This window comes from Gordonibacter sp. An230, from assembly GCF_002159915.1.
Classification (GTDB): domain Bacteria; phylum Actinomycetota; class Coriobacteriia; order Coriobacteriales; family Eggerthellaceae; genus Rubneribacter.
The window spans coordinates 57,672-115,342 of the sequence record NZ_NFJP01000003.1; the positions used below are offsets into that span (position 1 = coordinate 57,672).

The following is a 57,671-nucleotide window of genomic DNA, read 5'->3' on the forward strand; positions in this document are numbered from 1 at the left end:
GGATGCCTGCTATCGTTCGGCATGCCGCCGACAAGCTCGTCATTCACCGAGGGGATGATCGAAGTGGCAGCCGGAGAGGTCGCTGAAGGCACGCTCTCCTTCGACGACCAGTACGGATCCGAGCGACTGTTCTGGAACGATGGCGCCACAGAGGCGGCGTGGGACCTCACGCTGCCGAGCGTACAGGACGCACCTGAGCAGCAAGGCGGCGACACGCAGGAGGAAACCGTCTCCGAACAACCCGAACAGAACGAGGCCAGCGAGGCAGACGAGGCCCAAAAGAGCGCCATCGCCACGCTCGAAGCCGAGCTCCCCTCCCTGTTCGCGAACAACACGTTCTACGTCTACCAAGGCGTCGACTCGTCAACGGCCACCGTGACGCCCCTAGATAGCGGCGGCTACGAGTACGTCAACAACGTCAGCATCCTCGATGGTGCCGGCTACCCGGCCACGGCGAACGTCCGGCTCGTCTGCGAGCCCAACGGCAACTGCATCTCGATGACGATCGACGGGATGCTTTTGTTCTGAAGCTCAAAGAAGGCGAGCCGCAAAGAATCGGACGCCTCAGAAACGTTTTTGCGGACGGAAGCGCGCACCCCCATGCGATTCCGTCCGCAGCCTCATTTTTCGCGACGCCCTTGTTTCCGGCCTCCGAAGAGGTCGGCCAGCCACCTCCAATGGACGACCACATGCACGAGCAGCAACGCCAACAGCGCCTTCGCCGCGATCGCGTGCAGCGGATCCCAGAAGTAGTAGCCGTTCGCATACAAGCCCAGCGAGGGCAGCACCGCGCCCGACACCATGACGCCCGACACCGTCACCGTCATGAACGCGACGATGACGAGCGCATCGAGCACCAGATTCCCCGTTCTTTCCCACGAAGGCCTCGAGAAGGCCGATTTGACGACCTTGATGGCCCAGTCGGCATGCATCGCGGCATGGGCGAGAAACGCAACTAGCGCGCCAAGTCCCAGCCATTCATGGACGCCGATGCCCGTAACGGCAGGGTTTGCGGCCGCCAGGTAGATCAGCAGGCACGCCGCATCGACAGCGAGGGTCTTCCCATCCATAGCGCGTCATCCCACCTTCCGCACGATCAGCACGAGCCCCACGACCAAAGCCACAGGCGCAAGGATCCACACGTTCAGGCTCGCGTCGGACGCCTGATGATAGCGGCCCGAAAGCGCATCCCACGCATGGCACTCGGTCGAAGAGCACGACGCCTCCGGGCACGCCATCTCATGCACGCCGTCTGGTACGGGAACGTCGTCGAAGCCATGGCACTCGCCCGAAGCGCATCCCGCGACCGGACACGGGGAGTCGGCCTCGATGCGCGAGACGCCCGACGACGGCTCGACGAGCGAGCCCGCCGCGAACACGCACGCGCCAACCAGCAGAAACGCAACAAGGGCCACAAGCAATCTCTTGGTCATGATTCCACCTCGTCAATCAAGAAAGGGGCGCGGAAAACGCGCGCGCCTTTCGCAAGCGCCCTTATCGGCGAACCTGATCGACCGGCCTGAGCGGCAGGAACTTAAGACCCAGCAGCAGAAGCAGCGCCCCGAGGCCGATCACGCCCAGCGCGACGCCAAACTCAAGAGGCGTCGGCCAATACACCATGCCCTGATAAGCTCCTGCCATCCCCGATGCCCAGTCGGTGACGGTGTAGCGATTCACCAGCCCGGGATAATCCAGGTTCGGCAGTTGGAAACCGCCCACGAGCAGCTGGACGCGCTTGCAGAAAATGCCGATGATCGCCAGCAGCGAAGCCACTACAACCAGCGGATTCGTGCGAAGCTTCGGAACGAAGCACACCACGGCGCACAGAACGCACCCCACAACCTCAACCCAGAAAAACGGGGCGAGCGGACCGGAAACGAGCATGGACACGACCTCGGCGCCCGAACCGCCAGGAAAGCCGGAGGTCAAAAGATCGCAGCCGAAAAAGTACAGATCAACCGTTACGAACGCGCCCAGCATTTTCGCAAGCTTGACGACATGCGCTTGATCGAGCCTCAGATAGCCAACCTTGCGCAGCGCGATGACCACGACGAGCACGAGCGCGGTTCCGCACACAAGCGCGCTCGACACGAACCATGGGGCCAGAAGGGCGGTGTGCCAAAACTCGTGGGCCTGCTGCAGTCCGAAGATCCACGCCGTCACCGAATGCACGAGCACAGCCGTGATCAGCGCGATAACCGAGATCACGCGCAGCGCTTTCCCAGACACTTTGCCCGTTTCGGCACGCAGCGTCGCCCACAGGTACACGATGGACAAGATGAGGTAGATCGAGATGACCGCGATATCCCACATGAGCGGGCTGCCCAGGTTCGAGTATGCGAACAGCTCCCACAGGCGCAAGGGCTGGCCGAGATCGACCACCACGAAGCCCACGGCAAGCACCGTACAGCACACCGACGTCCACACGGCGATCTTAGAAATGCCCCCGAAACCCTTCATGCCGAAGGCGCGCGGCACCGAGCTAATAATCAAGCCGCCAGCCGACAGGCCCACCAAGAACATGAACATGGTGATGTAGAGGCCCCACGAATCCAGGTTGCGCATGCCGGTCTGCACAAGGCCGCCGGATAGCTGCACGCCCCAGAGCGCCAGGCCCGCAACGGTCACGGCAGCCGCCACGACAATGGCGATGTTGAGGCCCCGGCCCCCGAACTTGGCGACAGAGGCTTTGTTCGTATCAGACATGACGTTCTCCTATCGCTTACACGAGGTAGTACACGGAAGGATTCGTTCCCTCCGACGGCAGCAGCTGTTTGCACTCCCGCTCCCTGATCAGCTGCGAGACCTCGGAATCAGGATCGTTCAAATCGCCGAAGTAGCGCACGCGTGCAGGGCACACCTCCACGCACGCAGGCTGCAGTCCCTTCGCCAGCCTGTGCCAGCACATCGTGCACTTCTCCACCACGTGCTTCTGGTGCGCGGGGACGTCCGCGTCTCCGAGAGCGTGGCCCACCACGTGCCTTGGCTCCTCCCAGTTGAAGCTGCGCACGCCCGTGTAGGGGCACGCCGACATGCACATGCGGCAGCCGATGCACTTGTCGTAGTCCTGGCGCACGACCCCCGTCTCCGAGTCCTTGTAGGTCGCCCCCACCGGGCACACCTTCACACAGGCGGGGTTCTCGCAATGCTGGCAGGCCACAACGAGATTAGACATCGTCAGATCGGGATAAACGCCCGCTGGAGTGTCGGGATTCTCCCCTCCGTCCGTAAGCACGCGATTCCACCACACTTCGTCAGGAAGATTGTTCTCCACCTTGCACGCCACCGCGCACGAAGCGCAAGCTATGCACGCCTTCATATCGATGACCATGCCGAGCCTCTCAGCCATTACCGGCCACCCCCTTCATTCCACACGCGAACCTCGCACAGCACGTCCATGAAATTGTTGTTCACGGCAAACGCGTCGAATTCTGTCGAACTGAGCTCCGACCAGCCTCCGGCTTTGTGCTGAGTCATCTGCCAGCCTTTCGGGTACACGAGCACGCCCGGACGGATAGCGTTCGAGAAGACCGCCTTCGCCACGGCGGATCCGCGATCGTTGTAGCACTCGACGTAATCGCCGTCCGAAATGCCGCGCGCTTCGGCATCGACCGGGTTGATCTTCACGTAAGGCTCGGGATCGAGCTCGCGCAAAACCGGAACGCTAAACCACTGGGAGTGCACGCGAAAACGCGGCCGCTCGCTCATGAGCACGAGGGGGTACTTCTTGTACAGTTCGTTTTCCGGCCATGCCTCAAGCGGGGGGAACCAGTGCGGCATGCGCTCGCGCTCGATCTCCTCGGGCGTGGGCGCCTTCGTAGTGAGCGCCCGCACCGTCGGCGCCTCCCGATAGAATTCGAAGCGCCCTGACGCCGTGCCGAACGCGCCGTCTTTGTACGCGATGTGCGGGTCGGTTTCGGCATCTCCGGGAATGAAGCGGATCTGCTTTTTCTCGCGCAGGTCGTCCATGGTTATGCCGAGCGCTTTCCCCATGTCGGTGTTGTACATCTCCTCGAGGATCTCCTCGTTGTTGAGCGTGAAGTACTCGCCCAGGCCAAGTTTCTGGGCCAATTCGGAGACAATCTGAGTGTCGGGTTTGCTCTCGTACAACGGTTCGATGGCCTTCTCGTTGTGATGCAGGGAAGAGCATTGCCCCGCATTCGCAACCTCTTCCAATTCGAACCACTGCGCTATCGGCAAAACCATGTCGGCGTAACGCGCGGAGTCGGTCATAACGGAGTCGGCCACGACGACGTAGTCCATCGCGGGAATGATGACATCGGTCCAGGCATGCGTGTCGGTGTGCGTGTTGAGAGGATTGGCCGAGTACATCCACAACATTTTGATGTCGGCTTTTTGACCCGCGAACTGGCCTGTCTCCACCACGTTCTTCAAATCGACGCTGGGAATGGAAAATCCCTTGCTCGGTCCGTTGGGCGCAGTGTATACCGAATTGACCCCCATGTGGACGCCCCAGAACGCTCCGTACGAAGCACCCGGCTTGCCCAGGTTCCCAAGCAGTGCGCAAAGCGTCAACCCGGCCATGGTGGCATGCGCCCCATTGTTGTACGCCTGCGGGCCATAGCCTTCGTAATGGTACACCGGAGTATCCATGCACATATCCGCCAACTCGTAGATGTCCTCGACCGAGACCTCGGTGATCTTCGACACTTCCTCGGGCGTATGCTTGAGGATCTCCTCTTTCAAAAGCTCGTAGGCCGTACGACACGGAACGCCCCCGAGATCGTACGAACCCTCGATCTCAGGCTCGGAGGCCTCTGAGACCGGAACGAGCGCACCGCCCGAAAGCACCATGTACGGGTCGTCTACGATCTCCCTGCCCGTCGCAGCGTCGACGTCCCCAGTCGGCACCGGCTCGATCCCCATGTCGCTGCGGCGGACGAACATGCCTGTGTCTTCGCGAACGAGAAAGGGCGCCACGGTATGCTGCCGCAGATAGTCGACATCTTGAGCGCCTTTCTCCAAGACGACGTTCATGATCGCGTACTTCAATAGAGTGTCGCTGCCAGGGCGAATCGACACCCATTTATCAGCCTTGGAAGCAACCTGCGTGAATACAGGATCGACGACGACAAGCTTTGTCCCGCCCTGCATCGCCTCCTTGATGAGATGCCAGTTCTGCACCTGGGCATCGGTGATGTTCGCTCCCCACACCACGATGCTTTTCGCGTTCTTCGCGTCCGTTGGCTCGTTGCCCTCCCACATCTGCAAGCCCATGAGAGGGCTGATGTAAAGACCTGCAACCGCCTGCATGCCGTAATAGCTGCCCATATCGAGGCAAGCGCTGACGCTGCTGGCGTTCAGCAATGCGATGAGCCGACTGTACGCGCTCGTGATCCCCGCAGACTGGTTGCCCGATGCGGTGAGAAACGCCACAGCGCCCTCGCCATAGTGCGCCTGAATCGACTGTATCTTCTCGGCGATTTCCGAGAGCGCCTCATCCCAGCTTACACGCTCCCACTCTCCCGCCCCCCGTTCGGTCCCCTCCGCGCGGCGCAAGGGATGCTGCAACCGTTCGGGATCGTAGATGCGGTAAACATGAGAAAGCCCTCGTTGGCAAATGCGGGTGTAGCAGTCCTCGTTGTACGGAGCACGCGAGGTCTTCACTACTTTGCCATCACGCACATGAACGTTCAGATGGCAAAAACCGAAGCAGTTGGGACGGCACACGCCCCTGAATACCTGCTCACCGTCGCCTTCTTTCTGACCCGGCTCGTATGCGGCTGCGAGAGCTTGCAGTGCAGGGCCGCCGGCCCCCGCCACTGCACCGACCCCCGCCACGGCGCCGGTGGTTTTCAGAAAGCCCCTACGCGTCAACCCAACGCATGAGCCCTTGGTTTCCGACATGTCTCCTCCTCCATTCTTGAGCCAAGAATGCCTTGGGGCTTTCCGGACGAAGGTGAACGTTTCACGAGCGACGTTCCCCTTCTTGCGCAGCGCATGGCGCACAGCTCCGTCTGTCCCCCTGTCAGAAATCGGCCGATTCCCTCTGCCTTGCAGTCTGCCATACGTCACTATGATTATCAAGATTAATGTATGACAGAATATGACAAGATATTATGCTATTTTAAGAATAATGCTTTTGAACTGGTCTTTTACAAGATGACCGCGCGAGTGATGGAATGCTGCACCATTCCGGACAGCATCACTGAAACCGAGATGCCAACCTCGCACTCGCGCCCGCACCCGGCGCACTGCATCCTTGCCGCTTTCATCCGCGCGAAACCCGCCGACATCGCTTCGCCCGGCGACGCCCGGCGTCTCGCACGCATCGCGCCCAGCGTCGAACGAGAGCGCTTTCGGGCCGAAGATGCCCTCGCTCAAAGGCGATGATCGAGAACTCGCCAACCACTCGACTCTTGTTGTATTTTCATTGTTGTACAATTATACTAGAGGAAAGAACGGAGGTGCTTGCCATGAGCGAAGCGATGGTCACCGGACGCATGACAGCAGAAAAAAAGTCGCAGGGAGGGCGCATCCTGCAGAAAGATGGGCTGAACGCTTCGCAGGCCATCAATTTGCTGTACGACCGCGTCATTTCAGACGGGAGCGCAGAGTTCCTCACAGGGAAATCGGTTTCCCCCCTCGCGACCGCCTGGCATAATGCGGCCCAGTTTGTCGATTCCCTTTCGGAAAAGCGCACATCGCGCTTCGATGCCATGAGCGATCAGGAGATTCGCGTCGAGCGACTGCGGAAACGAGGATTGATGTAGCCATGGCCCAAGCGAAGCTGCTCCTCGATACGAACATCGTCATCGACTACCTCAACGAGCGCGAGCCTTACTACGAAAGGGCACGGCTCCTCATGATCGCGGGTCGCGTAGGGGAATTCGATCTCTGGATATCATCTTCGCAGTTCACTGACTTGATTTACATACTATCCGATGGAGGCTCGCGCTCCCTCGTCCCTCTCGTTTTGGAGCGCTTGCGCGGCCTGAGGACGTTCATCAACGTCCACCCCGTAAGCGGAAGCGAAATAGACCGGATGCTGGCGTCGTCGTGGAAAGACCCCGAAGACGCCTTACTGTTCGAAGCGGCGCTGAGCATAAAGGCAGATGCGCTTATCTCGCGCAACAAATCGGATTTCGAAAGCGCGCTCGTTAGGACGATGGACTGCGAAGAATTCTTCGATTGGATGCTTCGCGAGCGCGGCCTCTGCTACGACGAAGTCGCGCTCTAAGGCCGCGCGCCCTTCTCGCACGTCTGCTCCATGGAACCCTGAAGGGATTTCGCACGCAACGCGCGTGGTCAGCGCAGCCTGCAGCGCGCATCGGCAGATCTTTCGAAATCCACAGGAGCGCAACCCGCGCCCCCACCAATCTCGAAGCAAACGGAGGCCCTCAATACCGACCGTCCGGCATTTTCGAGGATGTGGCCCGAACAGCCCCCTCCCTGCAAACCGATCGAAAACCAAAGCGGGCGAGCGAGATCCTACCGGAAGCCCCCAGATAGCGAGAGCGTCATGACCGTGCTTTTGCCCATGCGCGAAAGCACCCCGTCCCGCACTCAACCCCGCTCGCAGGACAAGAAGACGCACCGTAGGAAGAAGGGCGCCAGCGCGCACGACCTGGAACAAGACCGCCTCTCGCGATCAGAACGGCACGAAGTCTACAGCGGAGCGCCGCAGCCCTTCGCTAGAGTTTCGGAGTGACAAGGGTTCGCACGACGCCGTCCACATGCATCGCATCCCTGTCGTTTCCGCTCGCGTAAAGGTGGATAATGTTGCCCCGTTCCACGATGCCCGCCGACTCGTAGGCGTCGCGCTTGCACTTGCGATCCTCGATATAGGCGGGATCGTCCATCGTGCTGCAGAATTCCAAGCAGAGCTCCTTGCCTCCCGCGCCTTCGAACGTGAAGTCCGGATGGAGGGTCGCACCGTCCACCTCAAGTTCCTGCTCGCAGCGAAAAGGGATCCCGTAGACGTAGGGCGTCTCGGCAATAAGAACCTCGGCCCTCAAGCGCATGCGCTCGCCCCGCGACGTGCGCAGGGCGCGGCCCTCCGGCTGGCACTCACTCGGCTCCGGAGCCTCGGCGCCTCATTTCGCATGGAAGGCGATGCGCCGCTCGTCGGTCGCGTCGAGGGAGAGGGCGGCTAGCCCTCCCCCTCCGTCGAAACGCCCGCCTTCGAGCCGCCCTTCTCTTGGCGCGCAGAGGATTGCTCCACGAAGCCTTCGGAAAACGCGCTGGGAACGACAAGCGTTCCGCCCGACTGCTCCACGCTTTCGTAGGCCAGATGCATCGTGCGAAGCCGCATGGCGTCGTTTTCGCCACCGTAGACCCTGGCGGCATCGGAAAGCATCTCTGAGATATCTCTCTCGGCTTCGGCCAGCACCATACGGGCGCTCTTCTTGCGCTCGGCAACGGCTTCCTGCGCCATGGCGCACTGCAACTCCTTCGGAATGACGATGTCGCGAACCTCAACGTCGATGATGCTGATGCCCCAGGGATTGAGCTTCTCTTCGATGACCCCCTTCAACTCCTCGTCCAACTGGTCACGACGCGTTGCCAGCTCGGCCACGGTCGCTCGCCCAATGGCCTTGCGCATGGCGGTCTGCGCGATCCACGACACGGCCGACGCATAGTCCTCCACTTCCACAGCGGCGTTCTTCGCACTCCACACCATCCAGAAGAGCACCGCGTCCACATTGACGGGCACAAGATCGGAAGTAAGCGTCTCCTCGGCACCGAAGTACGTGGCCGACACGCGCTGGTCGACGCGCAGCGTGTAGAATTCAACAATAGGCCAGGTGAACACGATGCCAGGCCCTGCAACGCGATTGAACTTGCCGAAGCGCAGCACAACCGCCTTCTCCCACTCAAGCACGATGTGCACAGACGAAGAGGCAAGCCACCCCGCTAAAGCCGCGAAGACAAGAGCTGCCAGGCCGACGCCTCCCGTCGCCAACTGAGCCACGACCAGCACGGCGACGAACGCCGCCGCGAACACCACCACAGCAAACGCGACGGCTCCGTTACGCGACGTTCTCGGACGCCCCGTATCGAGACGGGTCTCGCCATCCGACCAAAACGCCCCTGCGCCCGCACGCGGCGGTGCGGACATATCGACCCCTCCCACGTTCGTCGGAGCGGATGCTCTTTCATGCCTGGTGCGCTTCATGCCCTGCTCCCTTCCCCTGGTGCGCCAATCAACCGTCGACGCGCCGCCTCTCCTTCGCCTCGCAGACGCTGCGCGAGAACTGCTCCTCGATGTCCTCAAGCGACATACCCAGCTCAAAACAACGTTTCAGATACTCTTGCGTCACGATCTCCGCCGTAGACGAAATGTTCACGCCGGGCTTGTCGCTCACGTCCAAAACGAACGCCCCCTGCCGACGTTTGGACTGGATATAGCCGTCCTGCTCGAGGCTCATGTACACCTTGCTCACAGTGTTGTAGTTCACCTCGACATCAGCGGCCAGGCCGCGAACCGTAGGCAGCTGGTCCCCGGGCTTGTAGTACCCCGACGTGATAAGGTAGATGAACCGGTTTTTCAGCTGCAACCAGATGGGGATGCTGCTTTTCTCGTCTATCTCAAAAAGAGCCACGGATCGCTTCCTATTCCAGCCGAAGCGCGAAAGCGCCCGACATCTCCTCCAGTTCCAAAGTGCGATGCCCTCCAGCGCCCACGATGGACGCGCGCAAGCAGAAGCCGCCAACCAGCACGAACACCACGGCGATCGAAAGCGCCGCGCGTGCGAGGTCGGCCCTCATCCGAACGGACGCCGCCTCGAGCATGAAAGGTGCGACGAGGCCACATCCGGCGAAACCGACCCACCACAACGCCGCATGCGCGCCCACCATGAGGCTTTCGGCGGAAGCGGCACGAGCAGGGTGACCGCTCGCAAGCGCACATCCCACGAACAGCGCAGCGCACATCGCCTCGAGCGCAACAACCACGAGATCGACCCGCACGAAACGACGCGCAAGACCCGAAGAGCCCGCATCGAGGGGTCCCGCGAAACGAACGCATGCAAGCAGGACGGCGAACCCGCACGACACCGATGACAGCGTGAACAGCATAGGCACGAGCGGCGAGCGCCACAAAGCGACTCCGACGGCACTTTGCAGTAGCAGACCCGTGTACAGCATGACGACAACCCCTAGCACCACAGCCGTCGCCTCGACAGCGACAACCGCCGCACGCGGAACAGCCGGCAGATACGAGAAACGCGCGATTACCAGAAACATCGCGCACGCAACGAGCAGCGCTACCGCATAGGCGCCTACCGCAATGAGCGAGGGAGAAGCGTCCGTCAGCAGCGTGTCGAGTCGATCAGGACGGCCGAGGTCGAACACAAGGCACAGCGCGCCGAACGCGACCGCCGCGAAACCGGCGAGCAGCCCGAACGCCACGACGCGCTCGGACGAACGCGCCTCATCAAGCGTTGCGTGCGCACGCACGCCGAACGGCTCGCGCACCCATACGAGATCGACGAAGGAAGCTATCGCGACCGATCCGGCTCCCGTGCCCCCGAGGAACAAGTAGGCCACAACCAGAATGCCGAACACCGCCCCTCCTCGCTCCCGCCGCCCTCGCTTCCCAATGCACGCCCTGCGCTCGCCATCGCCCACGGAGCATCTCGCAGCAGACGACACGAGGCTCGCGCCGAAACGCCTTCGCGAAGCACGTCCGCACCCGAACCGCACGCAACGCACCGCACGGAAAACGGCTTTCCAACCAGTATGGCACAAAACCGCCTCGATGCATATGACACCGTGTCATATATCTGAAGAAAAGGGACGAACGCCCTGCGCAGAGTCGAGCCCGAAGGAACCGTGCATGAAAAAGCACGGGGAATGGCCACGGATTCCCGTTCTGGCATGATCGGAAAGCATATGCGAGCATTGGAAGGCGCGACACTTCTCACGACCAGGCATAATGCCCTTTCGTCGATACCCGCGCGTACCGCTTGCCCCCTTGGATCGTGCCAAAACGGGATTCTGTGGCCATTTTTCGACCAGAAGCACGCATGAGAGAGAGAAAAAAAAAGGGGGGGGGGGCGAGCGGCAGGCGCGCGAGCGAGCCTCGCCGTCACCCCAACGCGCGGGCCTAAGGGAGGTTGCCACGACGACGAACTCGAAGCCCGCGCGCAGCCGTCATAACGACGCGGGCATTGAGCGCCAGATGCATGAGGATCAGCGCCATCAGGATTTTTGCAGACGCAGCGTGCACGGGATCCCAAAGGAAGTAGCCCTGTGCGTACAATCCGAGCGAGGGCAGCACCGCACCCGACACCATGACCCCCGACACCGCGCACACAGCGAGCGCGAGCACGATGAGTCCGTTGAGGACAGCTCGGCCCGCAGCGGCACGAGGGAAAGCCGAGGCGTAGTCCTGTCCGCGGGACGGCGGCGTGCCCCGTCGTCCGCAGTGGACCAGCAACGTCGCGACCACGACGAGGCCCAACCACTCGTGGGCTCCTGCGCCGGTGAGCGCCGGAACGGCCGCCAGCGCGTAGGCCGCAAGCAGCGCGACATCGAAAGCGATCCTGACCATCCTCTTCACCTCGCCTTCCGAACGAGCGCGACGAGCCCCACGACCAGGGCGACCGGCGCAAGGATCCACACGTTCAAACTCGCATCGGACGCCTGATGATAGCGGCCCGAAAGCGCATCCCACGCATGGCACTCGGTCGAAGAGCACGACGCCTCCGGGCACGCCATCTCATGCACGCCGTCTGGTACGGGAACGTCGTCGAAGCCATGGCACTCGCCCGAAGCGCATCCCGCGACCGGACACGGGGAGTCGGCCTCGATGCGCGAGACGCCCGACGACGGCTCGACGAGCGAGCCCGCCGCGAACACAACCGCACACGCCAAGGCGAACGCAGCCAACGTCATGAGGACCTTGCGAACCATGAAGCCTCCTCGGACGGGCCGGGCGACGAGCCCGGCCCGCTATCGCCCAACTTAGCGCGGACGCCCCGCAGAACCGAGCGGCAAAAACCTCAACCCGAGGCACAACATGAGCGCCCCGAGGCCGAGCACCCCCAGCGCAACGCCGAACTCAAGCGGCGTCGGCCAATACACCATGCCCTGGTAAGCCGCCGCGAAGCCAGACTGCCAATCGGTCACGGTCATCGCATTGGCCTGGAATGCGTAGTCGAGATTCGGAATCTGAAAGCCTCCCACCAGAAGCTGCACGCGCTTGCAGAAGATGCCCGCGATGGCCAGAAGCGACGCCACCACGATGAGCGGATTCGTGCGCAGTCGGGGCACGAAGCACACGACGGCCGCCAACGCGCAACCGACGATCTCCGTCCAGAAGAACGGCGCGAGGGGGCCGACGGCAAGCATCTCAACCACCTCCACGCCTTCCCCACCCGGAAACGCCTCGGTGAGCAGATCGCAACCGAAGAAGTATAGATCGACGCACACGAACGCGCCCAGCATCTTCACAAGGCGCGTCAGATGACGCTGTTCGAGATCCAGATAGCCGACGCGGCGCAACGCGACCACGACCACCAGCACGAGCGCAGTGCCGCACACGAGCGCCGACGAGACGAACCACGGAGCCAAAAGCGCCGTGTGCCACAGATCGTGCGCCTGCTGCAAGCTGAATATCCACGCCGTCACCGAGTGCACGAGCACGGCGCATACGAGCGCGACCACGCTCACCGCCCGCAGGGCAACCGGTGAAACCTTGCCCGCCTCGGCGCGCAAGGTGGCCCACAGGTAGACGACGGACAGGATGAGGTACGTTCCCAGCACGAGGATGTCCCACATGAGCGGACTCCCCAGATTGGAGTAGGCGAACAGCTCCCACACCCGGAAGGGCTGGCCCAGATCGACCACCACAAACCCGATGGCCAGAACCGTGCAGCAGATGCTTGTCCACACAGCCACTTTCGAGATGCCCCCGAAGCCTTCCATCCCGAAGGCCTTGGGCACACTCGAGATGATGAGGCCCCCTGCGGAAAGCCCTACGAAGAACATGAACATGGTGATGTAGAGCCCCCAGGAGTCGAGGTTGCGCATGCCGGTCTGCGCCATGCCACCGGAAAGCTGCACGCCCCACAGCGCCAACCCCGCGATGGTCACGACGGCCGCCACCACAATAGCGACGCTGAGGCCCCGGCCCCCGAAGCGCGTGCGCACGGCGGGAGCGGTCGCGGTCGAAGCCGCGGCTACGTTCTCAGTCATGATGCCCCCTTACACGAGGTAGTAGACGGACGGATTGGTGTCGCGCTCGGGCAAAAGCTGCTTGTGCTCGCGATCCCGGATGAGCTGCGACACTTCGGAGTTCGGATCGTCGAGATCGCCCCAGTGGCGGGCGCGACCGACGCAGAGGTGCATGCACGCCGGCTCCTCCCCCCTTGAGATGCGGTGGTAGCAGAATGTGCACTTCTCCACCACATGCTTCTGGTGCACGGGGACATCCTTGCCACCCACGGCGTAATCCATATGGTACTGGGGCTCCTCCCAGTTGAAGCTGCGCACGCCCGTGTAAGGGCACGCCGACATGCACATGCGGCAGCCGATGCACTTGTCGTAGTCCTGGCGCACGACCCCCGTCTCCGAGTCCTTGTAGGTCGCCCCCACCGGGCACACCTTCACGCAGGCGGGGTTCTCGCAATGCTGGCAACCCATGGCGATGAATCCGAGTTTGAGGTTGTCGGGATAGCTCCCGCCCACCATATCGAAGCCCACGTCACCTCCGTTGTCGGTGAGAATACGGTTCCACCACACGTCATTGGGCAGATTGTTCTCCAGCTTGCACGCCATGGCGCACACATGGCAGCCGATGCATTTCTTAGTGTCGATCACCATTCCATAGCGAGTCATCACTTCACCTCTCCCTCGTACTTGCGCACCTCGACAAGCGTGTCGTCGAACGAGGTGTTCTGGTGCATGGTGTTCAGATGGTCGTTCGTCAGCTCTTGGTAGCTGCCGGCGACGTAGAGGTCGCGCGGCCACCCCTTCGGCGAAGACACCATGCCAGGTCGCACACCCATGTCGAACTTCGCCTTGCACACGCAATGCCCGCGATCGTTGTACGCTTCAACGTAATCGCCGTCCGCGATGCCGCGGCTCTCGGCATCGACAGGGTTCATGCGCAAAAACGGCTCGGGGTCGAGTTCGCGCAGAATGGGCGCGTAGTTGAACTGCGTGTGCATGTGCCATCGCGTGCGCTCGCAGTAATGGTACAAGGGGTACTTCGCATGCTGCTCGCTGCCGTCGTAGGCCTCGTTCGGCTCATGGTACGTAGGCAGATGGTAGAACTCCTTGTCGATGGGCTTGCCGATGTTGATGCGGGCGCCGGGATTCTCGACGTAGAACTCCAAGCGGCCGGAAAGCGTGGGGAACCGCTGGTCCTCCCAGTGAACCCAATTCTCTTCGCGATCAGCGATGACGCCCTCTTTGCGCAGGTTATCCAGGCTGATGCCCAGCTTCGCACCGGCTTCCGTGTCGACGATGACGCGCATCATCTCCTCGTTCGTCTTGGAATAGAATTTCGTGCATGCGTCGTTGCCAAGATGCTTCGATATCTCGCGGAAGATGTCGACGTCCTCTTTGGCCTCGCCGATTGGCTCCACCACCTTGTTCGCGTGGTTGATGAAGGGAACGTGGGACGCGCCCTGTATCCATTCGTATTCGAAATAGTGGGTGCATGGCAGCACGATGTCGCTGTAATGCACGGTGTCGGAGAACTCCAGATCGTTCGTCACGATGCAGTTGATCTTCGGAAGCATCTCGTCGATGATGCGCTTTTGGGCGGCATAGCTGCCCACCGGGTTCGCCCCCACGTTGTACAGCAGACGAACGGGGAACTCCTTGCCCAGGTACTGCCCCGTCTCCAAAATCTCGCTCAGGGCAAGCCACGGGATGTCGTTCGCAAGCCCCGTCAGGCCGTTCGGGAACAGGTCGGGCGTGCGGTTCAGGTAGGGCTTGTCTTTGCCAAGGTGCCCGATGGAGGCGCCCTTCTTTCCGATGTTCCCCGTAATCGCCGCCATGGTGGCCCATGTCATGCCCATGACCTCGCAGTTGTCGTACAAGTGGTAGCCGGCGTAGATGGTCGAAGGCGCATCTTGGGCGTACATGCGCGCGAGTTCCACAATGGTGTCGGCGGGAACCTCGGTGATCTTCTCCGCCCACTCGGGCGTGCATTCCGCCATGTGCTCTTTGAGGAGCGTCCAAGCGGTGGTCACTTTCACGCCGTCCACTTCGTAGCGCCCTTCGAGCGCAGGGTTCGCCGTCTCGTTGATGGCACCACGAGCGTCCGTATCGGCATCCCATACCACGTAGTGAGCGGTCTGCTCGAGGGTGGGAACCTTGTTCGCTTTAGAAGCCTGGAGAAGCAGCATGCCGTAGAACGGGTACTCGGGCAACTGCGCAGGGCCATCCTCGCCGAAGTCGGTGGAGCGAAGAAAATGTCCGTTGTCCTCTCTCACCAACAGAGGGGCACATGTCTTGTCGCGCAGAAAATCCGTGTCGTACCATTCGTTTTCGATGATGACGTTCAAGATGGCCATGCCGAGCGCAGGATCCGTCCCCGGCTTGATAGGCACCCACTTCGTCGCTTGAGAGGCGGCGACGGTGTACGTGGGGTCGATGACCACCAGGTTCGCTCCAGCCTCTTTGGCTTCGATGCAGAAATGCCAGTTGTGAGGCTGGGAGTTCGGCGGGTTGGTGTCCCAGATGAAGAGCGTTTTCGCAAATCGATAGTCACCGGACATGTTGCGCTGGTTGAAGTCCCACCCGCCTCCTGTGACCTGGCCAATGCCGTGGAGGTCGCCGTAGTCAAGGCACACGTCGAGCGTCGTGTAGCCGTTCACGTTGGCGAAGCTGTTTCCTGTGAACGATCCTCCGTACACGCCGAAGGAGTTTCCCGCCGAACATAAGAACAGGTTGGATCGCGCTCCGTAGTGCTCGGTGTTGTACCTCAACGTATCGGCGACAAGCTTGGCAGCCTCGTCCCATGACAGACGCTCCCATTCGTCATTGCCACGGTTTTCCACGTGAGGTTCTTCGATGCTCCACGTCGCACGCTTCAACGGATACTTCACACGATTAAAGTCGTACAGACGGTTCGCATGGCTGAAACCTCGGTTGCAGATTCGCTCGTACGCCGGATACGGGATGTTCTCGTTCGAGCGTATGTTGACCATCCTGCCCTCTCGAACGGTTGCGACAAGCGAGCACGTTCCCTGGCAGTTGCAGCCGCACACGCACACCACGTCGCGCTCCTCAGGCGCATCCCCGCCGGATCCGTCTGCCGCGAGCGCGGTCATCGTCGTCGTGCCGCCCACCGCGGCGACGCCCGCAGCAGCCGCCGAGGTTTTGAGAAAGCTTCTGCGAGAGATCCCCTTTCGAGGAACTTGAAACTCCGCCATTCCTCCTCCTAAGAACCGATGCAACACGAAGAACGCCTTGGGCGTTCTCCCTCTTCAAGACGCAGACGCCATGCATGAACGCCCGTGTCCGCACGCGAGGTCGGCCACCTCCCCGCAGTCCCCAGTGTACGCTCATTATCGCTTTGTCGCAAGTTATTGCGACAATTATTACTATTCTATTTTGAGGATATTATCGTATCGCCCGCGGCCTCGTCGAACGCGCGAGTGACGTCCTCAAGCTGAACAGGGGCGGCGTCCTCCGCCAATTCGACCTTGAGCTCGCGAAGCGCATAACCTTCTTCCACCTCGACGACGACGTTCGTGGACACGCATGTCCGGACCGGCCGCCCGTCCCGCACGCGCACGCGCGATGCGGCGGACAGCCATCTCGGATGAAACGACGTCGCATCCGCCTCGTCGTCCTCTATGAAGTCTGCGCACCCCAACGCGCCCAAAGCCTCGCGCACCGGCGCGCGATCGGCGCCGAACACCACCCCAGCCTTCAAAAAGAAGTCGCCGTAATCGAAGGCGTGGCACGCGCTGATGCCCGCATGCGGCTCGTTGATAGTGCGGATCTGCGCCCGGTGCTTGTTTTCAAGGGAGCAGTAATGCATGCTCAACCCCAGCCCTTGCTCGCGCGCCCACAGCATGAGCCCAAGGCACAGCTCCTCGCTGCCGTCCACGGCAAGCGAGCCGGCGTACTCGTAATCGTAGGCCACACGGTAAGGAGGGTTGCGCAGAACGAGGCCCAGCGCCTCGAACACCTCCCAGTTCCACATGGGGTAGGCGAACTCCAGCAGATTGATCCCCTGGGCGCCTGCGGCGTCGATGCGCCGCAGCACCTCACGCATCTGCTCCTCGGTTCCCGGGATGGGAGGCATCTCCACCATCACCGCAAGCCCTGCCCGTTTCGCCGAGCCCATATTGGCCAGAACGGTGTCGAGCATGTGCGGGGGATCGTCCTGCTTGACAGAGAAACGGACCTCGTCCAATCCGCACGAGCGCAGCCGTGCGGCCAAATCAGCATCGAGCAGATCGCCCGACGTGTACATGCGCAGGTGGGTGGCCGGGAAAAGCGCTCGGGCACGGGAGAAGAACGCGCAAGCTTCGTCCGGGTAGAGCAGAGGCTCGCCGCCGGACAAGGCGAGGCACGCTGGGCTCTCGCCGCCAGCCGCCAGATCGTCAAGCTGATCGCGCCATGGAAACGGATGCTCGCAGTAGTACGCGAACCCCTCTTGGTTGGGGTTGAAGCAGAAGAAGCAGTCGCGATGGCAGTTGTTCGACAGGGCGAACGTGCGGCTTGCGCAGGAGCCCGTACATGCAAGGCATCCGGGGCTCAGACGGCCGATCGCCACGCTCGCTCCCCCGTTGCGAACGCGCGCCCCCATCGCCCGCAACCGCTCCACCAAGACGCGCGCGCCCTCGCGAACGTCGTCGCGTGCAGCGAACGTCACGCCCGTGCCCTCGAGGGCGCGCAGATGGTCGGCTTCGATCCCCTCGTACAGCTCGAGCGCGGAGCGCGCAGCAGGATTGTCATCGAACGATGCCATGGACCCCTCTTTTCACAAACCGTCGGCACGGCCAAGCCGTCTATCGCAGGAAAACCTCGTCCGTTTCCCACCGCGGCGTCCTTACCGCATCGCCCCCATTCTCGCGCGAGCGCGAAACGTCAGGGCGCGGCGGGAGCTCACTGCAGGTACGCCGACAGAAGCTGTGCGACGGCCCGATAGTACGGCACGCGGGCCTCCGCCTCCAAGCGGTCCGCGAAACGCGGAGCGAACGTACGCAGATGATCGGCCTCGAACCGCCCGTAGGCCGCACCGGCGCCGCCTCCGGGAAAATCGCTTGCGGAAGGCCCGCCAGGACGGAGCTCGACGATGCCCGCTTCGACCGACGCCAAATATTGAAGGAGCTCGAACTCGGTCGCAATATGGTCGAGCGGTTCGTTTGGAGATCCTTTCGCCTGGCCGAGACCGCATTCCTTGCAAAAACGCTCCACGGCCATGCTGTGCGGGTTCACGAACATCAGGGGCTGCACGCCATCGTCGTTCGCCCGCCAAAAGCCCTCGTAGGGGCTGCACACCGCCTGAGGAGCGCCCACGAAGAGCCGGGTGGCTTCGGCGCGAAGCGCATGCAGCTCCGCCTCTTCCGCGCCAACCGCCCAATCGGCGGGCAGAGCGATGCCCAACGCGCCCCATATCTCGCGCGCCGCATCGGCCCATTCCCCCGAAACCACGATTCGAACCAGCGCGTCGTCGGGATAGCGCAGGCTCAAAGAAAGCAGCTCGCACGCCGATGCCCGCACCTGCCACGTCGCAGCGCCCATCGTCTCCCCCTCGATCACGGCCATCCCGCCTCCTCACCGCGCCCCATGTCGCGCGCCCCGTCCGGAAGCGTCCCGACGCGGGATCCTTCCATCTCTCGTCGTTCAGATTATCACAATGTTTTGCGACATTCAACCTATCGAGCGCGAGAGCCGACAGGACAAGCGCGAGGCCGATCCGGGAAAAGCGGCAGCGAGGCCCCCGCCGAAGAAAGCCCGGAGCGCGTCCACCTCGGAAAGGGCCACCCGATCTCGACGCAGCAAGCGGACCCGCGCACGACAGGCAGCAGAGCGCAGCGGGCCAGCGGGGCCTACCCCAGCGCGCGATGGGCGAGACGGGCCTCCACGAGCGCGACGATGTCGTCGTCCGCCATTCCGGCATGCGCGCAGGTGCGGATGAGGTCGTCGGCCAAAAGCTCGATGGCGTTGTCGGTGGCGCGCGCGGCGCCAACCTCCCGTCGTTCGGTCACAAACGTGCCGCGGCCCTTACGCGTGACGATGTAGCCTTCGCGTTCGAGATCCATGTAAGCGCGGTTCACCGTGTTGTAGCTGATGTCCAGCTTCACGGCCAACGCGCGCACAGTGGGCAGCTGGTCGCCCGGCGCGTACTCGCCCGCTCCGATGAGGTAAGCGATGCGGTTCTTCACCTGTATCCAGACGGGCAGACCGCTGGCGTAGTCTATTTCGAAGGAGGCAAGCTGGTTCATGGCGTCTTTCTCTCAGCAATGCGGTTTTCGCTCATCATACCACTATCCGTGAAGCCATCGGACAGCGCGCTGGGAACGGTGACAACAGCGCCCCTCGATTCCTTCACCGTGTCGTACTGCATGAGCATCGTGCGCAGCTTGAGCGCCGCGTCGGGGTCGCCATAGACGCGAGCGGCCTCAGCCAGCATCTCGGCCAGATCCGCCTCCACCCCCGCCACGGTCATGCGGGCGTTCTTCTCGCGGTCCGCCTGGGCTTCGAGCGACATCGCCTCCTGCAGCTCGTCGGGGATGCGTATGTCGCGAACCTTCACGGATATGACGTCGACGCCCCAACCGGCGGCTTCCTTCTCTATATCCTCTTTGATCTCGGCATCCAGCTGATCGCGTCGCAAGGCGACCTCGGCCACGGTCGAACGGCCCACGGCCTCGCGCAAGGCGGTCTGGGCGAGGAACGACACGGCCGCGTAGTAGTCCTCCACCTCGGTGCACGCCTTCTCGGCGTCCCACACCACCCAGAACAGCACTGCGTCCACCATCACGGGCACGAGGTCTGCCGTGAGGGTCTTCTCCGCGTAGAAGGGCGTGGCAATGGTGCGCTGGTCCACGCGGATGGTGCCATGCTCGACGACGGGAATGGTGAGGTACAGCCCCGGCCCCACAACGCGGTTCAGGTTGCCGAAGCGCAGCACCACCACCTTTTCCCACGACAGCGCGATGTGCACCGACGACACCGAGAGCAACGCGACGAGCAGCATGAGCGCCACTGTCTCCACGCCGATGCGGCCGGTGAGCGCCACCCCCGCCGCCAGCACGACGGCGCACGACAGCGCGAACACGGCCAAGTTGAAGATGAGCGCCCCGTTGCGAGACGACTTGCGCGGCACGTAGGAAGTGGCGGCGAGGATCTCAGCGTCCTTGTCGCGCATATCGTACGGCGCGTCCCTCATGATGCGGTCTTTCGGTCGTCGTGCCATGCGTCCCCGTCCTTCCCCTATCCTGCCGAGAACCCGAACAGGGCGCTCGGAACCTGAGTCACGTCGTACAGCCCGGCTTGCACAAAGCAGAACCGCAGCGCACAGCCGCCCGCCAGCACGAACCCGGCGATCCAAAGCAGCTGCGAATGGTGGTTGTTATGCGTGAGCAAGCGCTCCATGACGAAGGGGACCGCCTGCCCCGCCGCCACGACGCCGCCCCAGAAGGCGGGCGCGAGACCACCCGAGACGAGAGCCGCGGCCGCAGGACGCGTCCCCTCCCCCGCCAGACCCCACGCCACGTAGGCCGCCAGGCACGCGGCCTCGAGCACGATGAGCGCCCCGTCGACCCGTGCGAGCAACGCGAGGGTCCGTCCGTTCGGTCGGCGTGTCTCGACGAACGCCGCCGACATGAGAACGAGCGCCACTCCGCACGACAAAGACGAGAGCGCGAACGTCGCAGGCAGAAGCGGCGTGCGCCAGAAGAGCACAGACGCGAGCCCTTGGAGGAGCACGCCGGTGTAGGTGATGGCGACAAGGCCGGCCGCAAGCGTCACGACCGAGAGGGCGAAGCGGACCGCGCGAGACGCCCGCACGGTATCGACCAAGGCGAACACGGAAAACGCCGCCGCGCATCCAACCGCCACGGCAAGCGCGTACGCCCCGGCCGCAAGCGGCGTGGGGCGCGGCGAGGAGAGCAGCATGAGCAGCCGATCGGGCCGACCGAGGTCGGCCACGATGCACACGATGCCCGTGACCAGCGTCACCGCGCAGACGGGCCACGCACGGGCGAGCAGATCGTCAGGAAGCCCCATACGCCCGGGCGCGATCACGCGCACAGCCTCGAGCACGGAGAGGACCACGCATGCGCCACCCCCCGCGCCGCCCAGAAACAGATACCCTATGACGAGCAGATCGAACATGCGCCCCCGCTTCGCCAACGCCCCGCGCGCGGACGCGCGGACGCGATGCCGTCCCCATTGTCGCAATGTAGCAAATCAATGGTCATTATAGCACCGCACGCGCATTCGCATGGCGACGTTTCGCGAACCGCGCACCGGCCCGGTCCGCTCCCCTCGCCGACGCGCTCTTAGAGACCGTCGCGCAGCGCCTTGAGCTTCGCGAGCGTATCGGGATCGATGCGGCTGGCCACGGTGCGCTTCTCGGAAACCTTCGGCGCCTCGTCGAGGCGCGCCTCCTCCTCGTAGCTGGCCATCTCGCGGCTGAACCCGTCTGCGCTCATGCGGTCCACCCCGCCGCCGAACACCGTATCCTGTATGGTGGCGTCGCTCGTGACCACGAGCGTTTCCACCTGGCGCTCGCGCGCGTCATGGGCGAGCTTCTCGATCACCTTGTCGGCCGACTGCCCCGCCGGGGAGAACACGATGCGCACGCCGCCCACGCACGTGGCCTCTCCGGTGGAAAACTCGTTCCGCGCGCCGTCGAACACGATGACGGCGCGCCAATCGCGGCCCGCGTAGCTCGCCACGTCGTTCACGAGCATCTCGCGCGCGGCGTTGAAGGTGTCATCGGTGCAGTCCTCACCGGGCGCAACGCGGTAGCGGCTGCCCGAGCGCAGCACGTTGTAGCCGTCGACAAGGAGGAGCTTTTTGCGTTGCCTTGCCATCCTCGCGCCTCACCGGGCCCTCTCGGCGAGGGAGGATGGCCGAAAGGCCCCGAGCCATCTGGGCGGATTCGTCGCGGATCGCTCGGCCTCCCACCTCGCGCCCGACCGGACGCGGCTCGCCAGCCTCCCGAGAAGAACGCAGCCTGCATCGGCGCGCAGCGAGAGGCCGGAACGGATGCGCGCGCGCCGGCAACGCGCGCATCCGGAGCACGCCCCAATCCGGCCGGACGGTCCGGCTACCTGTTCTGGCGCAGCCATTCGTACATGCAGGCGGTGGCAGCCTGGGCGACGTTGAGCGAGGCGACCTCGCCCTCGACGGGCAGCTTCGCAAGCAGATCGCAGTGTTCCATTACCAGGCGCGACAGCCCCTCTTGCTCGTTGCCCATGACGAGCGCGATCTTGCCCTTGAGGTTCACATCCCAGATGACGTCGCTCGCATGCTCGGTGGCCCCGGCGATCCAGAAGCCCTCTTCTTTGAGGCGCATCATCGCCTGCACGAGGTTCGACACCTGCGCCACGGGAAGATGGGCGATGGCGCCCGCCGAGCTCTTGTACGTGGACGCCTCCACGCGGGCGCTGCGCTTGTTGGGGATGACGAGGCCGCATGCGCCCACCGTCTCGGCGCTGCGGGCGATGGCCCCGAAGTTGCCGGCATCGGTGATGTGGTCGAGGAGGATGACGAGCGCACGCCCGTCCCGCTCGGCGGTACGGCGCGCGGCGGCGTCCGCGATCTCGCCGATGCCCACGTAGCCAAACGGCTTGGCCTGAGCGAGCACGCCCTGATGGCTTCCCCGCTCGGACCGCTCGTCAAGCGTGCGGCGCGGCACCAGCTTCACGGGCACGTCGGCCCGCTTCGCCTTGCGCAGGATGTCCTCCACAAGGCCGTCCTTCCTCACATAGTCGCCCAGAAGCACGCACTTCATAGGCACGCCGGTGCGCAGCGCCTCGACGACGGGGCGCTTGCCCTCGATGAAATCAGCCATATCCGGTCCTTTTTCCCTCGCCTGCGTGAACCCAGGCGGGGCATCGCACGGCAAAATCGTTACCGCAGCCATTATGGCAGACACCGTGACAGGATGTGCGCGCCGCAGCGAGTTTTCCAACGTTTCGCCACGCCCCAGAAAAGGGCGCCGAACGCCTTCCGACATGATCGTCGTCAGTCGCAGGAACGATCCTCGCGGGAGGAGGCGCCCTCGTCCGCGCCAACGCCGTCGCCGACGACCCTCTCGCGAGCGCGCAGGGCGTCGGAGGAGACGGCGACGTCAGAGCGCAAAGGCTCATCGAAGCCCTTGCGGCCGACGCGCCCTTCGTCGCCCCCTCCGCGCCGACGACCCCCTTCCCGCGCTCGGCCGCCCGCCGCATGCCGCCTGAGCAGCCGCGGCAAGCGCCTCTGGCGGGCCGTCGCATCGCCGCCGTGCAGGAACACCCCCGCCGCAACGCGGCGAACCTTGCCCACGCCGCGCGCCACATGCGGGGTGAGGTCGGCCTCGCTCGCCGTCCTCCAATCGAAATACACGCTCCAATAGCGCAGGAACGTGACCGCGAACACGCACGCCACGCCAGCGATGGGCAGCGGGCAGCCCGCGTAAGCGAGCGTCACGAACACGAACGAGCCGCCAAGGCCCGCCACCGCGTAGAAGTTCGACTGCTGGAAGATTCCGGGCGTCTCGCCCACGCAGATGTCGCGCATCGCGCCGCCGCCCACCGCCGTGATTCCGCCGAGAATCACCGACAGCACGAAGCCTTCGCCGTTCGCGAACGCCTTGCTGGCGCCCGCGAGCGCGAACAAGCCCACCGACAGCGCGTCGGCGAAGAACACCGTGGCGTCCAAATGACGGAACAGCCCACGGAAGTAGAAGACGAACACGCAGATGACGATGCAGATGACGATGAGGTCGGGGTGCGAGGTGAAGTACACGCCGCGATCCTGCATCAGCATGTCGCGCATGATGCCACCGCCATAGCCTGTGAGCAGGCCGAGCACCACCGTGCCGATGATGTCGAGCTTGCGGTCGCACGCGAACAACGCGCCGGTGAGCGCGCCCACGACCACCGAGAAGTAATCGATGCTCCACGGCACGGAGAGCGCCTGGCCCTGCACGTCATGCGCGAACAGCGCGTCGAAGAGCTCCATAACGCCCGTGCGCCCCTTTCAGCCTCTCTGTTCGACCTTCCCACACGCCCGCCGTCCGGCCGAAATGCCAACCGGGCGCTAGGCGACCCCGATGTCCGGCCGTTCCGACGCCCGACCACGTCGCCGTCTCGCCCGACGCCCGCACGTCGCCAACTTGTCGCACGGCCATCGCCCCGACCGCTTGGCCGGCACGATGCTCCAATGCCGGACGGTTTGACCGCCGCGAAACTCCGCCGCTCGACCGCGGCTCGGCCTTGCCGCACCGCGCGAGACGACACGCGATGCGCGAACGACACGCAGATTATAGCAGGAGCGAAACCTTCCCGACCTGATATGATACGAAGCGTCGAGAACACCTCCCCATCGAAAGGGACTCCCGTGAAAGCACTCGTCCACAATGGCAGCGGCGCCATCGCGCTCACCGAGCGGCCGCGCCCGCGCATCGTCGAGCCCACGGACGCCATCGTGCGCGTGACGCTGTCGTCCATCTGCACGAGCGACCTGCACATCATCCACGGGACCGTGCCGCGCGCGCTGCCCGACACGGTGCTGGGCCACGAGTTCGTGGGCGTGGTGGAGGAGGTGGGCGGCGCCGTACGCGGATTCGCCCCGGGGATGCGCGTGGCCGTGAACGTGGAGACGTTTTGCGGGGAGTGCTTCTTCTGCAAACGCGGCTACGTGAACAACTGCGAACGGGGCGGCTGGGAGCTGGGCTGCCGCATCGACGGCTGCCAAGCGGAATACGCGCGCGTGCCGTTGGCCGAACAGGGCCTCACGCGCATCCCCGACCACGTGACCGACGAGCAGGCGCTGCTTCTGGGCGACATCTTGGCGACGGGCTACTTCGGCGCGGAGATCGCCGAGATCAAACCGGGAGACGCGGTGGCCGTCATCGGCGCGGGGCCGGTGGGGCTGTGCGCGATGGCGTGCGCGCGGCTCTACGGCGCGGCGCAGGTGATCGCGCTCGACATCGATGCCGAGCGGCTTGCCGTGGCGAAGCGCGAGGGGCTGGCCGACGTCACCATCAACCCCGCAGGCCAAAGCCCGAAGGCGGCGGCCCAGGGCGCCGAGCTGGCCGTGCGCGACCTCACGGAGGGCCGCGGCGCGGACGCGGTGATCGAGTGCGCGGGCGGCGCGGGCACGTTCGAGATGGCATGGCGCGTGGCGCGCCCGAACGCCGTCGTGTCGGTGATGGCGCTCTACGAGGAGAGCCAGATGCTGCCGCTGCCGCTCATGTACGGCAAGAACCTCGTGTTCAAGACCGGCGGCGTGGACGCGCACTGCCTCGACCGCGTGATGAACCTCATCGCGGCGGGCCGGCTGGACACGAGCTTCCTCATCACCCACCGCTTCCCCTTGAACCGCATCGAGGAAGCCTACCGCCTCTTCGCCGCCCACGAGGACGGCTGCCTGAAAGTGGCCGTCACCCCCTGGGAGGATTAGGGCGCGCCACAACTCCGCGCCGAGGCGCTCCGTCGCGCACCGCCGAGGCGCCCGCCCCCTGCCACGATGGCGCTGCGGGGATCGTCAGGGCCATGCGCCCCGCTCCCCGCAAGTCCGCCTCCCGTCTACCGGCGGCGCTGCGTAAGCTGGTAGGCCACCAGCAAAACGGCCAGCCAGACAGGCCCCACGACCACGGCCACGCGGTAACTGGGCGAGAAGCACATCGCCACCACCACGCACGCCAGAAACGCCAGCACGAGGTAGGGCATCACGCGCGCGAAGGGCAGCTTGAACTGGATGCGGTCCACGGCCTTCTTGCCCGTAAGCCCCGCCAGATCGCCCGGGCCGCGCCCAGCGGCCACCGCACGGCGGAAGCGCAACTGGGTCACCATGATGATGGTCCAGTTGATGATGGCCGAGATGGTGGCGATGCTCATCAGGTAGTTGAACGCGAATTCCGGCCACAAAAACACCACCACGACGGCCACCACGGTGACCCCGGCCGAGGTGAGCACGCCCGCCGCCGGCACGCCCCGGCGGCTCAACCGCCCCAGATACGCCGGCGCGTTGCCCTGATGCGCCAGCGAGTACAACATGCGCGAGTTCGCGTACAAACCCGAGTTGTACACGCTCATCACCGCCGTCAGGCACACGAAGTTCAAAATGCCCGCGGCAGCATGCACGCCCACCGAGTCGAAGATGCGCACGAACGGGCTCACCTGCCCGTCGAGGGTGTCCCACGGCACCACGGCCATGATGACGCCCAGCGCGCAGAGGTAGAACACGAGGATGCGCCAGACAACGCCGTTGGTGGCCTTCGGAATGGTGCGGCGAGGGTTTTCCGTCTCGCCGGCCGTGACACCGATGAGCTCGGTGCCGCCGAAGCTGAACATCACCACGGTAAGCGCCATCAGAAGGCCGGTCCACTGCCCGTCGGGCCGCTGCTCCATGAGCCCGTTCGGCAGAAAGCCGCCGTCCAAGGCGAACAGGTTCGCGAACGACGCGGGAATGCCCGAGTCGGTGGGCAGCGCAAGCGCGACCACCGCCAAACCGCCCACGATCATCGCGACCACCGCCGTGATCTTGATGATGGCGAACCAGAACTCGAATTCGCCGAACTTCTTCACGCCCAGAAGGTTCGCCGACGTGATGACCACGAGGAAAAACGCCGCCGACACCCATTCGGGGATGCCGGGGAACCAATAGTTCACGAACGACCCCACCACCGACAGCTCCACCATCGACACGAGGATGTAGTTGAACCAGTAGTTCCACCCCGAGACGAAGCCCGCTCGCTTCGACCAATAGCGCGTGGCGTAGTAGCTGAACGCTCCGGCACGCGGATCCTCCACCGACATCTCGGACAAGGCGCGCACGATCATGAACGTCACGAGGCCGCCGACGAGGTAGGCCAAGAGGATGGAGGGGCCCGCCAGCGAAATGGAGTCGCTCGAACCGTAGAACAGCCCCGTGCCGATGGCGCCGCCGAGCGCGATCAGCTGGATATGGCGGTTTTTGAGCGAGCGGCGCAGCGCGCCCTCGCCTTCGGGCGCGGCGGCTGCGGCGCGCGCGTCCTCGGACACACCGACGTCCGCGGCCCCGTCCGCGCATTCGCCCGCACTCCGACCGCCACCCGGATCGCCGCCGCGCAGCACCCGGCTGCACACCGCTTTCGGATCGTTCTCCTCCACGCCCCTCGCCTCTCGTCCTTGCCCGCATCGCGCGGGCGGCCTGTGCTTAAAGCGCTCATTATACGGCAAACCCAATCCGCAGAATGCGAGAGACGACGAGCGATTCTACGGAAGCTCGAAGAATCGAAAAAGGGGCATCCGCGACATCTGCCCGCAGCAGCACTGAAAACGAGGGTCCCTCTCCAGAAAGCGCGTCGAGAGGCGGTCCCAGCTCGACGCAGTCGAAGCGCGGTCGCCCTCGGGAAGCTTTAACGGCCGTGCGCGCTTTAGGCCATTTTCATATCTCGCCGAAAAACGCGAGGACGCCGCCCGACCTGAACGAGACGCCGCCGAGCACGGAGAGGCCCATGATCGACGCTTCAGCATCGAAACCTCCTTCGAAGATGGCATTTGCGCCGGACGTCTCGACGAGGCCAAACTCGAGAAGCGTTCCGCAGCCCTCCCGCGCGAACCAACGAACAAGGAGTGCCTTGCCCACTTGACACGCGCCGACAACCAGCAAAGCGCCGTTGCGAAGGAGCCCCTTTCAAGCACCAAGCTGCAGGGGCGCTTCGCGCAAACGTCGCACCCCCCCGCTTTTTTTGCGATGCGTCTCACCAAAAGGCAACCGGCGAATGCGATGCGCTTTGGCAGAGCAGCCTCTACCTACTTGCCGCTCTCGGCGTCTTCGGCAAACAGCTTGCGACGCGCTTGGCCTTCTTTCAACGGAACGTGCAGAAGGGCGTCGGCGAGGGCCAGCAAACGGGAGAAGTAGCCGGACGGGGCAGCATCCTCCACGGCAATGCACAAGGAGGAGAGCCAGGCGAGGAGATGGGTCTCGATAAAGGAGACGACCTCGTCCGACGCAGAGGATCCGCCTTTCGCAGCGAGCGCGCCCCTCTCCTCTGCGGCACGAGCGCAGAGCACGGAGAGATAGAGGAGCTCGATTCCCATATGGTCCTCGTACTGGTTGTTCTCGTTCCTCACCTCAAGGCCCGCCTCGCGCAGACGGCGGCGCATGTCGAACGTCGCCTCGCCGAACCCGACAGCCGCGCCCCCTGCCGCAGCGCCGCCTCGATGCATGGTCTCCCAAGGCGGCGCGGCGGGAGACGGCGGACCAACGAACAGACGCGTGTACTCCACCGCGCAGCGCTCCACCGGATCGCAGCCGTCGGAGGCGGCGGCTTCGCGGGCAGCGTGGGCGTAAGCGGCCAGATCAGTGCAAGCCCCCGCGACATCCGGGCTGCCAAACGTCGGGAACGCCTTCCAAAACGCCGGGTCGAGGCCGACGTCCGAGGTCTGCGTCATGGGTTTGAGCAGCGAGTTCCCCACAAAGGCGTAGGCTTCGGAGAGCTCTTTCCAAGAAACATGGGCGGACATGAGCGTCCTCCTTTCTCGAGAGCGCTCTGCCGGACTCCCCGTCCGGCAGAGCGAAATAAGGGGTGGCGAAACTTCAACTGAGCCCGCCGCCCGCAGAAGGCGAGGCCAAGCGCCTTCGAAAGCAACCGCGAACCTGCGCGCCGCCAGGAGCACGAAGCCGAGCCTCGCGCAGTCCGACTACGCAGCGTCGGCAGCCTTGCCGGAAGCCGCGACGTCAGCCCCGTTGGGAGCCACCACGGCCTCAAGCTCGGGAGCCTCTGCGACCGCCCCCTTCCCCAAAAGCTTTCGGCACAGCACCATGAACGCGAGCGCACCCAGCGACACCACGCCGATGACCACCACGAACTCGACCCACGTGGGCACATACGAGCTTGCCACGGCCCACACGTCGGCCCCCGAGGCGGACCGCGCCGCCGTGGAACCCGCCATCACGCCCGGAGCGCCGACCACGTTGAACTCCGAAAACGACGTGAGCAGGAGCCACACGCGCTTGCACAGCACTCCGGCCACCACGAGCGCGCTCGCCAGCGCCACCAGCCCCATGCGCGCGCGGTTGCGCGCGAACACGAGGATGCAGAACGGCACCAGAACGCCCGCGACGATCTCGAACCAGAAGAACGGAGCTGTCGCGCCCGTCGCCATGATCGACAGCGTCTCGGCGCCCGCCGCGCCGGGATACGCCATCGTCAGCACCTCGCAGCCCACCATGAAGCCGTCGATGGCCACGCAGGTGGCCAGTAGCCCGGCCAGGTTCGACAGCAGCCTCTTCTCCACCTTGAACGCGTTCGCCTTATCCAACCCCAAAAGCGACAGGATGAGCAGCGCAAGGCCCGAATCCATGGCGCTCACCACGAACAGCGGCGCCATGATGGCCGAGTACCAACCCTCTTTCGCCATCTCCAGGCCGAATATCCATGCGGTCACGCTATGCACGAGGATCGCCACCGGCAGCGCGAAGCGGCTCACGATGGACACCTTGCCCGCCGCGCCCGGCTTCTTCGAGGTCATGAATCGCAAATAGACGAGGTTGATGACCAGATACAGCGTGATGACGCAGATATCCCAGAACAGGGGGGACGTTGGGTTCGGGCCCGTGACAATACGCCACACTCGCTGGATGCCGCCGAGGTCGATGAGCACGAACATGCCCGCGCAGCAGATGCACACCGTGGACAGGATGACGGCGGGCAGCGCCACCTTCTTGTACTGCGCCACGTGGAACACGCTCGCCGACGAGGCCACGATAAGCCCGCCCGCGGAAAGCCCCACGAAGAACATGAACATCGTGATGTAGAGGCCCCACGAGGTGCCGTTGCTCATGCCGGTCACGCCGAGGCCGCTTGCCAGCTGGTAGATCCACGCCGCCACGCCGGCCGCCGTCAGCGCGCCCAGCACGCCGGCGGCCGCTTTGAATTTCATTGAAGCTCCCATAGCTCGCACCTCCTCCTAGTTGAAGTAATGAACCTGCGGACGCGTGCCCTGCTCCTCCAGCAGCACGTAAGCGTTGCGCTCGCGAATGGCGCGCGACACCTCGCTGTCCGGATCGTCAAGGTCGCCGAAGATTCGAGCGCGCGTGGGACAGCAGGCAACACACTGCGGATCCTCGCCGCGGTCGGTGCGCTCCTTGCACAGCGTGCATTTCTCAACCACGCCCTTCGAACGCACGGGCACGTCTTTGTCACCATAGTTGAAATCCGGTTCGCGCACCGAATCATCCCAGTTGAACACACGTGCGTTGTAAGGGCACGCCGCCATGCACATACGGCATCCGATGCATTTGTCGTAGTCCACTTGCACGCGCCCTTTATCGTCTTTGTACGTTGCACCCGTAGGGCATACTCGCTGGCACGCCGCGTTCTCGCAATGTTGACAGGCGATGGGAAGGTACGTACGCGAAAGGTTGGGGAATTCGCCTAAAGCACCGTCCTCGACGTCGCAACCTTCGGTCAAAACTCGGTTCCAACGCATGCCCTGCGGCACGTTGTTCTGCATCTTGCATGCGAAGGCGCATGTCTGACAACCGATGCAGCGCGTTTTGTTAATCGCCATTCCAAGTTTCGTCATGGCGCATCACCTACGCTTTCTCGATCTGGACGAGGGTATCGTTGTAAGGAATTTGCGGCCCGAAGTACAGCGAGTACGCTCGCTCGATGCGCGCCGAATTCGTCACGTTCTGAAGAAAGCCCTCATCGTAGTAGCGGGTATAGGTCGTCTCGGCCATGAACAGCACGCCCGGCTGCAAGCTGGGGTTCACATGTACACCGCATTTGAACTCACCCCGGCCGTTGAACACACGCACCTTGTCTCCCGTCGAAATGCCGCGGGCCTCGGCGTCTTCGGGACTGATGTTCACATACGGCCCGAAATTCTCTTGGAACCACTGATTCGACGTGTAATACGCGTGGATGCGGTAGCGAGTTTTGCCCTGCATGAAGTACAGCGGATACTGCTCTTTCAGGGGGTTGGCCTCGAATGCTTCATTGGCATCCTCGTACACGGGGAACTGATGCCCGAAATCGCTCAAATACTCGAAATAGCATTCTATTTTGCCGGACGGCGTTGGGATCTCGTCGACTCCCCCATCGGGGCGATAATCCGGACCCGCGCCCGCCACCGGCAGGCATCCACCGCTTTCGAGCAGCTTCTCGTAGGTAATGCCCTTCATGTTCGGATCGAGCTTCTCCACCCCGTCCAACATGAAGCGCGCCAATTCCTCATAGGTTTCCGGCAGCAGATGCTCAAGACCCCATTCGGCGGCCAGCAGGCGCTCGATTTGCAAGTCGGACTTCGACTCGAACAGGGGCTTGACCATGCCGTTCGCCAGCATCACGTGGCCGTAGCTGGCGCGGAGAGCCTTCACATCCTCCTCGCATTCGAACTTCGAGCAAGCCGGCAAGACGATGTCGGCGTAGTCCACCGCAGACGAATGGTAGATGTCAACGATGGCGAAAAAGTCCAGGCTCTTGACCCAGGCCAAGGTGTCGTTGGCCGCAGCCGCCTGCAACGTGAACGCGTCGCCAAACGTGAGCGCCACGCGAATGGGATTCTCCTTGTATGGCATATCGTACATGGAGATGCCGCACGTGGTGTACGCGTATTCTTCGGGAAGCGACCAGGCGTTCAACGTGGCGGCAGGATCGTCGGCGCCCAAGCCACCGTGGTAGAACCCGAAGCCAGCACCGGGCTTGCCGTAGTTGCCCGTGATGGCGACCAAGATGGAGGTCGAATGTCCCAACACATCGGCATTGGTGTACTTGTCGGGACCACCCAACCCGAAGTCGATGATGGCGGGACCATTGTTGGCGTAGCGGTCGGCCAGCGCGGCTATCCCCTCCTGAGAAATGCCGCATGTCTCGGCCGCCCACTCCAGGGAATAGTCGGCCAGCCATTCCTTCATCAGGGTGAACTCGGTTGAATACTCCTTACCGTCAATCATCCATGTGCCTTCGAGCGCCGGCTGCACGTCAGACTCATTGTACAGGCGCGGCCCACCGGAGACTTCGTCCCATACGTACGGCGCACCCACTTCCTCCAAAGAGACAACGGCGGGGTTGGGGCACATCGATTCGGCGCTGCGATACGTCTTGCCCGCCGCACGATCAACCAGATGCACCAGCGAGGTGTTCGCCTTTACGAACTCTTCGTCGTACCATCCCTCATCAAGAATGACGCGTATCATACCCTGAATGAGCGCCGCATCCGTTCCAGGCCGCACAGGAAGCCACTCATCGGACTTCGACGCCGTGCCAGTGAAACGCGGGTCGACAGTGACGATATGCACGCCTGCTTCTTTGGCGTCCATCAAAGCACGGGACCACACGATGCCGCTTTCAAGCGGATTGTGCCCCAACTCGATAATGGTGGAAGCATCTGAGAATTCCCAGATAGAGCGGTTCGGACAATAACTGAAGGGGCCGAAAGCGCAGGCGGTCCCGTTGGGTTGGCCACGATCAAGCCCCCAGTTGCCGCCCGAGTCCGCTTTGATAAGCGCCCCAAAGAAGTCGAAATCGATACCGGCCTCAGTTGACTTGCGGACGAACACCGATTCCTCGCCGTACTTCTCTTGAGCCGCTTTGATAGCTTCAGCGATGGTTTTTATGGCCTCCTCCCAGCTTATCTGCTCGAACTTGCCCTCACCGCGCTCGCCCACACGCCTGAGTGGCGTTTGGATGCGGTCCTGTGCGTAAATGTGCTGAACTTCGGATATGCCACGCAGGCAGACAGTACGATGATGCTCGTCCACCAAATCGCTTGGCTCCACCATGACCACGCGGTCATCACGGATGGTGCATTTTAGATTGCAGCCGGTCAGACAATGGAACTGATGACACAAATGTGCCGTCCGCTCCTCCGTCTCAGCGTGGGCCTCGGCGGGTGCGAGCCAACCATCGGACGTCGTCATGCCCGCAGCCGCCGCAAGGCCAAGAGCGCCAGCGGCGCCCGAGGCTTTGAGAAAGCTCCTGCGCGAAAGCCCGCCATGCGGGCCGCTCGTTCCTGACATGTCTCCTCCTCAAAGATGTCGTCAGGATATCCCCGGTGTGCTGGATGCGTGGCCTTTGCCGGTCCGGCCAGCAAGCCCCATGCGAGGACACCCCCGTTTCTCCTCGTGAGAATTGGCCAAATTCCACTGTGCCCAGTGTACAAAATAATCATATGACAATCAAGAATTGTCCTATGATTATTTGTCAGCAGACTATTCTATTTTGAGGATATATTTCTATAATCCCGCAGGTCATGCTGCGAATATCCTTTCGATTGGAACACCTGCGCGCAGAGTACCACAATCGAGAGCGCGCGACCGGAGAAGTTTTCGGAAGTCAACCGCCGCCCCCCTACCTCATCCGAAGCGAAACGTCTTCCCACGCCGTTCCCATCGCTCACCCACGTCTCAATCCGCGAGAGGCCATATCGCAGCAGCAACTCTCCAAACGACGCACAACCATTGCTTTCGAAAATCGACATGTCCGGCGACTTGTCGCGAAAACCAATCCAAAGTGGCGCTGATCGCGTCTTGTGCATAGGTTTTGCTTAGGCACCCGACCCCATCGGCAGCACAATTCGTCGACCCATGCGCATTTCCCCAGTTCGCACCTGCCGATCCGTCGAAAGGCAAGCCGAAACCCCTTTCAGATCTATGCACAAGATGAGATTTGCGCCACTTCGAGCGAGCTTGTTCGTCGAAACGCCTCAAACGAACCAGCGCCCCATCGATCGCCAGCTTGCAACGAAGCCCATCGGGCCGTTTCCACCGACCACCGATTCCCGCCGTCGCCAGCGCGCAACAAACGCGCATGCCAACCGAAGCTACAGCTTCCCGCCTTTGATCGCTTCCTTCGCAGCATCGCCCAGAACGTCGCCGAAACCCTCGCTGAAGCTGCTCGGCACCACCACGGTGCCGCCCGTCTCGCGCACGCTCTCGTACAAAAGGTGCATCGCGCGCAGACGCAGCGCGGCATCGTTTTCGGCGTAGGCGTCGCCCATCTCCCCCATCATCTCGCAGATGTCCTGCTCGGCCTCCATGAGGATGATGCGCGCCTTCTTGCGCTGTTCGGCCTGGGCCTCCAGCGACATAACGTCCTGCAGCTCCCGTGGCAGCAGAATGTCGCGCACCTCCACCGACAGCACGGCGATGCCCCAGGGGGCCACCTTCTCCTCGAGCACGCGCTTGAGCTCGCGATCAAGCTGCTCGCGGCGAATCGCCACCTCGGCCACGCCCGCACGCCCGATGGCGTCGCGCAGCGCGGTTTGGGCGGCCAGCTCCACAGCGCGCGTGAAGTCGCCCACTTCGGTGCAGGCGGCCTTCGCATCCCATACATGCCAGAACAGCACGGCGTTCACGTCGAGCGGCACGAGATCGGCGGTGAGCGTCTCCTCGGCGCCGAACGTCGTCGCGCGCACACGGGTGTCCACCCGCATGGTGTTCTGCTCCACGATGGGGAACGTCCAGAACAGCCCCGGCCCGCTCACGCGGTTGAACCGGCCGAACCTCAGCACCACCACCTTCTCCCACTGCTGCGCGATATGGACGGCCATCGCGGCGAACCCCGCTGCGGCAAGCGCGGACGCCACCGCCACAGCACCCACCGGACCCGCGAGCGCCGCCCATACGCCGAGCACCGCGCAGAACGCGACGAAGAACACCGCCAACGAGAACAGCACCACGCCGGCACTCGACGCGCGCTCGCCCACCACCTCGGTGCTCGCTTCGGGCGCAATGGAGAACCGCCTCCCTTTCTTGGCGGGCTCGACCGCATCCGCTCGAGATTCCTTCATCCGATCACGCTCCCGTCCGCGCATCGCGCGCCTCGCGCCCCATGTCCACTCGCACGATCCGACCCCGCCCATCATCGGGCGCCTTGTCGGAGGAGAGGCCTTCGTCCTTTTTGATGCGCTTGATCTTGCGCGCCATGCACCGCTCGATGTCATCGAGCGAAAGCCCCAGATCGCGGCAGGCCGACACGCAGTCAGACAGCACGCCGTCCACTTCGCTTGTGTACTCCTCGTCCATCTCGGCCTCCAAGTCGCGCACGAACACGCCGCGCCCGCGCGTCGATTCGAGGTAGCCGTCGGACACGAGACTGAGGTACGCCTTGTTCACCGTGTTGTAGTTGATGGATATCTCGGAAGCCAGACCGCGCACCGTGGGCAGCTGGTCCCCCGGTTTGAAATAGCCCGAATTGATGAGGTAGACGAGCCGCTGGCGCAGCTGCACCCACAAAGGCACGTCGGTGGTGGCGTCAACTTCGAACGGAAACATCTCACATCACTCCCATCGTCTGAAGCGCAGGGTGCGCCCCTGCTACCACAACGCACCACCTCATAACGAAGCCGCCCACCAGCACGCTCGCAGCAGCGGCGAGCGCCGCATAAGGCCGCGGACGGTGGGCCCTCGCGAGGACGAGGTCGAGCGCGAACGGCACAACGAGCCCCGCCAGCGCGAAGCCGCCCCAGAAAAGCCACGCGTTCGGCCCGGCCACGAGCATCTCGGCCGACGCGACGGCCGCCTCCCGCGAGGCACCGCCCATCGAGCCCCCCGCCAGCGCGAACGTCACAAGCCCCGTGGCCGCAACGACTTCCGCGACCACCGCGACCGCATCGACGGCGGCAAGCCGGCGAAGCACGCCGGGGAACAGCCGCGCCGCACCAGCAAGGTGCGCGGCGCCGATGACGCATGCAGCACCGCACGACAACGCCGAGATTGCGAACAGCGCCGGAAGCCACGGCGAGGCCCACAACGGCACCGCGCCCACGCCCCCGAGCAGAAGCCCCGTGTACGCCATCGTCGCGAGGGCGTCGACGGCGCCGAGCACGCAGAGTGCCCGCACGACGGAAAGCCGCCAACCACGCGCAGACGACCACGCCGCGCACGACAGCGCCGAAAGAAGCAGGCCCGCGGCGAGCGCCCACGCCCCCACCGTCAGATGCGTCACGCGTGGCCGCACGAACAGCAGAAGCGCGCCGTCGAAGCTGCCCAAGTCGACCGCAAGGCAAACAGCCCCTAACGCGAGCAGAGCGAACGCGGATGCGAAACCCGGAACGAGCAGCCGTCGGTACAAGATCGACGCTCGCAGCCGCGCTCCGTCCGTCGGCGCAATCGCGCGCATCGAGAGCAGCGCGAGAGCGCAGAGCACCAGAAGGGTCCCTGCGCCCGCGCCGCCGAGGAACAGGTAGCACACCACGAGATCGCTCAGCAACGCTCCTCCCTTCGCCTGCCTCTTCATCCGGCGCGTCGCGCGCCGTCGCCATCGTTCAGGGCGCGCTGAGCCCCGATGCGCCGCAAGGGCAGCGGCACCGACTGCGCAACCGAGCCCTCGCCCAGCACCGTCTCCGCGAACGAGACGGCCCGATCCGTTTCCAACATGGCCGCGGGTATCAGCCGCATCGAAGCCTCTGGAAAAATCATAGGATAATTCTAGCACGGCCCGCCTCGAACGAACTTGACGAAAAGAGGGCGAAACGTCGGAGGAGGCCCTCGACCCCGCACGCCCCCTGATCCTCGCCCGCTCCGACACCCCTCAGGTTCCGGCCTTCAGATGCGCAGCGGGCGCACGCGCAACGCCTTCGCCCCGGCTCCTCCGGCTTCGGCTCCGAGCACCCGACGCCCTCCGCCCGTCCGTGCTCCGTCCGTCACCCCAAACGCCCCCCTTTCGTGGAAATTCGCACATATCTCCCAGGTTTTCCCGATTCCCGATTCCAGAGCGCCCAGAAGACCCCATAATAGAAGGTCGCTTCACACGAAATTCTTTCTCGTCTCTTCTCGCGCATTCGCAGGACTGCAGAAAGCGGCTCGCGTCAAGCGCAAGGCACGCCGCAGGAGCGGGTGCGAACGGAAGCGCGCAACACGCGCACGAAGAGAACGGAACACCATCATGTCGAACTTCGCCGACCTCGGCCTGTCCCCGGCCGCCCTTGCGGCCGTCGAGCGTTTGGGCTACGAGCAGCCCACGCCCGTGCAGGAGCAGGCCATCCCGCTTGTCCTCGAGGGTCGCGACCTCATCGCCGCCGCCTCCACGGGCACCGGCAAGACCGCCGCGTTCCTGCTGCCCACGCTGTCCACCCTGCCCCGCGGCACGCGCGGCAAACGCGCGCCGCGCGTGCTCGTGGTCAGCCCAACGCGCGAGCTCGCCCAGCAGATCGCGCGCACCTGCATGCAGATCGCACGCAAGACCGGGCATTTCGTCACCACCGTGTTCGGCGGCACTCCCTATGGCCCCCAGATCAAAGAGATCCGTCGCGGAACCGACGTGCTCATCGCCACGCCCGGCCGTCTGAACGATCTCATGCAACGCGACGTGGTCGACCTCGGCAGCATCGAGGTGCTCGTGCTCGATGAAGCCGACCGCATGCTCGACATGGGCTTCCTGCCAGCGGTCACCACCATCGTGAACGCCACCCCCGCCGAACGCCAGACGCTTCTCTTCTCGGCCACCATCGACCGGTCCATCGAGAAGAACCTCGGCTCGCTCCTGAACGATCCGGCCGTCGTGGAAATCGCCCGCAACGGCGAGACGGCCAAAACCGTCGAGCAGTTCATGATGCCCATCAAGAACCTCGACAAGCCGAAGCTTCTGCACGCGGTGCTCGACGAAAAGGGGTCGGAGCGCGTCATCGTGTTCGCGCGCACGAAGTTCCGCACCGAGGAATGCGCCGAAGAGCTGAGGCGCGCGGGGTACAGTGCCGAATCCATCCACTCCGACAAGTCGCAGGGTCAGCGCCGGCGTGCGCTCGAGAACTTCCGTCGCGGAAAAACGTCCATCCTCGTGGCGACCGACGTGCTCGCACGCGGCATCGACGTGCCCGACGTCGACCACGTCATCAACTTCGACTTGCCCGACATGCCCGAAGACTACGTGCACCGCATCGGCCGCACGGGACGCGCGGGAGAGCAGGGCTACGCCATCTCGTTCGTCACCCGCGAATCCCGCCGAACCCTTGCCGACATCGAGAAGCTCATCGGCAAGGAGATCCCGCTCATGGAGCTTGAGACCTACGAACTCGACCTTTCGCTCTTGAAGAAGCCCGCGAAAGGAAAAGGAACGCGCGGGGGCGGCAGGAGCGCGAGGCCAAAGGACGCCCGCAGAGGGCGTCCTGCGTCAAAGGACGCCCGTTCCACACGCGACAGCCGGTCGGGACGGACATCGCGCACGGGCAACCGCAACGCCGAACATGCGAGGAAGCGCCTCGAGCTCAAGGAGAAGCGGGCGCAGGCGGCTGCGAAGAAGCCTGCGGCCGGCCCTGCGAAGAAGCGCGCAGCCGGCGGTTACGACTACAGCAAGTTCGTGTCCGCGGATCACTGGACCGACTGAGCACCGCCGAGCCCTTCGGGTCGGGGGGGGGCGAACCGCCCCAAGCCCCTCGCTCCTCGACCCGAAGCTCCGAATCCGGACCCCCTCCTCTCCGCGCATCACGCACACCTCTTCATACTGCGCGCCTCTCCGCGCCCTTTGCGACGAACGCGGAGAGGCGCGCCCATCTTGACGATCAGCCCTCAGCCCGCATCCACGTCGATCGGCTCGCGCTTCCCAGCTGAGCGCTTGCGGCCACGCCACCAGCGGGAAAGGCTGCGCACGAGCCACTCGACGAGCGGGATGGTTAGAAACGCCACCCACGCCGGATGCGGCGCGTTGTTCACGAAGGCCATCCAGCAGAACCAGCCCACCACGAGGACAGGGTACGCTCCCGACACGAGCGGCGCGGCGCGCCGTCGACTAATAGCGCGACCGACCAGATAGTACAGCGGAACGGAGAAGAACAGGAAGAGCCCGACGCCCCACGCCCCTTGGAAGACGCCGAGCAGCAGATACGCGAGGATCACGACGAGCGGATAGGGAAACCGCGCCCATGCGCTCTCGAACTCGCTCAGATAGTGCTTGCGCACGGGGATGGACTTCCCCACCTCGTCGCCGTACTTCGCGCGGGCATCGTCAAGCGTGTCGAAGCGCTCGCCGCACACGGTGTAGGCGCACGGCTCGCCCCAGCAGCCATCGGACTCCCAGCCGCGGCGGTACTTCGCATGCGCGTCCTGCCAGCTGCCGAAACGCTCGCCGTTGATGACGACGTTGTCGCCATCGATAAGCACCTCGTCGTCGCCAAGACCGCTCGACGGACTCTTCACATGAATGCCGTTCCACCCCACATGCACCTCGTCGCCCATCTTAGCGTCTTTCACATGCACGCCTTCACGCCACGACACGTGCACGTAGTCGTCGCCATCGAGCACGTGGATGCCCCCTAGCCCGACGCTGACCTTGCCTTTCTCGCCAGCATCCTCTTCGCGCGCTTCGGGGCGGGACGAGCGGGCGTCTCCCGCAACCGCGGCCCCGGCTTCGACGGCAGAGGCGGATGCATGCGGCGGCGCGGCCGAGTCGACCTGCGCGCGATCGGCAGCGCGATCGGCGGCCTCGAAGGCGACGTCGTCCTTCATCCCGTCGTCGACGTAAAGCAGATCGTCGAGCGACACGCCGTAGAGCTGGGCGAGCGCGATGAGGTTGTCGGTGTCGGGAGACGATTCGGACCGCTCCCATTTCGAAACGGCCTGCCGCGACACGCCCAGTCGCGCTGCCAGCGCTTCCTGCGAAAGCCCTGCCTGCTTGCGGCGGCTGACCAATCGCTGCGCGATCTCCACGTTCATGACGCTTCCCTTTCTCGTCACGTCCATCACAACTCGTCCTCAAAGGCTACAGTTGCGGAGGGGCACGCACAACCGCTTCTCGTTGGAATTCCCCGCAAATATTGGTTGCGGGGAATTCCAACTGGGAAAACAGGGAGGTTTACAACTTGCGGCGATTGATGTCGACTATCACCCATATGCTGAGGATGGCAGCGCCCAGATAACCGAAGAACGCGAGCACGGGCACGCCGAGCAGCCGCGGCTCCATAGACGACAGCGACAACATGCTCGAGCCGATGAACAACCCGGCGATGACGATGCCTATGGTCAACCGGTTGATGATCTTCGCCAGCTTTGAGAGCGGCGCTTCAGATCCCAGCACCTCCATGTTCATCTTCAGCTGCCCGCGCGTGAGCATCTTGAGCGCCTCGCCCGAGAACCGCGCTGCGTCGAGAGCGCCTTTCGACGACGAGCGCAGCGAGAGGGCCAGATCCTCCATCGCCTGCGCCAACTCGTCACGCGCGCTCTTCGAGCGCTGGATGTGCGCGTTGATGATGGACACCACGTTGTCGTTGGGAATGAACGGCGCGATGGTGCCCTCAAGCGTCACGATGCCGCGCGAGACGCTTGTGATGGATGCGGGCAACGTCACTTTGCATGAACGCGTGAGCAACAAGATGTCGTTGAGGAACATGCCGATGTCAATGTCGGCCACATCGCAGGAGCCGTAGTCGGTAAGCAGCAGATCGAGGTCGGCCAGAAACCGCGTGTGGTCGATGGCGGCGTTGTCCTTTGCAATGGCGAAGGACAGCAGCGCGTCTTTCAGCTCGGTCGCGCTCTCCATGCCCACGGCCTGGATGATGCTGCCGAATCCGGCGCGATCGCGCGGCGAGAGGCGGCCCATGATGCCGAGGTCGATGTAGACGATCTTGCCGTTGCGGATGAGCAGGTTGCCCGGATGCGGGTCGGCGTGGAAGAACCCGTGGTCGAGGATCTGCGTGGCATAGTTGTCCAGTATCTTCTCGCCGATCTCCGACAGGTCGTAGCCGGCCGCGCGCAACCGGTCGAGAGCCATGATGGGGATGCCGTCTATATACTCCATCACCAGCACGTACTCGCCGCACAGCTCCGGGTACACCTTCGGACAGTCGATGAACGCCACGTCCTTGTTCAGTCGCGCGAACTCCTCGAGGTTGGCGGCCTCGCGCGCGAAGTCCGTCTCCTCCAAAAACGTGGCCCACAGCTCCTCCACCACGTCGCGCAAGTCGAGCATCTGCTCGTCCTTCATGAAGCGCGACGCACGGCGCGCGACCATACGCATAATGTCGATATCCTGCGCCATCGTGGCCTTCACGCCGGGACGCTGGATCTTCACGGCCACCGTCTCGCCTGTGGCCAGGCGCGCCTTGTGCACTTGCGCCAACGACGCACTGCCGAGCGGCGTGGGATCGATGGCGTCGAACACCTCGTCTCTCGCGGCTCCGTATATTTCATCGAGCGCGGCCAATATCCGCTCGAACGGCAGCGGATCGCACTCTGTCTGCAGCTTCGCCAACTCGTCGCAGTACGCTTTCGGCAATATCTCCGAGCGCGTGGAAAGCGTCTGGCCGATCTTCACGAAGCTCGGTCCCAGATCCTCCAGCATGGCGCGGAACTCCTCGGGCGAGAAGCCCCTGAGGAAATGATGCTTCTGCAAGATGGCGTAGATCTCCCGCAGACGGCGCATGCGCGTCTTGCGGCTCAGGTTGAACCGACCTTCGGGATCCACTTCGGCGTCCGAATTGAAAAAGTATTTGAGCAGGGTGTTCTCCGCCATCGACTACCGCACGGCCCCTTTCGCGGCCCAAAGGCGCGGCGCCCTTCCTAAGCGCACGGCTTGGTCGAATCGGCCTGAGCGTCTTCGACGGAGGCGTCGGAAGCCTCGACAGCGGATGCGTCGCCCACCTCGGCCCCCGTTTGCGCGCGGGCGTCAGCGCGCGCGGCGATCTCGGCGGCCTTCGCGACGAACTCCGCGCGCTCCTCGGGCGTCATGGCCGCCATGCGCGTCTCGAGCGCATCGTAGCGCACCGCGGCAACCGCCTCTTCGGCCTTGTGCTTGAGCTCGACGTTGATCTGCCTGCCCTGATCGACCGTGATCTCGCCTTTGGCGATGAGCTGGTCGACCAGCTCCTTGGTCTTCTCGCCCGTTATGGCCATCGCGCCGATACCGGCCAGAAAGATGTCCTTGAATCCGTCGCTGAGGTGAGCCATGAGAGCCTCCTTTGCCCGCAGTCGTCCGCCGGATGCAGACGACTTCCACACCATGATGCAACAAATCGAGAAAAAGGGCAATGCGCGCAAACCCTTCGGCGAAGAAGAACGCTGAAACGAAAGAGGCTCACGAGCCGGCAAGACCGCCTGGCGAAGACCGCTACACAGCCCGGTCCGAAGCGAGCGGGCAACGCTCGGACAGAGGCAGCGCCACCTGCGACATCTCGACTGCTTTCGAGGCAGCCGCCTTATGCGCGTCGGGAGAGGGCCCATCCGCAAAGCCGTCGTCGGCGTCGGAGGCCCGTCGACCCTCCATCCACGTGGCGGCGGCGACGCCGGCCACGATGACGGCGGCACCGACAAGCCCCGTCGCCGAAAGCGTCTCCCCCAGGATGACGAAGGAGAACAACGCCGTGAACACCGGCTCGCCCGTCAGGAGCAATGAAACGGTGGAGGACGGAAGCGAGGTTAGTGCAAGGTTTTGCAGGAAAAACGTGAGACAGGTGCTCAGAAGCGCGAGGAACACGACGACGCCCCACGCCATGGGCTGCACGGACGCGACGTCCATCGGCTGCTCAAAGGCCAATGCGCACAAAAGAGAGATGGCGAACGAGGCTCCAACCTGGGTGCCGGCGATCGTCGCAGCGTCGAGCTTCTCAAGGCCGTGCTCCCCGAACACGAGCGCGCCCGCCATGGTCATCGACGACAACAGCGCGAACACCTCGCCCCAGCCGAACGACGGCGCGCCTCCGTTTGCGCACAGCAGGTACAACCCTGCCACGACCGCCCCTTGGAACGGGAGAAACGAAAACGGATAACGGCGGCGGTTCACGATCGACGACAGCAGCGGCGCGAACACCACAGGCAGCGCCACGAGGAAGCCGACGTTCGTTGCAGTGGTCAGATCGAGCGCCACGTTGCAAGCGATGAACGACAGCGCCATGCACACTGCGGCCGGCAGCCAATCGCGCACGCGCACCAAGCGCAGCTGGCGCACGATGCGAGGGCCGAGGAAGATGGCGAACACGAGCGCCGCAAGCCCGAAACGGACGACGAGGCACCACAGCGGTGTGATGCTCTCATAGGCGATTTTCGTGATGGCGCTTCCCGAGCCGAAAATGACGGTTTGCAGCACCACGCAGGCCACGAACGGCCAACGGGCGGACGAGCGGCGAGCCATGCGGGCCTCCTTCCGTGCAGGTAGCGCAAGGCATCCGCACCCTGCGCGGAATCGCATTCACGTTGAAGATCGGATTCGTCTGACATGGTATGGCTTCTTTGTATTAAAGTAAAACGAGAATATCTTTATAAAAATTAAAAATATACTTGTTATTCCTGTTCACAAGCATTACAAAACAGACACCCCTCAGCCATTATGCGCAAAAGCGCAGAAAAGCGAGACGGGGGAGGGCGGCGAACAAGAACGCCCGATGGCGCCTCGCTCCCTCCGGGCAGCTTGAGGACGAAGCCGACCCAGCCGCGAAGACCCGTCCGAAACGAAAGGAGCCGACCATGGCCAATCAGAAGTACGAGGCGTTTCTCAAAGTGGCCGAGACGGGAAGCTTCAAACAGGCGGCACTCGAACTGGGCTACACGCAAGCCGGCGTCAGCTACCTCGTGAGCGCTCTCGAGCGCGAATTCGACCTGCCGTTGTTCGTGAGGGACTACGGAGGCGCGCGCTTGACTGCCGACGGCGCCGAGCTCCTTCCCTGGGTGCGAAGCGTGCGCGCCGACGAGCGTCGGCTCGAGACGCGCGTGGCCGAGCTCAAGCACCTCGTAAGCGGCGTCGTGCGCGTGGGAGCGTTCACCAGCACGGCCATCCAATGGTTTCCGGGCATGGCGAAATCGTTTCTGGCGCAGCATCCCGGCATCGACTTGCAGCTCCTCTGCTGCGACGACCAAGACGAGCTCGAAGGGGCCGTATGGCGCGGCGATGCCGATTGCGGCTTTTTCGTCTTCCCCATCAAGCGCGACCTGCACGCCGTGCCCCTGCGCCACGATCCGCTGCTCGTGGTGCTGCCGCCCGACCACCCGCTGGCCGACGCGCCGTTCGTACCACGCGAAACGCTGGCCGACGAGCCCTACATCCGCCTGAAAAGCGGCACGTCGTCGGAGATGGAGTCGCTATTTCGCAACAACGGTGTCGAGCCTTGCGTGCGCTTCACCATCGACAGCGACTACGCCGTGATGAGCATGGTGAGCGCCGGACTCGGATTCAGCGTGCTCTCGGGCCTCATCTTGCGCGACACGCCGTTTCCGCTAGCCATCGTTCCGCCCGAAGTGGAGACAAGCCGCGAGATAGCCCTCGCGCTCCGTTCGTTGGACACGGCCTCCACTGCGACGCGCGCCTTCGCCGAGCATGCCGAGCGCTGGATATCGGCCACATATGGAGCGTGAGCCACGGCATCGAGTCGGGGAGGGGCGCATGAAGACGCCGCGGATATGCCGAGAAACGGAGCGCGGGAGAACCCGACAGGACAGCGATGAGCAAGGGTGCGGAATCGCTTGGCGAGAACGCTCGAAAGCCGACAGGGGCGGATACCGCGGAAAACCGCCGACCGGTTCGCCACAGCAGCGTACCGCCAATCTCCTGTAACGGCAGAGGCCGCAGGAGGCTCCGAGACCGCAGGACGAAAACCTCGGCCCGCACGGCATCCGGGCTCCCGCTCAGCAGGATTCGACGAAGCCCTTCAGGAATGGGAAGAAGGCTTCCCCTCGCCACCGAACCGCGCTTTGCTCGGTGAGAAGCCGTCCGAACAGCGCACGATGCGACCCGAGGTTCCGAGCGGCAAACCAAAACCGCAACTCGGTAGCTCACGGTAAAGGATTCTCCGCTTTTTTTCGTTGAGGTCGGCACTTCGACACGCCCGAGCCAGCCCATCGAAGACGGGGCAGTCGACATCCGAGAGGGCTCGACGAAAGGAGGCTGGAGCCGAGGGGACGGAGCGATCTTCCAACTCCGGCTCAGAACCCGCTCTTTCGACGCCCATGCGAAAGCGCGACGTCAGAGCCCGAGCAGGGCGGGCACCTCGGTTCCGTCGGCGCACAGGAAGCTCGGATCCTCGGCCGCGAGCACCTCGCGCGGGAACATACCCCACAAAGCCGCCGCCGTGGGGCACCCGGCCGCGTTTCCGGCTTGGATGTCGAAAGGACTGTCGCCCACATAGAGGCACGCGGCGTTGTCGAGGCCCATGAGATCGCACCCGTGCGCGACAGGACCGGGCGCGGGCTTGTGCTCGGGCCAATCGTCCGATCCCACGACGAAATCGAAGCAGTTCTCCAAGCCGAACGTCGCCAGCCCCCGCACGGCGGGCTCATGGCGCTTCGATGTGACCACGCCGAGCGGCACGCCCGCCTCCCCGAGCCGCTCGAGCATGGGCTTCGTGCCGGGAAATATCCCGATCAGGTCGTCGTGCACTTCGGAATTGCGTTCGCGATACACGCGGCAGAGCTCCCCGTGAACGGCCTCGCTGTCCGCAAAGTCCCACATCTGGACGGCGAGCGGCTGCCCCACCTTCGCCATGAGCAGTTCGTCGGGCACGGTGCGCCCCAGCACGGCGCGCACCGTAAAGCGAAACGTCTCCAAGATAAGGTCGTGCGTGTCGAGCAGCGTCCCATCCAAATCGAACAGGACGGCTTGTATCGTGCGAGCAGTCATAGGTTCCTCCATCGGCGATCGATTCGCGCACGGCTCGAAGAACGACCTCGGCGGCCGGCACGATAAGCCGCAAGGGACGATCCGCCGACCGAGATCGCGAAGACGGCGAAGGCGCCGCGCGCTTCGCGTGCGCAAGCCATCGGCGTCTTCGCAAGATCGGGCACGGGATCATCCCGCAGCATCGGCTCGCTCCGCATGCGGCCGTGCATGCGTAACGCTATTCAAACAACGCCCCGAATAGGCTCACCTCCGAGCCCCACACTTTCGCATTGCGCTGCGAGAACGCAAGCGCGTCGGTGAGCGAGTCGAGCGGGATGTCGCGACGGGCGCCCGTGCTGCGACGCTTGATCTCCACCTTCTGCTCGGCCAAGCCGCGCTTGCCCACAACGACCTGCAAAGGCCAACCGATAAGGTCGGCATCGGCGAACTTCACACCCGCGCGCTCCTTGCGATCGTCGATAGCCACCTCGAAACCGAGCCGCGCCAGATCAGAGGCCAGCTTTTCGGCAGCGGGCTGCACCTCGTCGTCGCCCACCGCGAGCGGGATCACGCATACGTGAGCCGGGGCGACAGACGGCGGCCAGGCGATGCCCAGCTCATCGTTGTGCTGCTCGACGATGGCGGCCATGGTGCGCGAGATGCCCACGCCATAGCAGCCCATGAGGAACGGCCGCTCGGAGCCATCCTCGGCCATGAACGTGGCGCCCATTGCCTTCGAGTACTTGTCGCCAAGCTGGAACACCTGCGACACCTCGATGCCGCGAGCGCCCGCAAGGGGAAGCCCGCACGCGGGACAGCTGTCGCCGGGCTGCACCACGCACAGGTCGGCCCACTCGTCCACCTCGAAGTCCTCTCCGAGGCGCGCGCCAACGTAGTGGTAGCCGTCGACGTTCGCGCCCACGACCCACTTCGGTACCGCTTGCAGGCTGCGCGCCGCGATGACGTGCGCCTCCTCGGGCAAGCCCACCGGGCCCATAGAGCCCTTGTGCAGCCCGAAGCCCTCCATCTCCTCATCGGAGAGCAGCGTGAAGCCGCCCGCCGCGCGCGCGGCCTTGAGCTCGTTGAGCTCGTGATCGCCGGGGATGAGCAGCACGACCAAACGGCCCTCATCGTTTTTGCCGGACAGCGCCTTCACCGTAGAAGACTCGGGGATGTCCAAGAACTCCGCGAGCTCGGCGATGGTGTGCACACCCGGCGTGGCCACCTTCTCCATAGCCGGCACGTCGTAGACGGTCGGGCGCGCCAGGCAGTCGCCCGCCTCGGCATTGGCCGCCCAGCCGCACGCGCAGTGCACGAGCTCGGCCTCGCCCGCCTCGGCGAGCGCCATGAACTCGCAGGTCACGTTACCGCCGATCTGGCCAGGGTCGGCCTCGACGGGACGATAGTCCATGTCCATGCGCTCGCAGATGCGCCCGTAAGCAGCGCTCATCTCGTCGTAGGTCTCCTGCAGGGACTCCTGATCGGCATGGAAGCTGTAGGCGTCCTTCATGATGAACTCGCGGCTGCGCAGAAGACCGAAGCGCGGACGAATCTCATCGCGGAATTTCACCTGGATCTGATAGAGCGATAGCGGCAGCTCCTTGTATGAGCGCAGCTCGTTGCGAACAAGCGCAGTGATGAGCTCTTCGTGGGTGGGCCCGAGGCAGAACTCGTGGTCGTGACGATCAATGAGGCGCATGAGCTCGGGGCCGTAGTCGTTCCAGCGACCGGATTCGTGCCACAATTCCCCGGGCTGCAACGCAGGCATCATGATCTCTTGAGCGCCGATGCCGTCCATCTCCTCACGCACGATGCTCTCCACTTTCGCAAGCACTTTCTTGCCAAGCGGCAGGAAGGTGTACACGCCCGAAGCGGTCTTGCGGATGAAGCCCGCGCGCAAGAGCAGCCGGTGGCTCGCGATCTCCGCGTCGGCAGGATCCTCCTTGAGCGTGGGCGCGTACAGCTCGCTCATGCGCATGATGTTCACGTTCGTCATAACCTTCCTATCTCCTCCATCAAAGCGTCCACGATGGCGCTCTCCTCCACCTTGCGGACGACGGCTCCCTTGGAAAACACCGCGCCGGATCCTTTGCCGCACGCCACGCCGATGTCGGCGTCGGCAGCCTCGCCCGGCCCGTTCACCACGCAGCCCATCACCGCCACCTTGAGCGGTTTGCCCAAGCCCGCGATGCGTTCCTCCACCTCGCGCGCGAGCGCGATGAGATCCACCTGGCAGCGCCCGCACGTGGGGCAGCTGACGAGCTCGGGTCCGCGGCGGCGCAGATCGAGCGCCGCGAGCAGCGTCCAGCACGCGCGAACCTCGGTCACGGGATCGTCGGTGAGCGAGATGCGCAGCGTGTCGCCGATACCCTCTTCCAGCAAGATCCCCAACCCGCTCGCGCTCTTGATGACGCCTTGGAAGGTCGTGCCGGCCTCCGTGACGCCGATGTGCAGGGGCACGTGCGGCAGCTCCTCGCTGAGCAGGCGGTACGTGCGCACCGTCGTCATGACGTCGTGGGCTTTCGCGCTGACCACAAGGTCGTGGAAGCCGCGGCCCTCGCAGTGACGCACATAGTCGGCGGCCGAGCGCGCCAGCTTCTCGGGCAACGTGAGGTCGTCGCGCGCCGCCAGATCGTTGTCGAGCGAGCCCGCGTTCACCCCGATGCGGATGGGGATGCCTGCCTCCCCCGCCGCATCGAGCACGGCGTCGGTTTTGGCGAGCCCCCCGATGTTGCCGGGATTGATGCGCAGCTTGGCCGCGCCGCGACGGGCGGCCTCGATGGCGATGTCCGCCGAGAAGTGGATGTCGGCCACCACGGGCAGGGGCGACCGCTCGCACACGGCTGCGAACGTATCGAGGCAGTCTTTGCGTGGAATGGCCATGCGAACGATCTCGCAACCTGCCTGGGCCAGCGCGTCGATCTGCGCGAGATTGGCCGCCGCGTCGTCAGCCGGCGCGTTGAGCATCGACTGCACTGCGACGGGCGCGCCGCCACCGAGCGGCACGCCGCCCACCATGACCCGTCGGGTCAGCTCGTTCGGTTTGGCTGCGCCGGGCATCCACCCCTCCGTTCCTCACGTTCGCATCCGTCTCCGTCGTCGGACTCGCCCTGGCAAAGCAACCGCTCGCACGGCCTTCGACGACGGCCTTCTTTCGCGCTTCGCCCATGCGTTCAAGCGCTTCAGGCCATTCTACCCTTCCTTGGCCCGCACGTGCCCAATTGCACAGGGATTTCGCGAGCACGCGACGATAGGCGCAGACAGCTGCGCAGCAGCGAAAGCCGAAGCGCATGCAGACGACTGCACTGGGTTGCGGCAAGAAGAGGGCTTGCGACAAGGCGGCGGACTACGGAAGGCTGGACGAAAAGAGGGTGCGGTCCGGCAGAGCGGAGGTCCGTGAGAGAGAGAAAAAAAAAGGGGGGGGGGCAGAGCGACTGCAGAAGGCGAATCGCAGCGGGAGGATGAGCGCGACAGGATGACGGGCCAAGAGAGGCACGACAGAACGGCAAGAAAGCGAGCGGCGGAGACGAGCCAGAAGCCGGCAGACCGAATGCGAGACGGACGGCAAAGCGGGCGGTGATGAAACGCGCGGCAAGACGATCCCGCCGACAGGGCTTCATGGGCCGTGGCGACAGATCGAAAAGCCGGCAGCAGATCGCAAGTGGCGGCAAGTCGGCGAAACGACAGCAGCACCAGGGAATTCGCCGCCATCAGGATCCGAACCCTCGCCGCCCCTGCGGATCGGGCTTTAGTCGAGGGCCCTGATCGATCCGTCGGCGACCCGCACCGCTACGGACCGGATCCCATCAGCAAGCCGAGCCAAATCCGCCGGTCCCGACTCGGCAAAAAGAGCCCTTTCTTTTGGCGGCCTTTTCGGAAATCCGCCATCCGCCCCGAAGGATTTTGAAACCGCCCCCAGCCGACCGGAGGATATCTCGACGATGCGGCGCGGTTGGCGGATCGTCGGGCCATCCGGAGACGGATTCCCGTCATTTTCCGCCGCAAACGGGAAGAAAACGGGCGCGGAAATGCGAGGAGAGGATGCAGGGGAATGGAGGGAGCGAGCGCAGAACCGCAAAGCGGAAAGAGGGCAAGGGGCGAAGACGCAAAGCGGAAAGCGCGAGACGCAGGGAGCGCGACGAAGCGAGAGGGCGGAAAGCGCAGGCCGGAGAGAGGCGTGCGATATGGGATGACGGGACGCACGGTAATGCGAGATGAGACGCAAATCGCGGAGGCGAACGCGAGGATCAACCTTCGAAAAAGGCGGCGATCCCCCGCGCACCCGGACGAAGCCCCGTCGAACGACGACCGCGCAACGAGCGCGGTCATCGCCGATCGCATCCGTCAACCATCGCGAGCCCGAATGCGGAGAACGGCTCCGAAACCTACCGGCTCGCGCCAACCGACGGGCGCCCCTAGCCCCAATTGCCGAACACGAAGCGTTGGATATCTTGGTTCGCCATGACCAAGAAGAAGCACACGAACAGCGCCATGCCCGCAAGCGACAGGTAGTTGAGCGCGCGCATGGACACCACACGCCGCGACACCTTCTGGAACACCTCGATCACGAAACGGCCTCCGTCGAGGGGCGGTATCGGCAGAAGGTTCATAACGCCGAGCGACACCGAGATCGAGGCCACGAACGAGATGATGCTCACCAAGCCCATGTCAACCGCCTGCTTCGACATGGCGGCGATGCCGATGATGGATGAGGAGTTCTGCACAACCTCTCCTGCGGTGGCGGGGTTGAACAGTCCGGCGACAAGCTGCACCACCATGCCGATGTACATGAAGCCCAGCTGCACGGCCCGCACGGGATCCGTGGTGACATGGCGGATCTCGCCGGAGGGAAAGAGCACGTCCACGCCGATGACGGAGTACAGCACGACGAACAGAGCCATGGCGAACAGCAGATTCACCGCCACGCCCGCCACGAGGATGACCGAGCGCTTCCAAAACGGGAGGCTGCGGTACTGCTGGCGATACTCGCTCTCGAACAGGGCGTGCGCATCGTCAACCGGACGCGCCTCGCCCAAACCGTAGGCGACGACCCCGGCGGCAAGCTCCTTCTTCGACGGCTTGACTTCGGGAGCCCGGTACGTGTTGAAGCGATCCTTTTTAGTGGGGCCTTTGGCGCTGCCCCACTCGACGAGCTCCTCGAGAGCCTCGTACGCCTCATCGTCGGTGATGCCGCAATCGCGCGCAACGTCCTCCATGTTCGCAGTGCCGCGACGATGAAGCGACGCGAGCGCAGCCTCGAGATGAGGGCTCATCTCCCCTGGCTCCATGCCGCACACCTTGGCGTAGCCTCCCAAGAGAATGGGCGTCACACCGAACTTCGTCCCCCATTTTGTGAAACCGATGCTCGGTCCCGGTAGCCCCAGCATGAACTCGGTCACCCGCACACCGAACGCGCGCGCGGCCAGATAGTGCCCCCCCTCGTGGATGAAAACGAGGAATCCCAAGATGAGGACGGCGTAGACGATCGTCAGAACAATATCCATGAACTCGAATCCTTCCGAATGCGAGAGCGCGTGTTTCGAGCAACATTATAAAGATGCCGGGCTTCGCGCGATGATCCCGAGCCGACGTGCGAAAAAAACCTACAAGCGCTACGCGATTCCGCCACGGGTCCATCGTTCGCCCCCTCCGCCGCCCTGTTTGCCAGAAAATGCCCCGCCGCTTGATCGAGTCCCCTCCGAGCACGAGCCGCCTTCCCTAACGGTCCGCGCTCCGAAGGCAGCTGCAGCCGCTTGCCTCCCATCCGAGCGCAAAACGGCGAAACGGGATGCGCCTTCGCGTCCGACCCGAAGCCTCCGAGATGCACCTGGCATCCCCGACGACACGTTCCGCTCTTGCCGAAAGCCGCTCCAAACCGCAGTCGCCCGCAGCGGCAAGGGAAAAGTCCGAAACCGTTCGCTCCCGCTCGGACGCCCCGCTGAGAAGAAGGTCGAAACCCAGATGCCGGGCCCCTGCCCACCGCCACGCCGCGAACCCGAATCGGCACCCAACGCACAGGGGGAAGCGCGTCGAAGGCGCGAAAGACTCATGTCGGAGGCACGTTAGGAGCGCGGGAGAACGGACGGCCTCTCCGCTGGAAGCCCGCCATATCCGCGCAAACTCCCCTTGCTATCATGGGTGCAGCGGGCCCGCGCAACGCAGACATCTGAAAACCGCATAGCCGCGCCGGCAGAGGCGTGCGTTACGATGCCGGCAACCAGACCGCAGCGCCTCCGACGAAAGGCGGCGACAACGATTGCCGCCGGGCAGGGAGCCTTCCGACGTGGACGGCGCCCGTGCCCGCTTCGTCAACCCAACAAAGCGCCCTGGGCGCCGATGCGTCAGACCCTGAGCGCAGGGGCTCGACCCGTCGGATGCGAGAAGACGGCACGTTCGCGCTCATGCCGACAGCTCGACCTTGAGCCGAACGGATGCGAACCGCCAAACGCCGAGAGGTCAGCGCACGTTGCGGCGTGCTTCGCAGCGGGCCCAGGCGTCCAGCTCCTCCAGCTGCTCAAGGCTCTCCACCCGCTGGACGCCCGAAGCCTCGTGCGCCTCCATGACAGCCTCCACGCACTCGGCGATGCCGAGGTAAGTGCCCTCCCCCGCCAAAAACGCGGCTACGGCCACCTCGTTGGCGGCGTTCATCGCACACGGCAGCGTGCCGCCGACCTCGCCAGCGCGGCGAGCGAGCGCAAGGCAACGGAACGCATCCTCGTCGGGAGCCGCGAACTCGAGGCTGCCCAGCTGCGTGAAATCGAGCGGCGCGACAGGGGCGTCCCAACGCTCGGGGTAGCTGAGCGCATACTGGATGGGGATGCGCATGTCGGTTGTGCCGAGATGCGCCTTCACGCTGCCGTCGGCGAACTCCACCATCGAATGAATAGCGCTCTGCGGCTGCACAACCACGCTGATGCGGTCGTAGGGCATGGCGAACAGGTGATGCGCCTCGATGACCTCCAAACCCTTGTTCATGAGGGTGGATGAATCGATGGTGATCTTCGCGCCCATGTTCCACGTAGGATGCGCAAGCGCCTCGGACGCCGCAACGTCCGCCAGCTGCGCGCGCGTGCGACCGCGGAACGGACCGCCCGACGCGGTGACCCAGAGACGTGACACCTCGCGCGCATCTTCGCCGATAAGGCATTGGTAGATGGCGCCGTGCTCCGAATCGATGGGCATGAGCGCGCCAGCAGGGCCGTGTGCGGGCGCCCCGCCCTCCGTGCGACGCCGAGCATCCGCCTGCGCAGCCAACGGCATGATGAGATCGCCGCCCACCACGAGCGACTCCTTGTTCGCGAGCGCCAGCACCTTGCCCGCAGCGAGCGCGTCATAGCTGGCGCGCAAGCCCGCCGCACCCACGAGCGCGTTCACCACCACATCGGCCTCTGGCAGCTGCGCAAGCGCGGCCACGGCGTCCGCGCCGAAGCCGAGGGAGCCTTCTTCGTCTGCCGCGACGGCCGCACGCGCATCCGTACCCGACCCGCCACCCGCCAACGATGCGCCCGCAGCCCCCCGCGCGCCGCCTGCCGCAGCAGCCGCGACGCATCGCCCGGCTTGCATCGCCTGGGCGCGCAGATCGTCCGCAACGACTTCGGCCGCCAGCCGCTCATCGCCTACCGCCAGGTGCCGCACGCCGAACTCGCGCGCCTGGGCCAACAGCTCTTCGCCGCGCGTGCCCGCAGCCAACGCCACAACCTGCAGCTTGTCAGGATGCCGCCGCACGACATCGAGCGTCTGCGTGCCGATAGAACCCGTGGATCCGAGAACAACGATCCTCTTCATGCCCTCACCCCGTCGCTTTCTCTCGCCTTCGCCATGCGTCCGCCAGCCCACCGCCGAACGGAGCGGCGATCCGCTCGCCCACCCGTACCGGCTCCGCTGTCGGCGCCTGTTCGGCTTTCGATAAAACAGCGCCCCTTGCACACAGAAGAGTCCAAAATGGCGCAAAATGCATCTTGTGCATAGGTTTCTCATCCGTCAGCGGGCGAAAGCTATCTGCGAACTGGTCAAACTCCGTCAAAATAGCCATCTTTCCATCTCCTCGCACAAAGATCCCATGCACAAAGCGCGTTTTGCGACATTTCAAACCGAATCGCATGCCGTCGAGCCTCCAACCCCTCCAACCGCGAAGCCTATCAAAAACGCGACGGAGGCCCGAACGCTGCCGCCTCGGCCAGCCCCGATGCCTACCAGCCGATGCAGACCGGCACGGCCGCACGTCGCCATGCGGGCACCTTCCACCAGCCGCCCGCGCCGACCGAAGCAACCCGCAGCCGAAAAAGCCGACACGCCCGGCCATCCGCAAGCCACCGTCTCCCGCCCTGGCAACCCAAAGCCGCCCTCCGATGCCCCGCCGCCCATCCGCTTTCCGCGCGCCGCGCGCTGCGTCAGACCAAAGGAGCGGGATATGGAATGCAGTCGAACCCGACCAGCAAGATAGCCGACGTCACAGCCACGAGGAACAGCGAGTCGCACCGATCGAGCAGCCCTCCGTGTCCCGGCATGATGCTGCCGGAATCCTTGAAACCGCTGTTGCGCTTGATGCGGCTCTCCGCCAAGTCGCCCAGCACCCCCATGAGCCCGCTTATCACGCCGAACAAGATCGCTTGGGCAATGCCCATCTCGACACCGGGAATGAGCGTCATCAGGCACCAGAAAGCCGCCGAACCCACGAGCCCCGCAAAAAACCCCTCCCAGCTTTTCTTCGGACTCGTGCGCGGCGCCAGCTTGTGCTTTCCGAACCTGCTGCCCACGAGGTAGGCGAACGAGTCGTTCGCCCATACGCTAAGAAAGATGGCGAGCACGAGCACCCCGCCCCAAGGCTGGGGGAGAGCGGTGCGCACGACGATGATGCCCGAAAGCAGCATACCGCAGTATGCCGCTCCGAAGAAGCTCACGCCCACATCGGGCACGCGCGCCCGCATCCAGAACACGTACCACACGATGAGCGCAAGCAAAAGCGCGAGGCTCACGTACAGCGCACCGGTCAGGCCGAGAGCGAACACGCTCGTCGGATAAAGCATGGCGGCAATGATCCCGAGCATCTCGTTGGGCAGCTTCGCATCTTGACGCAACATGTAGTAGAACTCGCCAGCCGTGATGCCGGCCGTCGCCACGAGCAACGCGAGCGTCGTCCACTCGCTGACGAGCGCACACAGCACCGACACCGCCACGTACACGAAACCTGTGCGGAACCTCACTTGCAGGTCGGTGGCGTTCTTCAGCTTCTCAGGCGCCTTCTCGTAGGCGAAATCCTTGAAGCGTCCCGTGCGCGTGCGATCATCGTCCTCCTCGCGCGCGTCGTCGAACCGCGGTGCCACCTACTTCACCGCCCCGAAGCGGCGGTCGCGCCCTTGGTAGTCCAGAAGCGCCCGCAGAAACTCGTAGCGGTCGAAGTCGGGCCACAGCACGTCGGTGCAGTAGAACTCCGAGTAGGCGATCTGCCATAGGAGGAAGTTCGACACGCGCATCTCCCCCGACGTGCGGATCACAAGGTCGGGATCGGGCATGCCGAAGGTGTGCAGCCCGCGTTCGAACGCCTCTTCCGACACGACGGCAAACGGGTCGCGCCCCTCGGCCTCCTCAAGCAGAGCACGGCGCACGCACGTCTCAACCGCATGCAGTATCTCCTGGCGGGAGCCGTAATTCACTGCCACGGCAAGCGTCATGCCCGTGTTGTCCCGCGTCTTCTCCCACGCCTCGTCGAACGCGTCTCGCGTCTCGTCTGGCAAGGCCGACGTGTCGCCGATGGTACGCACGCGCACGTGCTCTTCATGCAGACCGTCCACCTCGGCCAGCATGGTCTTGGCGAACAGGTCCATCAGGCCCACCACCTCGTCGGCAGGCCGCTTCCAGTTCTCTGTAGAGAACGAGTAGATGGTGAGGTAGCGCACGCCCACATCTGAGGCGCAGCGGATCGTCTCGCGCACGGCCTCGATGCCAGCCTTGTGCCCGCGCAGCCGGTTGAGCGCGCGCTTCTTCGCCCAGCGCCCATTGCCGTCCATGATGACGGCGACATGCTGCGGCACCCGCGCAGGATCGAGCAGCGTCGGGTCGAGGCCCTCCGGAGGATTCGGGAATATGTGGTCGAGCGGCTTGTTCAAAGAGGCACAGCTTTCGGTCGTACACTTCAGTTCGCACGCCAAGCACCCAGGCCGATCCCGCAGCAGCAGGTTGGCGCATCGTGGCTCGCAGGTCGACGCAGTAAGTCAGCGAGGGCGGCTGGGGTGCCCGAGACTCGTGGGATCGCGGAGGCGACGCGTACCTTGGTATGCATCGAGCAGTCCAGCGGGCTGTTCGATCCCACGCTATGCGCCCGAGCAGGGCGCTCCCTGCTCGGCAGAGCCGAGGCAGGGCATTCCGGGATCGCACGAAGATCGGACGCTCCAGCCAACCGCAGCGTCGAGCAGCTCCGCGGGCCGTAGGCGCGCGGAACCCCTAAATCTCCATCACCTCGGCCTCCTTCTTCTTGAAGACGGCGTCCACCTCTGCGATGTACTTGTCGGTAAGCTTCTGCACTTCAGCCTGGCCACGACGCTCATCGTCCTCGGGAAGGCTCTCCTCCTTGACGGTGCGCTCGATGGCGGAGTTGGCCTCCTGGCGGGCCTTGCGCACGGCCACGCGCGCCTCTTCCGCATAAGTCTTGCACTGCTTCACCAGCTCGCGGCGGCGCTCCTCGGTGAGGGCGGGAAACGGCAGGCGGATAACCGAGCCGTCGTTCGACGGCGTCACGCCCAGATCGCTCTCCAAGATGGCATGCTCGATGGCACCGAGCACTCCTTTGTCCCACGGCTCGACGACGAGCATGTGCGCGTCGGGCGATTTGATGCCGGCCATCTGGTTCACCGGCGTGGGCACGCCGTAGTAGTCAACTTTGATGCGATCAAGCAGCATGGCGTTCGCACGGCCCGTTCGAACCGAGCCGAAGTTGTCGTGCAGCGAGGAGACAGCCTTCTTCATGCGCTCTTCGGCCTGCGTAAGAATGTCGTTGACCATTGTTGCGGTTCCTTTCACCCGACTTCGGACGCGCGCCCGAAGGCATCGACACGCGCGCTCGCCTCTGCCTATTCTACCGTGGTTCCAACGTTTTCGCCCTTCAAAGCGCGCGAAATGTTACCCTTCTCGGTCAGGTCGAACACGATCATGGGAACGTGGTTGTCCATGCACAGGGACGTGGCGGTGGAGTCCATGACGTTGAGGCCCCTCGACAGCACGTCCATATAGCTGAGACGGTCGAAGCGCTTCGCGTCCGGGTTCTCCTTCGGATCGCTATCGTAGACGCCGTCCACCTTCGTGGCCTTCATGAGCACATCCACATCCAGCTCGCATGCGCGCAATGCCGCAGTGGTGTCGGTGGTGAAGTAGGGATTGCCCGTGCCCGCCGCCAAAATGACCACGCGCCCCTTTTCCATATGGCGGATGGCGCGGCGACGAATGTAAGGCTCGGACACCTCCTGCATGGTGATGGCGCTCTGCACGCGCGAGAAAATGCCGTGGCGCTCGAAGGCGTCCTGCAGGGCGAGCGCGTTCATCACCGTGGCGAGCATGCCGATGTAGTCGGCCTGCGCGCGGTCCATGCCCTCGGCCGAGCCCGCCAGACCGCGGAAGATGTTTCCACCGCCCACGACGACGGCCAGCTGCACACCATCGTGCACGACTTCGGCGATCTGGTCAGCCAGGTCGTCGACCACCTTCGGATCGATGCCGTATCCGACGTCCCCCGCCAGCGCCTCGCCTGACAACTTGAGCAGCACGCGGTCGTATCGGTATCCTCCAGACATAGGCCCTGTCCTCTCGATGGTCGGTCGTTCATCCTGAGCGTCACCATCTTACCCGAAAACGGAAACGCCCGCGACAAAGCGCGACCGTTTCCCTCCCCTCCACGCAAAGGACAGACGGAAACGCGCTGGAAAGAGGACTCGTTCGCATTCGAGGCATGGCGCGCTCCCCCGCGAAGCGCAGCGAGCCCCCGCACGCGTGCGGGGGCTCGCTGAAGCGATAGCGTGCACTTTACGCGGCGTCCTGCTGAGAGCTTCCGCCGCCAAAGAGACGGTCGAGCAAG

54 protein-coding genes (2 of these 54 cut by a window edge) are annotated in these 57,671 nt (G+C 64.1%); 7 read left to right on the top strand and 47 right to left on the bottom strand.

Translation table 11 applies throughout. The annotated features are described in order from the left end of the window. Positions 1–528, top strand: the 3' portion of a protein-coding gene (locus B5F40_RS02370) for a hypothetical protein (RefSeq protein ID WP_140396385.1). 297 nt of this gene lie to the left of the window's left edge; 528 of the gene's 825 nt are visible here — the last part of the coding sequence; its start codon lies off the left edge, out of view; it ends in the stop codon at positions 526–528. 92 nt (positions 529–620) lie between these two features. On the opposite strand, the gene B5F40_RS02375 is transcribed toward B5F40_RS02370, so the two are convergent. From B5F40_RS02375 to B5F40_RS02395, 5 genes are all read right to left on the bottom strand, one after another. Then, a complete protein-coding gene (locus tag B5F40_RS02375; protein ID WP_087192783.1) occupies positions 621–1,070 on the bottom strand; it encodes a DUF4405 domain-containing protein in 450 nt (149 codons plus the stop codon). Positions 1,071–1,076: 6 nt separating this feature from the next. Then, positions 1,077–1,433, bottom strand: coding sequence for a hypothetical protein (locus B5F40_RS02380; protein ID WP_087192784.1), 357 nt, complete (start codon positions 1,431–1,433; stop codon positions 1,077–1,079). Positions 1,434–1,494: 61 nt separating this feature from the next. After that, a complete protein-coding gene (gene nrfD, locus B5F40_RS02385; protein ID WP_087192785.1) occupies positions 1,495–2,706 on the bottom strand; it encodes an NrfD/PsrC family molybdoenzyme membrane anchor subunit in 1,212 nt (403 codons plus the stop codon). A 16-nt stretch (positions 2,707–2,722) separates the two neighbouring features. After that, on the bottom strand, positions 2,723–3,349 hold the full coding sequence (locus B5F40_RS02390) for a 4Fe-4S dicluster domain-containing protein (protein WP_087192786.1): 627 nt from the start codon (positions 3,347–3,349) through the stop codon (positions 2,723–2,725). Beyond that, a complete protein-coding gene (locus tag B5F40_RS02395; protein WP_087192787.1) occupies positions 3,349–5,868 on the bottom strand; it encodes a molybdopterin-containing oxidoreductase family protein in 2,520 nt (839 codons plus the stop codon). Before B5F40_RS02395 ends, B5F40_RS02390 begins: the two co-directional genes overlap by 1 nt. 189 nt (positions 5,869–6,057) lie before the next feature. Here B5F40_RS02395 and B5F40_RS02400 point away from each other — a divergent pair, with 189 nt between their 5' ends. The 3 genes from B5F40_RS02400 to B5F40_RS02410 all read left to right on the top strand — a co-directional run bounded on the left by B5F40_RS02400 (position 6,058) and on the right by B5F40_RS02410 (position 7,201). Next, complete coding sequence (locus tag B5F40_RS02400) at positions 6,058–6,354, top strand: hypothetical protein (RefSeq protein WP_140396386.1); 297 nt, start codon at positions 6,058–6,060, stop codon at positions 6,352–6,354. A gap of 83 nt (positions 6,355–6,437) precedes the next feature. Beyond that, positions 6,438–6,734 (top strand): RelB/DinJ family addiction module antitoxin, encoded by a 297-nt coding sequence (locus B5F40_RS02405; protein ID WP_087192885.1) that lies wholly within the window; start codon positions 6,438–6,440, stop codon positions 6,732–6,734. Positions 6,735–6,736: 2 nt separating this feature from the next. After that, complete coding sequence (locus tag B5F40_RS02410; RefSeq protein WP_087192789.1) at positions 6,737–7,201, top strand: type II toxin-antitoxin system VapC family toxin; 465 nt, start codon at positions 6,737–6,739, stop codon at positions 7,199–7,201. 454 nt (positions 7,202–7,655) lie between these two features. On the opposite strand, the gene B5F40_RS02415 is transcribed toward B5F40_RS02410, so the two are convergent. The 17 genes from B5F40_RS02415 to B5F40_RS02495 all read right to left on the bottom strand — a co-directional run bounded on the left by B5F40_RS02415 (position 7,656) and on the right by B5F40_RS02495 (position 24,117). Further along, positions 7,656–7,985, bottom strand: a complete 330-nt coding sequence (locus B5F40_RS02415; RefSeq protein WP_087192790.1) for a hypothetical protein — start codon at positions 7,983–7,985, stop codon at positions 7,656–7,658. A gap of 128 nt (positions 7,986–8,113) precedes the next feature. Further along, the gene (locus tag B5F40_RS02420; protein ID WP_239442866.1) at positions 8,114–9,139 is read right to left on the bottom strand and encodes a slipin family protein; all 1,026 of its coding nucleotides are present in this window, start codon (positions 9,137–9,139) and stop codon (positions 8,114–8,116) included. 28 nt (positions 9,140–9,167) lie between these two features. Continuing rightward, complete coding sequence (locus B5F40_RS02425; RefSeq protein ID WP_087192791.1) at positions 9,168–9,566, bottom strand: GntR family transcriptional regulator; 399 nt, start codon at positions 9,564–9,566, stop codon at positions 9,168–9,170. A gap of 10 nt (positions 9,567–9,576) precedes the next feature. Next, complete coding sequence (gene nrfD, locus B5F40_RS02430; protein WP_162610863.1) at positions 9,577–10,530, bottom strand: NrfD/PsrC family molybdoenzyme membrane anchor subunit; 954 nt, start codon at positions 10,528–10,530, stop codon at positions 9,577–9,579. 541 nt (positions 10,531–11,071) lie between these two features. Then, positions 11,072–11,518, bottom strand: a complete 447-nt coding sequence (locus B5F40_RS02435) for a DUF4405 domain-containing protein (RefSeq protein WP_087192793.1) — start codon at positions 11,516–11,518, stop codon at positions 11,072–11,074. Between the two features lie 5 nt (positions 11,519–11,523). After that, positions 11,524–11,880 carry a hypothetical protein gene (locus B5F40_RS02440; RefSeq protein ID WP_087192794.1) on the bottom strand — a complete coding sequence of 119 codons (357 nt, stop codon included), beginning with the start codon at positions 11,878–11,880 and terminating at the stop codon, positions 11,524–11,526. 51 nt (positions 11,881–11,931) lie between these two features. Then, entirely contained in the window at positions 11,932–13,164 is a 1,233-nt protein-coding gene (gene nrfD, locus B5F40_RS02445) for an NrfD/PsrC family molybdoenzyme membrane anchor subunit (protein ID WP_087192795.1), read from the bottom strand. 9 nt (positions 13,165–13,173) lie between these two features. Next, positions 13,174–13,806: a 4Fe-4S dicluster domain-containing protein gene (locus B5F40_RS02450; protein WP_087192796.1), complete on the bottom strand. Its 633-nt coding sequence runs from the start codon at positions 13,804–13,806 to the stop codon at positions 13,174–13,176. Then, positions 13,806–16,355, bottom strand: a complete 2,550-nt coding sequence (locus tag B5F40_RS02455; RefSeq protein WP_087192797.1) for a molybdopterin-containing oxidoreductase family protein — start codon at positions 16,353–16,355, stop codon at positions 13,806–13,808. The genes B5F40_RS02450 and B5F40_RS02455 overlap by 1 nt, the downstream gene beginning before the upstream one ends. Positions 16,356–16,531: 176 nt before the next feature. Continuing rightward, positions 16,532–17,905, bottom strand: a complete 1,374-nt coding sequence (locus B5F40_RS02460; RefSeq protein ID WP_087192798.1) for a radical SAM protein — start codon at positions 17,903–17,905, stop codon at positions 16,532–16,534. 137 nt (positions 17,906–18,042) lie between these two features. Continuing rightward, complete coding sequence (locus B5F40_RS02465) at positions 18,043–18,705, bottom strand: TorD/DmsD family molecular chaperone (RefSeq protein WP_239442867.1); 663 nt, start codon at positions 18,703–18,705, stop codon at positions 18,043–18,045. 284 nt (positions 18,706–18,989) lie between these two features. Next, positions 18,990–19,385 carry a GntR family transcriptional regulator gene (locus tag B5F40_RS02470; RefSeq protein WP_087192799.1) on the bottom strand — a complete coding sequence of 132 codons (396 nt, stop codon included), beginning with the start codon at positions 19,383–19,385 and terminating at the stop codon, positions 18,990–18,992. Further along, complete coding sequence (locus tag B5F40_RS02475; RefSeq protein ID WP_087192800.1) at positions 19,382–20,359, bottom strand: slipin family protein; 978 nt, start codon at positions 20,357–20,359, stop codon at positions 19,382–19,384. The genes B5F40_RS02470 and B5F40_RS02475 overlap by 4 nt, the downstream gene beginning before the upstream one ends. A gap of 17 nt (positions 20,360–20,376) precedes the next feature. Further along, positions 20,377–21,279 (bottom strand): NrfD/PsrC family molybdoenzyme membrane anchor subunit, encoded by a 903-nt coding sequence (nrfD, locus tag B5F40_RS02480; RefSeq protein ID WP_087192801.1) that lies wholly within the window; start codon positions 21,277–21,279, stop codon positions 20,377–20,379. A 167-nt stretch (positions 21,280–21,446) separates the two neighbouring features. Then, complete coding sequence (locus B5F40_RS02485) at positions 21,447–21,983, bottom strand: NYN domain-containing protein (RefSeq protein ID WP_087192802.1); 537 nt, start codon at positions 21,981–21,983, stop codon at positions 21,447–21,449. Between the two features lie 236 nt (positions 21,984–22,219). Next, the gene (gene rlmB, locus B5F40_RS02490) at positions 22,220–22,966 is read right to left on the bottom strand and encodes a 23S rRNA (guanosine(2251)-2'-O)-methyltransferase RlmB (RefSeq protein ID WP_087192803.1); all 747 of its coding nucleotides are present in this window, start codon (positions 22,964–22,966) and stop codon (positions 22,220–22,222) included. Between the two features lie 173 nt (positions 22,967–23,139). Beyond that, the gene (locus B5F40_RS02495) at positions 23,140–24,117 is read right to left on the bottom strand and encodes a trimeric intracellular cation channel family protein (protein ID WP_087192804.1); all 978 of its coding nucleotides are present in this window, start codon (positions 24,115–24,117) and stop codon (positions 23,140–23,142) included. A 378-nt stretch (positions 24,118–24,495) separates the two neighbouring features. Between B5F40_RS02495 and B5F40_RS02500 the strand changes: the two genes are divergently transcribed. Then, on the top strand, positions 24,496–25,560 hold the full coding sequence (locus tag B5F40_RS02500; protein ID WP_204217297.1) for an alcohol dehydrogenase: 1,065 nt from the start codon (positions 24,496–24,498) through the stop codon (positions 25,558–25,560). Between the two features lie 125 nt (positions 25,561–25,685). Here the strand turns inward: B5F40_RS02500 and B5F40_RS02505 are convergent, their stop codons facing one another. The 10 genes from B5F40_RS02505 to B5F40_RS15805 form a co-directional block, all read right to left on the bottom strand. Then, complete coding sequence (locus B5F40_RS02505; RefSeq protein WP_204217298.1) at positions 25,686–27,251, bottom strand: amino acid permease; 1,566 nt, start codon at positions 27,249–27,251, stop codon at positions 25,686–25,688. Positions 27,252–27,528: 277 nt separating this feature from the next. Next, positions 27,529–27,729: a hypothetical protein gene (locus tag B5F40_RS02510; protein ID WP_140396387.1), complete on the bottom strand. Its 201-nt coding sequence runs from the start codon at positions 27,727–27,729 to the stop codon at positions 27,529–27,531. A 167-nt stretch (positions 27,730–27,896) separates the two neighbouring features. Next, on the bottom strand, positions 27,897–28,610 hold the full coding sequence (locus tag B5F40_RS02515) for a TorD/DmsD family molecular chaperone (protein WP_087192807.1): 714 nt from the start codon (positions 28,608–28,610) through the stop codon (positions 27,897–27,899). Between the two features lie 177 nt (positions 28,611–28,787). Beyond that, complete coding sequence (nrfD, locus tag B5F40_RS02520; protein ID WP_087192808.1) at positions 28,788–30,041, bottom strand: NrfD/PsrC family molybdoenzyme membrane anchor subunit; 1,254 nt, start codon at positions 30,039–30,041, stop codon at positions 28,788–28,790. Positions 30,042–30,056: 15 nt separating this feature from the next. Further along, positions 30,057–30,674 (bottom strand): 4Fe-4S dicluster domain-containing protein, encoded by a 618-nt coding sequence (locus tag B5F40_RS02525; protein WP_087192809.1) that lies wholly within the window; start codon positions 30,672–30,674, stop codon positions 30,057–30,059. Positions 30,675–30,684: 10 nt separating this feature from the next. Continuing rightward, a complete protein-coding gene (locus B5F40_RS02530) occupies positions 30,685–33,111 on the bottom strand; it encodes a molybdopterin-containing oxidoreductase family protein (RefSeq protein WP_087192810.1) in 2,427 nt (808 codons plus the stop codon). 803 nt (positions 33,112–33,914) lie between these two features. Beyond that, positions 33,915–34,883: a slipin family protein gene (locus tag B5F40_RS02535; protein ID WP_239442868.1), complete on the bottom strand. Its 969-nt coding sequence runs from the start codon at positions 34,881–34,883 to the stop codon at positions 33,915–33,917. A gap of 4 nt (positions 34,884–34,887) precedes the next feature. Beyond that, positions 34,888–35,367: a GntR family transcriptional regulator gene (locus tag B5F40_RS02540; protein WP_087192811.1), complete on the bottom strand. Its 480-nt coding sequence runs from the start codon at positions 35,365–35,367 to the stop codon at positions 34,888–34,890. Position 35,368: 1 nt separating this feature from the next. Then, complete coding sequence (nrfD, locus tag B5F40_RS02545; protein WP_087192890.1) at positions 35,369–36,304, bottom strand: NrfD/PsrC family molybdoenzyme membrane anchor subunit; 936 nt, start codon at positions 36,302–36,304, stop codon at positions 35,369–35,371. A gap of 23 nt (positions 36,305–36,327) precedes the next feature. Further along, positions 36,328–36,513: a hypothetical protein gene (locus tag B5F40_RS15805; RefSeq protein WP_140396388.1), complete on the bottom strand. Its 186-nt coding sequence runs from the start codon at positions 36,511–36,513 to the stop codon at positions 36,328–36,330. A 466-nt stretch (positions 36,514–36,979) separates the two neighbouring features. On the opposite strand from B5F40_RS15805, the gene B5F40_RS02550 reads away from it, so the two are divergent. Beyond that, positions 36,980–38,416, top strand: coding sequence for a DEAD/DEAH box helicase (locus B5F40_RS02550; RefSeq protein ID WP_087192812.1), 1,437 nt, complete (start codon positions 36,980–36,982; stop codon positions 38,414–38,416). A gap of 182 nt (positions 38,417–38,598) precedes the next feature. On the opposite strand, the gene B5F40_RS02555 is transcribed toward B5F40_RS02550, so the two are convergent. The 4 genes from B5F40_RS02555 to B5F40_RS02570 all read right to left on the bottom strand — a co-directional run bounded on the left by B5F40_RS02555 (position 38,599) and on the right by B5F40_RS02570 (position 43,150). Further along, on the bottom strand, positions 38,599–39,768 hold the full coding sequence (locus B5F40_RS02555; RefSeq protein WP_239442869.1) for a helix-turn-helix domain-containing protein: 1,170 nt from the start codon (positions 39,766–39,768) through the stop codon (positions 38,599–38,601). A gap of 112 nt (positions 39,769–39,880) precedes the next feature. Next, positions 39,881–41,536, bottom strand: coding sequence for an ABC1 kinase family protein (locus B5F40_RS02560; RefSeq protein WP_087192813.1), 1,656 nt, complete (start codon positions 41,534–41,536; stop codon positions 39,881–39,883). Between the two features lie 47 nt (positions 41,537–41,583). Then, positions 41,584–41,970: a phasin family protein gene (locus tag B5F40_RS02565; protein WP_087192814.1), complete on the bottom strand. Its 387-nt coding sequence runs from the start codon at positions 41,968–41,970 to the stop codon at positions 41,584–41,586. 160 nt (positions 41,971–42,130) lie between these two features. Beyond that, a complete protein-coding gene (locus tag B5F40_RS02570) occupies positions 42,131–43,150 on the bottom strand; it encodes a DMT family transporter (RefSeq protein WP_087192815.1) in 1,020 nt (339 codons plus the stop codon). Between the two features lie 332 nt (positions 43,151–43,482). Here B5F40_RS02570 and B5F40_RS02575 point away from each other — a divergent pair, with 332 nt between their 5' ends. Further along, entirely contained in the window at positions 43,483–44,367 is an 885-nt protein-coding gene (locus tag B5F40_RS02575; protein WP_087192816.1) for a LysR family transcriptional regulator, read from the top strand. Positions 44,368–44,974: 607 nt separating this feature from the next. On the opposite strand, the gene B5F40_RS02580 is transcribed toward B5F40_RS02575, so the two are convergent. From B5F40_RS02580 to B5F40_RS02635, 11 genes are all read right to left on the bottom strand, one after another. Continuing rightward, entirely contained in the window at positions 44,975–45,628 is a 654-nt protein-coding gene (locus B5F40_RS02580) for an HAD family hydrolase (protein ID WP_087192817.1), read from the bottom strand. 217 nt (positions 45,629–45,845) lie between these two features. Then, positions 45,846–47,603, bottom strand: a complete 1,758-nt coding sequence (locus B5F40_RS02585) for a proline--tRNA ligase (protein WP_087192818.1) — start codon at positions 47,601–47,603, stop codon at positions 45,846–45,848. Continuing rightward, complete coding sequence (gene ispG, locus B5F40_RS02590; RefSeq protein ID WP_087192819.1) at positions 47,600–48,667, bottom strand: flavodoxin-dependent (E)-4-hydroxy-3-methylbut-2-enyl-diphosphate synthase; 1,068 nt, start codon at positions 48,665–48,667, stop codon at positions 47,600–47,602. The genes B5F40_RS02585 and ispG overlap by 4 nt, the downstream gene beginning before the upstream one ends. A 1,355-nt stretch (positions 48,668–50,022) precedes the next feature. Continuing rightward, positions 50,023–51,111, bottom strand: a complete 1,089-nt coding sequence (locus B5F40_RS02600) for a site-2 protease family protein (RefSeq protein WP_087192821.1) — start codon at positions 51,109–51,111, stop codon at positions 50,023–50,025. A 952-nt stretch (positions 51,112–52,063) separates the two neighbouring features. Further along, complete coding sequence (dxr, locus tag B5F40_RS02605) at positions 52,064–53,392, bottom strand: 1-deoxy-D-xylulose-5-phosphate reductoisomerase (RefSeq protein WP_087192822.1); 1,329 nt, start codon at positions 53,390–53,392, stop codon at positions 52,064–52,066. A 4-nt stretch (positions 53,393–53,396) separates the two neighbouring features. Continuing rightward, complete coding sequence (locus B5F40_RS02610; RefSeq protein WP_087192823.1) at positions 53,397–53,639, bottom strand: hypothetical protein; 243 nt, start codon at positions 53,637–53,639, stop codon at positions 53,397–53,399. A 358-nt stretch (positions 53,640–53,997) separates the two neighbouring features. Beyond that, positions 53,998–54,930: a phosphatidate cytidylyltransferase gene (locus B5F40_RS02615; protein ID WP_087192824.1), complete on the bottom strand. Its 933-nt coding sequence runs from the start codon at positions 54,928–54,930 to the stop codon at positions 53,998–54,000. Beyond that, positions 54,931–55,713 carry an isoprenyl transferase gene (locus tag B5F40_RS02620; protein ID WP_087192825.1) on the bottom strand — a complete coding sequence of 261 codons (783 nt, stop codon included), beginning with the start codon at positions 55,711–55,713 and terminating at the stop codon, positions 54,931–54,933. It lies immediately after the preceding gene. A gap of 334 nt (positions 55,714–56,047) precedes the next feature. Then, a complete protein-coding gene (gene frr / locus B5F40_RS02625) occupies positions 56,048–56,605 on the bottom strand; it encodes a ribosome recycling factor (RefSeq protein WP_087192826.1) in 558 nt (185 codons plus the stop codon). Positions 56,606–56,673: 68 nt separating this feature from the next. Then, positions 56,674–57,390: a UMP kinase gene (gene pyrH / locus B5F40_RS02630; RefSeq protein ID WP_087192827.1), complete on the bottom strand. Its 717-nt coding sequence runs from the start codon at positions 57,388–57,390 to the stop codon at positions 56,674–56,676. Positions 57,391–57,619: 229 nt separating this feature from the next. Further along, positions 57,620–57,671, bottom strand: the 3' end of a protein-coding gene (locus B5F40_RS02635; RefSeq protein WP_087192828.1) for a S1C family serine protease. 1,445 nt of this gene lie beyond the right edge of the window; only the last 52 of its 1,497 coding nucleotides appear in the window; the start codon falls outside the window, past its right edge; it ends in the stop codon at positions 57,620–57,622.

Bases quoted from the DNA above. Each gene is read 5' to 3' on its own strand.
- B5F40_RS02460 (WP_087192798.1), bottom strand. From the start codon at position 17,905: ATGGCATCGTTCGATGACAATCCTGCTGCGCGCTCCGCGCTCGAGCTG.
- B5F40_RS02570 (WP_087192815.1), bottom strand. From the start codon at position 43,150: ATGGCTCGCCGCTCGTCCGCCCGTTGGCCGTTCGTGGCCTGCGTGGTG.
- B5F40_RS02525 (WP_087192809.1), bottom strand. From the start codon at position 30,674: ATGACGAAACTTGGAATGGCGATTAACAAAACGCGCTGCATCGGTTGT.
- B5F40_RS02405 (WP_087192885.1), top strand. From the start codon at position 6,438: ATGAGCGAAGCGATGGTCACCGGACGCATGACAGCAGAAAAAAAGTCG.
- B5F40_RS02420 (WP_239442866.1), bottom strand. From the start codon at position 9,139: ATGAAGCGCACCAGGCATGAAAGAGCATCCGCTCCGACGAACGTGGGA.
- B5F40_RS02440 (WP_087192794.1), bottom strand. From the start codon at position 11,880: ATGGTTCGCAAGGTCCTCATGACGTTGGCTGCGTTCGCCTTGGCGTGT.
- B5F40_RS02465 (WP_239442867.1), bottom strand. From the start codon at position 18,705: ATGGCCGTGATCGAGGGGGAGACGATGGGCGCTGCGACGTGGCAGGTG.
- B5F40_RS02565 (WP_087192814.1), bottom strand. From the start codon at position 41,970: ATGGCTCACCTCAGCGACGGATTCAAGGACATCTTTCTGGCCGGTATC.
- nrfD (WP_087192808.1), bottom strand. From the start codon at position 30,041: ATGGGAGCTTCAATGAAATTCAAAGCGGCCGCCGGCGTGCTGGGCGCG.
- B5F40_RS02395 (WP_087192787.1), bottom strand. From the start codon at position 5,868: ATGTCGGAAACCAAGGGCTCATGCGTTGGGTTGACGCGTAGGGGCTTT.
- B5F40_RS02375 (WP_087192783.1), bottom strand. From the start codon at position 1,070: ATGGATGGGAAGACCCTCGCTGTCGATGCGGCGTGCCTGCTGATCTAC.
- dxr (WP_087192822.1), bottom strand. From the start codon at position 53,392: ATGAAGAGGATCGTTGTTCTCGGATCCACGGGTTCTATCGGCACGCAG.
- B5F40_RS02450 (WP_087192796.1), bottom strand. From the start codon at position 13,806: ATGACTCGCTATGGAATGGTGATCGACACTAAGAAATGCATCGGCTGC.
- B5F40_RS02415 (WP_087192790.1), bottom strand. From the start codon at position 7,985: ATGCGCTTGAGGGCCGAGGTTCTTATTGCCGAGACGCCCTACGTCTAC.
- B5F40_RS02600 (WP_087192821.1), bottom strand. From the start codon at position 51,111: ATGGATATTGTTCTGACGATCGTCTACGCCGTCCTCATCTTGGGATTC.
- B5F40_RS02530 (WP_087192810.1), bottom strand. From the start codon at position 33,111: ATGTCAGGAACGAGCGGCCCGCATGGCGGGCTTTCGCGCAGGAGCTTT.
- rlmB (WP_087192803.1), bottom strand. From the start codon at position 22,966: ATGGCTGATTTCATCGAGGGCAAGCGCCCCGTCGTCGAGGCGCTGCGC.
- B5F40_RS02610 (WP_087192823.1), bottom strand. From the start codon at position 53,639: ATGGCTATTTTGACGGAGTTTGACCAGTTCGCAGATAGCTTTCGCCCG.
- nrfD (WP_087192785.1), bottom strand. From the start codon at position 2,706: ATGTCTGATACGAACAAAGCCTCTGTCGCCAAGTTCGGGGGCCGGGGC.
- B5F40_RS02555 (WP_239442869.1), bottom strand. From the start codon at position 39,768: ATGGACGTGACGAGAAAGGGAAGCGTCATGAACGTGGAGATCGCGCAG.
- B5F40_RS02400 (WP_140396386.1), top strand. From the start codon at position 6,058: ATGACAGAATATGACAAGATATTATGCTATTTTAAGAATAATGCTTTT.
- B5F40_RS02390 (WP_087192786.1), bottom strand. From the start codon at position 3,349: ATGGCTGAGAGGCTCGGCATGGTCATCGATATGAAGGCGTGCATAGCT.
- B5F40_RS02540 (WP_087192811.1), bottom strand. From the start codon at position 35,367: ATGTTTCCGTTCGAAGTTGACGCCACCACCGACGTGCCTTTGTGGGTG.
- B5F40_RS02575 (WP_087192816.1), top strand. From the start codon at position 43,483: ATGGCCAATCAGAAGTACGAGGCGTTTCTCAAAGTGGCCGAGACGGGA.
- B5F40_RS02380 (WP_087192784.1), bottom strand. From the start codon at position 1,433: ATGACCAAGAGATTGCTTGTGGCCCTTGTTGCGTTTCTGCTGGTTGGC.
- nrfD (WP_087192801.1), bottom strand. From the start codon at position 21,279: ATGTTCGATCTGCTCGTCATAGGGTATCTGTTTCTGGGCGGCGCGGGG.
- B5F40_RS02585 (WP_087192818.1), bottom strand. From the start codon at position 47,603: ATGACGAACGTGAACATCATGCGCATGAGCGAGCTGTACGCGCCCACG.
- B5F40_RS02470 (WP_087192799.1), bottom strand. From the start codon at position 19,385: ATGAACCAGCTTGCCTCCTTCGAAATAGACTACGCCAGCGGTCTGCCC.
- B5F40_RS15805 (WP_140396388.1), bottom strand. From the start codon at position 36,513: ATGATTTTTCCAGAGGCTTCGATGCGGCTGATACCCGCGGCCATGTTG.
- B5F40_RS02535 (WP_239442868.1), bottom strand. From the start codon at position 34,883: ATGAAGGAATCTCGAGCGGATGCGGTCGAGCCCGCCAAGAAAGGGAGG.
- B5F40_RS02435 (WP_087192793.1), bottom strand. From the start codon at position 11,518: ATGGTCAGGATCGCTTTCGATGTCGCGCTGCTTGCGGCCTACGCGCTG.
- nrfD (WP_087192795.1), bottom strand. From the start codon at position 13,164: ATGACTGAGAACGTAGCCGCGGCTTCGACCGCGACCGCTCCCGCCGTG.
- B5F40_RS02560 (WP_087192813.1), bottom strand. From the start codon at position 41,536: ATGGCGGAGAACACCCTGCTCAAATACTTTTTCAATTCGGACGCCGAA.
- pyrH (WP_087192827.1), bottom strand. From the start codon at position 57,390: ATGTCTGGAGGATACCGATACGACCGCGTGCTGCTCAAGTTGTCAGGC.
- B5F40_RS02475 (WP_087192800.1), bottom strand. From the start codon at position 20,359: ATGGCACGACGACCGAAAGACCGCATCATGAGGGACGCGCCGTACGAT.
- ispG (WP_087192819.1), bottom strand. From the start codon at position 48,667: ATGCCCGGCGCAGCCAAACCGAACGAGCTGACCCGACGGGTCATGGTG.
- B5F40_RS02495 (WP_087192804.1), bottom strand. From the start codon at position 24,117: ATGGAGCTCTTCGACGCGCTGTTCGCGCATGACGTGCAGGGCCAGGCG.
- B5F40_RS02455 (WP_087192797.1), bottom strand. From the start codon at position 16,355: ATGGCGGAGTTTCAAGTTCCTCGAAAGGGGATCTCTCGCAGAAGCTTT.
- B5F40_RS02515 (WP_087192807.1), bottom strand. From the start codon at position 28,610: ATGTCCGCCCATGTTTCTTGGAAAGAGCTCTCCGAAGCCTACGCCTTT.
- frr (WP_087192826.1), bottom strand. From the start codon at position 56,605: ATGGTCAACGACATTCTTACGCAGGCCGAAGAGCGCATGAAGAAGGCT.
- B5F40_RS02580 (WP_087192817.1), bottom strand. From the start codon at position 45,628: ATGACTGCTCGCACGATACAAGCCGTCCTGTTCGATTTGGATGGGACG.
- B5F40_RS02410 (WP_087192789.1), top strand. From the start codon at position 6,737: ATGGCCCAAGCGAAGCTGCTCCTCGATACGAACATCGTCATCGACTAC.
- B5F40_RS02550 (WP_087192812.1), top strand. From the start codon at position 36,980: ATGTCGAACTTCGCCGACCTCGGCCTGTCCCCGGCCGCCCTTGCGGCC.
- B5F40_RS02485 (WP_087192802.1), bottom strand. From the start codon at position 21,983: ATGGCAAGGCAACGCAAAAAGCTCCTCCTTGTCGACGGCTACAACGTG.